The organism is Brevibacterium sp. (genome assembly GCF_022712115.1).
Lineage (GTDB): Bacteria > Actinomycetota > Actinomycetes > Actinomycetales > Brevibacteriaceae > Brevibacterium > Brevibacterium salitolerans.
Genome location: NZ_JALAHB010000045.1, coordinates 1 through 53,938 on the forward strand (window position 1 = coordinate 1; position 53,938 = coordinate 53,938).

Below are 53,938 nucleotides of genomic sequence, written 5' to 3' on the forward strand. Positions count from 1 at the left end.
CCGGCCGCTCGCGCTCCGCCCCTCCAGGAGGCGATAGGGGTTGGGCCCGGGAGACGCCCCGAGCACGAGCTGGAGCGGGTCCTTGTTCCCCGTGAGGATGTCGCCTCCCGTGAAGTTGGGATTGCGCCTCTCGATCTGCGCGGTGCCCAGAGCGGTCTGTCCCACGATCCTCTCGCGCAGACCGGGTGCGAACCTCTCCAGCTGTCCCAGTATCGCCTCCGTCGCATCTCCGTCATAGCCCTGTGGCACGTGCGCGTAGCAGTCGATGGGGACGAGCGAGCCCCGGGCGCGTCCCGGGTCCGCGAGGTACTGCTGTGCGAGGAGGATGAAGGGGCGCTCCGGCATCCGGCCGCGGGCGGCGTCCCTCTCCGCCCGTGCGGTCTCCGCATACGTGCCGGAGACGTGCACGGTGCCCGCGCGCGAGGCCGGCTCGAAGTCCCACGGGATCCCGCCGTCCACCGCGAGCGCCAGTTTGAACGCCGCCGGTCCGTGCCGCCAGCGCCGCAGGTGCTCCGCGGTTCCGCGCGGCAGCACGTGCGAGGCGATCCGCGCGGTCTCCGCCGGGCCGGTGTCGAGCATGATCACGTCCGCGTCGTCCAGCTCCCGCACGTCGTCGATGCGCCGGCCGGTCTCCACCCGCCCGCCGCCGGCCTCGAGTGCGGCGATCATGGCCCGGGCGATGGACTGCGAACCGCCCTTGGCGACGGGCCATCCCCAGTAGTGGGCGGCGGACCCCAGGGATGTGCCGATCGCGGACGACAGCGGCCGGTCGAACGGGCCGAAGGTGTGGGCGGCGATCCCCGCCCACAGAGCCCTCGCCTCCTCCGTGCGGAAGAGCCGGGCCGCCGCCGAGGCCGGGAGCACCGCCCGCATCCCCAGCTGTGCCAGCGCCCAGGGGTGGCGGGGCACGTGGAGCATGGACCGGAGGAACTCCTCCGCGACGAAGGGCATGCGCGAGGCGACCGGACCGAAGAACGCCCGGTAGGCCGGGCCGTCCGCGCCCAGCGTTGCGGCGGTGTCCGCCACCGAGCGCAGCACCGCAGCCCCGCGCCCTCTGTCGGTGCTGCCGGCTCTGCCAGCACCTCCGGCCCCTGCGCCGCCACTGGGCGCACTCCTGCCGCCGGCGCCGCCCGCATCGAGCGGGTGTGCGTACTCGATCTCCGTGAAGCCCCACTCCAGCCCGTAGCGGCCGAGGTCGAACCGGCGTGCGAACTCGTTGTCCAGACCCAGCGGGTGATGGCTCGAGCACTCGTCGTGGAGGAGCCCCGGCAGCGTGAGCTCTGCGCTGCGCGTGCCGCCGCCGGGCACGTCCGCGGCCTCGTAGACCGTGACCGCGTGGCCCGCGGCGGCGAGGGTGAGCGCCGCCGCGAGGCCGTTGGGGCCGCTGCCGACCACCGCCGCTGTGGTCATCGCACAGCCCGGTCCGGCGCCTCGGCAGCCTGCGCCTCGGGCTCCGCCTGCGCGCCGGCGGCCCGCGCAGCCAGCTGCGCGGGAGGCGTGTACCCGGGCCTGCGCCAGGTGACATTCAGCGGGACCGGGCCGTTCGGCAGCCACGGCTGCTCCTTCACGCAGTCGGCGACGTTCCAGGTGCCGCGCTCCACGATGCCCACGGCCGCGTCGATGACCATGTACTTCTGCGTCCCCTTGTGGATGGGCTGCGATTCCACCCAGGCGACGACGAACTCACCGGGTGCGAACGCGCAGCGGCGCTGCAGCTCTGCGATGAGGTGGTGGTTGTGCAGGTGGCCGTCGCCGAAGTTGAAGCCCACCAGCGAGTTGCAGGCGAACTCCGCCTCGCGGACGGTGGCCCGGTCCACGTCCTCCACATGGTGGTGGAGGAGGGAGAAGAGGCCGCGGCCCTGGCTGTGCAGGGAGCGCCAGCCGATCGTCTGCTGCATGGTGATCTCCGCGTTGATGCGGGGGAAGCCCATCTCCTGCAGCTGCACCACCTGGTTCCTGGTGGGGCGGACCACCTGGTGGAGCTTGTCCTCGGCGCCGGGCTGGAACGCCCAGAGCGCCGAGGCCCAGTTGCCGGCGTACTGGCGCATGGCGGGCGTGAAGGCGACGAGGTCCGGCCGGATGTTGCCGAGGAACGGGAAGAGGAACAGGCCGACGAGGGCGGCGACGACCACCCACGTGGTCGCGTCCCAGACGGCGTAGCCCTCGTGGTTGGGGAAGCCCAGGAACAGCACGGCGGTGGTGAACATGAACAGGAGGTTCCACTCCATCGGCACGGCCAGGGGGAAGGTGCTGGTGATGAAGCCGTGGAAGAGGATCATGAGCAGCGCCGCCGCCAGCGTGAGTGTCCAGTTCCCGGAGAGGAGGAGCACGAGGGGTGTGCCGATCTCCACCAGCGTGCCCAGGACGTGGGCGATGCCGGAGGCCAGGGGAGCGGGCCGGAGGTCGGAGGGCACATTGCGGTAGTGCAGCCGGCGGATCGCCTTGCCCGGGATGAACGGGGCGTTGGAGATCATGGGCGGGATGACGAGGGTGAAGTGGCGGCTGATCTTCGAGATGCCGGCACCCACCCACACGGAGAAGATGAGCAGCTTGAGCAGGACGATCATGTCGATGAAGCCGCCGGGCAGCAGCGGCACGAGGGCGAAGAAGAGCACGGCGGGGCCGTACTGCTCAGCGCGTGCGGCGATGAAGATGACCTTGTCCCGGAGTCCCAGGAGCACGAGCAGGACGAGCGGCGCCACCATGAGCACCGGGTCGATCAGCGGTCCCCTGTCCGCGGGGAAGTGGGCCGCCACCTCGGCGCCTGGCCTGCCCGGGAGCACGATCGGCACGAGGAAGGACACGAGCAGCAGTGCGTAGAGGAGCACATCGCCCGAGGTGCGGGTGAAGCCGTCCGTGCCGGGCACCTTGCCCGGCCAGGGCGGCATCCGGATGGTTCCCGGCTTGAGCCAGAACAGAGCGCCTCCCGTCATGGGCTTGAACTTGCCGGCCAGCGGCCCCCAGGAGCCGGCGACGCCCACGGTCTCCAGCAGGAAGGTCCACAGCACGAACTTCTGGTAGACGATCGGTTCGTTCCACCAGTCGGCCACCTGCCAGGGCATGCCCACCCCCGAGGTGAGGGTGGCCAGCGTGAAGCCCACGCCGATGTAGAGGAACGCGAGCTTGAGGATGTAGATGATGTGGAACAGCTTGGGCGAACCGAATCCGTAGTCGGCCCAGTGCACGCCCATCAGCCGCACCCGCTCCATGAGCGGCAGGGATTCGAAGGTCTCGGGGTCGACCGGTGGTGCGTCGGGAGTCTTGAGTCCCATGGCATTCCCTCCGTGTTCAAGGCGTCCGACCTCACTGTCGGACTCTCAGCCTGAGCCCAGAGTAGGGAGCGGAGTGCCGTGCCTCACACGGCCCTGGGAGACCAGGCTGATCCGCGCATTCGTACCGGCGGTACAAGAACGCGCGGCCTCGCCGCGCCGTCCCCCGCTCAGTCCTCGCCGTGCGGACCGCCCGCGTCCTGTGCGGCTGCGCCGTGGTGTGCCTGCTGCCGCGGATCGAAGAGGAGCCGGTGGGCGTGGAGGGCGGCCTCGACGTCGAGGCGCCGCCCTGCGAGGGTCGTGCCCAGGGCGGCCTCCGCCGTCTCGACGCGGTAGCGGATCGAGTTCTTGTGCATGGTCATGGCCGCGGCGGTGGCCGTGTAGCTGAGGTCGTGGCGGAAGAACTCGCGCAGCGTCTCCCGCTGGCGGCTGCGCGCCTCGGTGCCCTCGGCCAGGCCGCCCAGCACGCTCCGCACCCAGGAGCGAGCGGCCTCGAGATCGTGGGAGAGGAGCGCGGTCACCGCCATCCCCGGATCGTCGTGTGAGGCCAGAGGGTTCGTCGAGGCGCCGATGGTGCAGACGCGCTGCACCCGCAGCGCCTCCTGGTGGGTGAGGCGGAACCCGGCCACTCCCGCGTGCGGGCTGCCGATCGCGAGGCGCACGGAGGGATGCGCGCGGATCCGCTCCTCCAGCCCCGTCGTGTGCTCCCAGGATTCGGGCACCCGGATCCAGCCCCAGGCCGTGGCCTGGTCGCGGCCGCTCACGAGCGTGGCGAGTCCCCGGCCCATGCCGGACGCCAGCCCCCGGATGGCGCCGGTGAAGCGGCTGAGCTGGTCGCTCGGCGAGGGATCCGTGCCGGTGAGCCAGGCGATGACGCCCACGTGGGTGCCGGTGAGGGGGTAGCCGAGGATGCGCTCGGCCTCCGCGTGGTCCGGGGTCTCGCCGTCGAGGATGCGGCGCACCTGCGATTCGCGGGCGTTCGTGCGGTTGGCGAGCCACGATTCCCGCTCCTGCTCGTAGACCTCCGCCACACGCTCGGAGATCCAGTCGATGTATTCGGAGACCTCCTGGACGAGCTGCTGGTAGACGGCGGAGACGAGGTGGGCGGGCAGGTGGGGATCGTGGGTGACGAGGGCGTACGCGCTGTGGAGGAGCTGCTGCTGGCCGAGCCGGTACGCCCGGATGAGAGCGGTCACGGACGTGCCGCGCTGCGCCAGCCTGCGTGCGTACTCGAAGGCGGCGGTGGGAGGTTCGAGGTTGTCCAGGCTGATGCGGTGCCGGAGGGCGTGGATGATGGTCTCGACGTTGCCCTCGACGCTGGCGTGGAGCAGATCGATGAGGGACGCCTCACCGCCGATCTCGTCGATCCTCCCGGCGAGGAAGTCGTGGACCTCCTGGGCGAGTCTGGGGGCGTGGCTCCCCATCTCCGCGGCGAGGCGGGCGATCTCCCGGCGCACCTCGGCCTCTTCACCGAGGTGCGCCGCAGGCGGTGTGCGGCTCATGAGAGGCAGGCTACCGGGGTGCGGGTCTGAATGGGAGGGCGTCATTTGTACGGATGAACGAATCGGGGCGCGGTCTTCGGACGTTCCGTCCGTCGAAGGTCCGTGCCGCGCCCTCCGTCGTCCCGCCCGCGCGTCCCTCCCGGCCGGCCTGTCGCTTCCGCCCGCCCGCACCGCCTGTCCGAGATATCGGACGCTTTCGGAGGGTGCGGACGGGCCGTGTCCGTGACGCTGGCCATACTGGAGGGGAACCCGCGCGGCGTCCAGCGGCCGCTGCGCAGACCATCCCTGTTCGTCACCGCCGGTGCGCCGGCGGACGACCTCAGCGCGAGGAGGCCACCGCCCTATGAAGACCCTCGTCACCGGCATCGCCGAGCTGGTCACCAACGACCCCGCGCAGGCGCACCACCGGGATCCCGGCGACCGCCTCGGGCTCATCGCCGAGGCCGCCCTCCTCGTGGAGGACGGCCGCGTCTCCTGGGCCGGACCCTCCGCCGAGGCACCCGCCCCGGACGCGGGGACCACGGTCGTGGACGCCGGCGGCAGGGCGGTCATCCCGGGCTTCGTGGACAGTCACAACCACCTGGTGTTCGCCGGTGACCGCACGCAGGAGTTCGCTGCGCGCATGTCCGGGCAGGCCTACTCCGCCGGCGGCATCCGCACGACCGTGAACGCCACGCGTGCGGCCACGGAGGCGGAGCTCGAGGCCAACCTCGTCTCCCTCGTGGACCAGGCGCGCAGGCAGGGCACCACGACCCTGGAGATCAAGACCGGCTACGGGCTCACCAAGGACGACGAGCTCCGCGCGCTGGACATCATCGCCCGGCACACGGACGAGGTCACCCTGCTGGCCGCGCACGTCGTCCCGCCCGAGTACGCGGAGGACCCGGACGGCTACGTGGACCTCGTGGTCGAGGAGATCATCCCCGCTGCCGCCAAGGCGAAGTGGATCGACGTCTTCTGCGACCGCGGGGCCTTCACGCCGGAGCAGACGGAGCGGATCCTCGCCGCCGGCAGGGAGGCCGGCCTCCTGCCGCGCCTGCACGCCAACCAGCTCCAGCACGGCGAGGGGCTGGCGCTCGCCGCCCGCACCGGCTGCTTCTCCGCGGACCACGCCACCCACGCCACGGACGAGGACCTCGCAGCGATCGCGGCCTCGGGCACGGTGGCGACGCTGCTGCCCGGCGCGGAGTTCTCCACCCGGGCCGTCTACCCGGACGCGCGCCGCTTCGTGGCCGCCGGGGTGGAGCTCGCGCTCGCCACGGACTGCAATCCCGGCTCCAGCTTCACGAACTCCATGCCGTTCTGCCTGGCCGTGGCCGTGCGCGACATGCACTTCACTCCCGCACAGGCGCTGCACGCGGCGACGGCAGGCGGCGCGAAGGCGCTGGGGCGCACGGACGTGGGCCACCTCGCCGCCGGAGCCCGTGCGGACTTCGCACTCCTGGACGCGCCCTCGTACGTCCAGCTCATGTACCGCCCCGGCGTGCCGCTCGTGGAGCGCGTCTTCCGCGGCGGCGAGGAGGTGCGGTGACGACGGACGGGGCAGCGGCCTCGGGCGCGGGCGGGCCGGAGGGCGCAGAGGCCGTCGCCGCCGGTGCCGCCGCTTCCGGCCCCGGCACGGGGAGCGCGCGCTCCCACCGCAGCGGCGCCCGGGATGCGCTCACCCTCGTCGTCTGCTCCCTCATCGGCGTCTTCATGTTCTTCGTCCCCGTGACGATGGACGGGAAGAGCTCGATCCCGCTGGACCACCTCGTCACGCTCGTGCGGACGGGGCTGGGGCCCGCGGTGCCCTACGTCCTGCTCGCGATCATCCTGTTCGGCACGGTCCGTCCGTTCGTCGTGGGCACGTGGAACGCCTCGCCCACCCGGACGGTCTTCTCCTTCCTCAACATCGCCGGACTCGCGGCGGCGGCCGCGCTCACGTTCATGCCCGCACCGCCGGGATGGCTGGCGGCGGAGGACATCGGCCCGTTCCTGTGGGACTCGCTCGTCACCCCGGTGGGCCTGCTCATCCCGATCGGCGGGATCTTCCTCGCGTTCCTCGTGAGCTTCGGCCTCATGGAGTTCGTGGGCGTGTTCGTCCGCCCCATCATGAGACCGGTGTGGAAGACCCCCGGCCGCTCCGCGGTGGATGCGGTGGCGAGCTTCGTGGGCTCCTACTCCCTCGGCCTGCTCATCACCAACCGCGTCTACCGCAGCGGCGGGTACACCGCCAAGGAGTCCGCGATCATCGCCGTGGGCTTCTCCACCGTGTCCGTCACCTTCATGATCGTGGTCGCCACCGCGACCGACCTCATGGACCGCTGGCTCACGTACTTCTTCGTCTCCCTCGTCGTCACCTTCCTCGTCACGGCGATCACCGTCCGCATCCCGCCGCTCTCGCGCATCCCGGACGAGTACTTCCCGGGGGCCGTCCCGCAGCCGGAGCCCACGATCACGCAGCGTCGCTTCGCCGCGGCGTGGGAGCAGGCCCGTGAGGCACTCGCGGAACTGCCGGGGATCCCCGTCGTCATCTGGCAGGGGCTCCGCGACGGCTTCCTCATGGTCTCCTCGATCCTGCCCTCGATCATGTCCGTGGGCCTCGGCGGTCTGCTGCTGGCCAAGCACACCCCGATCTTCGACTGGGCGGGATGGATCCTCTTCCCCTTCACCTGGATCACCGGGCTGGAGGATCCGCTGGGCACCGGCAAGGCCCTGTCGCTGGGGCTCGTCGAGATGTTCCTGCCGGCGGCGGAGATCGGCGCGGACGGGGACCTCGCCACCCGCTTCACCGTGGCGGTGGTCTGCGTCTCCGCGATCATCTTCTTCTCCGCCATGGTGCCCTCCGTCCTCGCCACGGACATCCCCGTCAAGCTGTGGCACATGATCGTCATCTGGTTCGAGAGGGTGGTGCTGAGCGTCCTCCTCACCGCCCCGCTCGCCCACCTCATCCTCTAGCCCGTCTCGTCCCGCATTCCTGCCGGGCCCGCCGAGGCCGCCGGTGCCTGCACGGCCCCGGCCACGCGGAGCCCCGCACCCACATCCGTCCACGCACCCGAAGGAGTCCCACATGACCGCAGCACAGCAGACCGTCGCCCTCGACCCGGAGGCGCTGAGCTTCGCCGACGTCGTCGCCGTCGCCCGCCACGATGCGCAAGTGACCGTCCCCGCCCACGTCGCCGCCTCCGTCGCCGCCTCCCGCGAGGCCGTCGACGCGCTGGCCAACGCGGAGAAGCCCGTCTACGGCGTCTCCACCGGGTTCGGTGCGCTCGCGCAGCGCCACATCCCGCACGATCTGCGCGCCCAGCTGCAGAAGTCGCTCATCCGCTCGCACGCCGCCGGCGTGGGCGAGCCGGTGGAGCGCGAGGTGGTGCGTGCGCTCATGCTCCTGCGCGCCCGCACCCTGGCCACCGGTCGCACGGGCGTGCGGCCTGAGACCTTCGAGACCTATGTGGCCCTGCTCAACGCCGGCATCACCCCGGTGGTCCGCGAGTACGGCTCGCTGGGCTGCTCCGGCGACCTCGCCCCGCTGAGCGCCTGCGCGCTCGTGCTCATGGGCGAGGGCGAGGTGCACGGCCCGGTGGGTGCCGACGGCACGCCGTCCGCGCCCGTCCCCGCCGCCCAGGCCCTCGCCGAGGCCGGCATCACCCCCGTCCAGCTGCGCGAGAAGGAGGGGCTGGCGCTGGTCAACGGCACGGACGGCATGCTGGGCATGCTCATCATGGCGCTGGCGGACATCGACGTCATCCTCACCACGGCGGATCTGTCCGCGGCGATGAGCGTCGAGGGCCAGCTGGGCACGGACCGCGTCTTCCAGCCGGACCTGCACCACCCGCTGCGTCCGCACCCGGGCCAGGCGGAGTCCGCCGCGAACATGCTCTCAGCCCTCGCGGACTCCGCGATCGTCGCCGGCCACCGCGATTCCACGCACCTCGTCCAGGACGCCTACTCGCTGCGCTGCGCCCCGCAGGTCCACGGCGCCGCGCGCGATGCCGTGGCCTTCGCCGCGCAGACCGCCGCCCGTGAGCTGCGCGCCGCGATCGACAACCCCGTCGTCCTCCCGGACGGCAGCGTCTCCTCGAACGGCAACTTCCACGGCGCGCCCCTGGCGCACGCGCTGGACTTCCTCGCCATCGTGCTGGCGGACGTGGCCTCGATGGCGGAGCGCCGCACGGACCGCTTCCTCGACCGCTCGCGCAACCAGGACCTCCCGCCGTTCCTCGCGGACGACGCGGGCGTGGACTCCGGTCTCATGATCGCCCACTACACGCAGGCCGGACTGGTCTCGGAGATGAAGCGCCTGGCTGCACCGGCGAGCGTGGACTCGATCCCGTCCTCGGCCATGCAGGAGGACCATGTCTCGATGGGCTGGGGTGCGGCCCGCAAGCTGCGCACTGCGGTGGCGAACTTCGCCCGCGTCATCGGCATCGAGCTCTACACCGCCGCTCGGGGCATCGATCTCCGCCAGGACGCCCCGGCGCCCCTCACCGGTGCGGTCATCGCACAGCTGCGGCAGACGGTCCCCGGCCCCGGACCGGACCGCTTCCTCACGCCGGAGCTCGAGGAGACGATCGGCCTGGTCGCCTCCGGGCAGGTGCTCGCCGCCGCCGAGGCCGCCGGCCCGCTGGTGCACGTGCTCCCCGAGTTCGCCTCGGGCGCGGACGCCCCACGGGGAGCCGCCCCCGGCGCGGCCTCCGCACAGGGCTGATCCACTGAGCAGAGCCGGCCCACCGGCCCACCCATGAGACCGGGCCGGCGGTTCCGCACCGCCGGCCCGGCACAGCAGCACCCGCACGCACCCCACCCGCCCACGGAAAGGACGCTCCCATGAGCGACGTCGTCTCCCTCCTCGGCCAGATCGAGGACATCGGCCGTGACCCCCGCGGCCCCGGCTACCTCCGTCCCGGCTTCTCGCCGGAGGAGCGGACGCTGCGCGAGTGGTTCCTCGCGGAGGCGGACGCCTGCGGACTGGACACGGAGGTGGACGGCAACGGCATCACCTGGGCGTGGGTGACGGACCCCGGCGAGAACGCCGTGGTCACCGGTTCCCACCTGGACTCCGTGCCCGGCGGCGGGGCCTTCGACGGCCCGCTGGGCGTCGCCTCGGCCCTGGCCGCCGTGGACGCGCTGCGGGCGGACGGCCGCCTGGCGCAGGCCCGGCGCCCCCTGGCCCTGGCGGTGTTCCCGGAGGAGGAGGGTTCGCGGTTCGGCCTCGCCTGCCTGGGCTCCCGGCTGCTCACGGGTGTGGTGAGCGCGGAGAAGGCGCTCGCGCTCCAGGACGCGGAGGGGACCACTCTCGCGGATGCGCTCTCCGCCTACGGCCTCGATCCTGCGCGGGCCGGCCGGGACGAGGCGCGGCTGGGGCGGATCGGCTCCTTCCTCGAGCTCCACGTGGAGCAGGGTGTGGGACTCGCGGGCACGGAGCACGCGGTGGCGATCGGCTCCTCGATCATCGGCCACGGCCGCTGGCACTTCCGGTTCACCGGGCAGGGCAACCACGCGGGCACCACCCCGCTCACCCATCGCGCGGACCCGGTGGTGGCCGCCTCCCGGCTGATCGGCGACATCCCGGAGATCGCCGCACGGCACGCAGGCGCCGTGGCGACGGTGGGGCGCACGCTCCTCCACCCCGGCGGCACCAACGTCATCGCCTCCTCGATGGACTTCTGGCTGGACATCCGCCACCCGGACGACGACGTGGTGGCCGCCGTGCTCGCGGACATCACCCGCCGCGCCCACGAGCGCGCCGCCGAGGCCGGATACGCCGGGCGCGCCGTCACCGCCACCGTCGATCAGGAGTCCTACTCCGCCACGACGGAGTTCCACTCCGAGTTCAACGCCCGTCTGGGCGGGCTGCTGCCGGGCGCGCCGCTGCTGCCGTCCGGTGCCGGTCACGATGCGGGCATCCTCGCGGGCCACGTCCCCTCCGCCATGCTCTACGTCCGCAACCCCACGGGCGTCTCGCACGCGCCGGAGGAGGCCTGCGAGGACGAGGACGCGCGCGCAGGCGTCACGGCGCTCGCCGACGCCCTGGCGATGGAGCTCGCACGATGAGCGCGCGGGTCCCCGGTGTGACAGGAGAAGCGGGCGGAGCCGCGGAGGTGGGTGCTTCCACCTCGGCCACGGAGGCCGCCGGGCCCGCAGCCGTCACAACGAGAGCGATGGGTGCTGCGGACTCCTCCGGCGTGCATGCCGGAGGTGGTGGGGCCTCTGCAGCGTCCGCCTTCTGGTGCGAGCGCGCCTGGGTGGACGGCGCGATGCGCGCCGGCGTGCTGCTGGAGGCGGATGCCGCGGGCGTGCTCACCCGGGTGCGCGCGGACGTCCCCGCCGCCGAGGCTCCGGCCGAGGCCCAGCACCTGCCCGGCATCGTGCTCCCCGGCGGGGTGAACGCGCACTCACACGCCTTCCACCGCCTGCTGCGCGGGCGCACGCACGGCGACGGCGGCACGTTCTGGACGTGGCGCGAGGTGATGTACCGGATCGCCGGCAGGCTCACCCCGGAGACCTACCGGATCGCCGCCCGCGCGGTGTTCGCGGAGATGCTCCTGGGCGGCTGGACCTCCGTGGGCGAGTTCCACTACGTCCACCACGCTCCCGGCGGTGAGCCCTACGGTGCGGTGCATGCCGAGCGGCAGGTGGGGGCGGCACCAGCCGGTGCGGGAGTGGACGGACCGGCCGGCGAACCGGGTGAGCAGCCGCATGCCATGGAGCTCGCGCTCGCGGCGGCGGCCGAGGACGCGGGCATCCGCATGCGCCTGCTCGACACCTGCTACCTCACCGGCAGCATCGGCACGCCGCTGAGCGAGGAGCAGGCGCGGTTCGGCGACGGCGACATCGACGGGTACCTGCGCCGTCATGCGGACCTCGCACGCGTGCTGTCCAGCGGGCCTGCGGGGGGTGCTGCCTCGTCCGGTGAGGGTATCAGCGCTGGTGAAGCCTCTGCCGGCTCACCTGCGGGCGGTGCTCCCGGTGGCGGTGCCTCCGGCCTCGTCACTCTGGGTGCGGCGATCCACTCCGTGCGCGCCGTGCCTGCCGCAGACATCCCCCGCTTCGCGGAGCTCGACGGTCCCGTGCACGTGCACCTCTCCGAGCAGCCCGCGGAGAACGCCGCGAGCCTGGCCGCCTACGGCCGCACTCCCACGGGAGTGCTCGCGGACGCGGGAGTGGTGGATGCGCGCCTCTCGCCCGTCCACGCCACGCACCTCACGCCGGAGGACATCGCCCTGCTCGGGGAGGCGGGGACCACCGTGGTCATGTGCCCGTGCACGGAGGCGGACCTCGCGGACGGGATCGGGCCCGCGCTTGAACTCGCGGAGGCGGGTGCGACACTCGCCCTCGGCTCCGATCAGCACGTGGTGCTCGACGCCCTGCGCGAGCTCCAGGCGCTGGAGGCCGGTGAGCGGCTGCGCTCCGGGCAGCGCGGGCGCTTCTCCCCGGAGCAGCTGCTCGCGGCGATGACGACGGGCGGTGCCCGCAGCCTCGGGCTCCCGGCGGGTACGCTCGCAGTGGGCAGCGTGTGCGACCTCATCGCGGTGGACCCGCACAGTCCCCGGACGTACGGCTCGGTGGACGAGCAGATGGTGCTCACCGGCACCTCGGCGGATGTCCGCACCGTCGTCACCGCGGGGCAGGTGCGCGTGCGCGACGGTGTGCATGCGCAGCTGGGGGACATCGGCGAACTGTACCGCGAGGCATATGCGGCGCTGGATCTCTGAGCCGCAGCTCGCTGCGGCCGCATGCGGCTCAGAGCGGACGGCCCCGGCGGGGGCGGCAGACGGTGTGACGACGAGGGGAAGGGGCAGCGCGGATGGCTGAGGTGCCCGCACTGCGGCGCGGCGTGGCGATCCTCCGCCACCTGTCCGGGTCGAACCGTCCTGTGAGCGCAGGCGCACTCGTCCGCACCCTGGGCCTGCCGCGCTCCACCGTCTACGACCTGCTGGGCGTGCTCGAGGAGCTGGGCATGGTCTACCACGCCGATTCCGGCTACGTGCTGGGCGCGGGTGTGCAGGAGCTCAGCGCGTCCTACCTGCGGACCAACCCCCTGCAGCGGCTCGCGGCACCGCTCGTGCGCGCGCTCGCGGAGCAGACCGGTGCGACCGCCCAGCTCGCAGTGCTGCGCGGCTGGGAGACGGTGTACCTGCTCAAGGAGCAGGCGGTGGAGTCCGTCGCCGTCATCACCGCCTCGGGCATCACCATGCCGGGGTACCTCACCGCGACGGGGCGGGCCATCATGGCGCACCTGCCCAAACGCGATCTGCTGGCGATCCTGCAGGCGGAGACCACCTTCGTGAACCGGACCGGGCGCGGGCCGCGCACGTACTCGCAGCTGAGCGCTGAGCTCTCCCTCACACGCCGCCGCGGCTGGGCGGAGGAGACCGGGGAGGTCACACCGGGCGTGCGGACGGTCGCCGCGCCGGTCTTCGACGTGATGGAGCGGCCCATCGCCGCGCTGGGCGTGAGCGTGGCGATGGCGGAGGAGGAGGCTCCCGCGGACGGTTCCGGGGCGAGGGCTTCCAACGCGGGTGGTGCGGGGGCTGCAGAGGCGACCGCTCCCACTGGGACCGCGCAGATCGCCGCAGCCGTCCGCCGGGCGGCGGAGTCGCTCAGCGCGCAGCTGGCGTAGCAGCGGTCCTGCCTCCTGCGCCGGTCCTGCCTCCTGCAGCGGCTCCGCTTCTCGTGCCGGTCCTGCTTCCTGCTCCGGTCCCTCCGTGCTAGCGTCGAACGAACGATTGCTCAGACGCGCGCACGGCGGCAGGCGCCGGACGCGTGTGCGCTCACACCTGATTCTCGAAGGGGAGAACGATGGCCTGGGACTTCAGCACGGAACCGGAATTCGAAGCGAAGCTGCAGTGGATGCGCGACTTCGTGCGCGAGGAGATCCTCCCGCTCGAGGTGGCGGACCTGGACCCGGAGGCGTTCGCCACGGTGACCGCAGGGCTCAAGGCGCAGGTGAAGGAGCAGGGTCTGTGGGCCGCACACCTCCCGCCCGAGCTCGGCGGCGGAGGGTTCGGCCAGCTCAAGCTGGGTCTCATGCACGAGATCCTGGGCCGCTCCCGCCTCGCCCCGCCCATCTTCGGCAACAACGCACCGGACTCCGGGAACGCGGAGCTGCTGGCGATCGGCGGAGACGAGTTCCAGAAGGAGCGCTGGATGAAGCCGCTGCTGGCAGGCGAGCTCCGCAGCTGCTTCTCGATGACGGAGCCCGGTGCCGGTGCGGACCCCACCCGGCTCACCACCCGCGCCGTGCGCGACGGCGACGAATACGTCATCAACGGCCACAAGTGGTTCTCCTCGAACGGCTCCCACGCGGACTTCTTCATCGTCATGGTCGTGACGGACCCGGAGCCGCACAAGCGGGCCTCCATGATCCTCGTGGACAGGGACACCCCGGGCGTCAACGTCCTGCGCGACATCCCCGTGATGGGAGGTGCACACTCGGCCGGGGACAAGGGCCACGCGGAGATCCTGTACGAGGACGTGCGGGTGCCGGCCAGCCACCTCATCGGCCGGGAGGGCGACGGGTTCGTGCTCGCCCAGAAGCGCCTCGGGCCCGGCCGCATCCATCACGCCATGCGCTGGCTGGGGCAGGCGCAGCGTGCGTTCGACATCATGTGCGAGCGCGTCGTCTCCCGTCACGTGAAGGACGGCGTGCTCGCGGACAAGCAGATGATGCAGGACTTCATCGCCACCTCCAAGGCGGAGATGGAGGCCGCACGCCTCCTCACTCTGCAGGCGGCGTGGAAGATGGACCAGGGCGGGACGAAGGCGGCGCTGACGGACATCGCACTCATCAAGTTCTGGGGCGCGCAGGTGCTCTACAACGTCATCGATCGGGCCATCCAGGTGCACGGCTCCCTGGGCATCACCGGAGACCTGCCGCTGGAGGAGATGTACCGGGACGCCCGCGCCGCACGCATCTACGACGGGCCGGACGAGGTCCACAAGGTCACGGTCGCGCGCCGCACACTGCGGGACTTCACGCCGGTCGAGGTGCCCACGGAGCACATTCCCACGCGCCGTGAGGCCGCCGCACGGAAGTTCGCCGCACTGCTGGAGGCCTCGGAGGGATGAGCGTCGAAGGAGCGCACACCGATGCCTGGGCCGCTGCCGCACATGCCCGTGCCGCGGGGCTGGACACCGCTGCTCTCCAGGAGTGGCTGAGCGGTCGTCTGGGGCCGGGCGCCATCCGTGAGGAGCGGTTCCTCACGGGCGGGACGCAGAACGTGCTGCTCGGCTTCACCTGGGAGCCCGCGTCCGGGGAGTCCGCGCGGCGCCTCATCTACCGAGGCCCGCCCGTGAACAAGCGGAAGAACTCGGACGCGGTGATGCTGCGGGAGGCGAGGGTGCTCGCCGCGCTCACCGGCTCCGGGGTGCCGCACCCCGGCTTCGTCGCGGCGTGTGAGGACCTGGACGTGCTGGGCAATGCGTTCTTCGTCATGGAGGCCGTCGACGGGTTCAATGGCGTCTCCGAGGTGCCCGAGGCCGTCGCCGCGGACGAGGCATGGCAGCACGCCATGGGACTCTCCCATGCGCGGGCGGTGGCCCGGCTGGGCGACGTCGATCCGTTCGCGGTGGGCCTCGAGGGCTTCGGGAAGCCTGAGGGCTGGCTCGCCCGCCAGCCCGGGCGGTGGACGGGACAGCTGGAGAGCTACCGCTCCTTCGAGACCTGGCCCGGTCTGGACCATCCCGGCGTGGAGGAGATCCCGCGATGGCTCGCAGAGCGCCTGCCGTCCGCCGAGCGCGCGGGCATCGTCCACGGTGACTGCCATGCCGGCAATGTGCTCTTCTCGCACGAGGTGCCGGAGGTCGCGGCGCTCGTGGACTGGGAGCTGAGCACCCTGGGCGATCCGCTGCTGGATCTTGGGCACCTGCTCGCCTCGCGGGACGGCCTCACACCGTCCGGCGCACCCACGAACGCGGAGATGGTCGAGGCGTATGCGGAGGTCAGCCGTCACGATGTGGAGGCGGTGGACTACTTCCACGTGCTCGCGTGCTTCCGGTTCGGCGCGATCCTCGAGGGTTCGCAGGCGCGTGCGAGCGCCGGTCTCGTGCCGGAGTCCGTGGGCGAGCGGCTGCATGCACGCACGGTGTCCCTCTTCGACCAGGCGCTGCGCGTCATGGACGGCGAAGGTGTGGGCAGCTGAGCCTGCGGCGCAGAACCCGGAAGACGGCTTTGCCGCCCACCTGTACGTGGGCGGCAAAGCCGTTTTCCGGTGTGCGGGGGCGCCTCAGCGGCGCCGCATGCGCACGCCGATCACGATCTCCGCGATGCCGTCGACGATCGCGTAGATGCCGATCAGCCAGATGAGTCCGAGGACGGCCGCACCCGTGTTGAACAGCATGATGAAGCCCAGCACGACGGCGAGGATGCCGGAGAGGAGGACGCCCCACCAGAAGCGGGCGCCCAGTTTCCGGAGCTCGAAGGAGTTCACGGCGTAGAGGATGCCCAGCAGGATCGCCCAGAACGCCATGATGTACACGACGGCGATGGCGGCGGCCTGCGGCATCACCATGACGGCGATGCCGGCGAGCACGGAGACGATCCCGGAGAACAGCGCCCAGCCGCTGCGGTGCTCCTTGTCGCGGGTGAACCAGCTGACGATCGTGGCGGCGCCGGTGACGAGCGTCCATGCTCCGAAGACGATGCCGAACGCCCAGACGGAGGCGAACGGCATGAACAGGAAGGCCAGGCCCATGAGGAGGCTGAGCACCCCCTGGACGATGAGGGCCGTACGGGCGCCGCTGCGCAGCCTGTCCCAGTCGAAGCCCGGGGTCTGTGCCTGCTGATCCGATGGTGCCGACATCATGGTGCCCTCTCCGTGGGAAGTTCCTGTGGCCTCCACGCTACTCCGATCCGGGGCGTGCGACAGGGGGTGATGCGTGTCTGGTGGAACACGTTGCTCGGCCGTGCAGAGCCCTCCACGTGCGGGCCCCGGTGACCACGTGCGGGGCCCGAATGTCCGCTTGGCCGCCCACATGCATTCGGCGCCCGAGCGCTTTCGCGAACCCGCTGTGCAGCGGTGCCCAGTAAATGTCCTTCCCACCCACATGTACGTGGGTGGCAAAGCCGCCGGGCGGTGTGTGGGGAGGCGCTCAGACCTCCTCGCCGGGGATGACGTCGTCGTCATCCCCGCGGCGTCCGTGCGTGCCTCCACTGCTTCCCGGTTCGCCGGCTGCGCTCGGTCCGCCCGGAGTCCCTGGCGCACGTGGTCCGCCCGGCCACCCGCCGCCGGGACCGCCAGCTGCGCTCGGGCCGGGGAAGCCGCCCGCGCCGAAGCCGGGGTAGCCGCCGAACCCTGCTGACCGCACCTCCATGCGGCCGATCTTCCACCCCAGCACCAGCATGGCCCCGCCGATCACCACGAGCACGATGCCCAGCACCCACAGCAGCCCCGTGAGCCCGGCGGTCGGATTGAGCAGCAGCAGGAAGCCGTAGACCACAGCGGCGGCTCCGGCCAGCACGCCTGCCCACCATGCGGACACGCCTGCGCGCCGGAGGCCGAAGGACGCGGCGATCGCCGTGCTCCCCACCAGCAGGGAGACGAAGGCGACGACGAAGACCACGACCGCGCCCGCGGCCTCGGGCACCAGGAACAGCGCAAGGCCCAGGAGCGCCGGGAGGAGCGCGCCGGCCACGCCCCTGCGCCTCCGGACGAGGGCGAGCACCGCAGAGGCCGCAGCGCTGAGCAGCAGCCACGCGGCGAACACGCGGACGAGGACCACCGCGCTGTCGATGGGCCAGAAGAGGAACAGCAGTCCCGCGAGGACGGCGAGGCCGCCTTGGATCATGAGTCCCGTCCGCACGCGCGAACGCAGCACCTCGAAGGGGTTGGGCACGACGCGGGCGTCCTCGCCGCCGATGCGGTGCTCGCCGTTGTCGTCAGGGCCGGGGGAGCGGTGCGCGGGCGTGGAGTTCATGCCCCCATTGTCTCGCACCTGCCTCGCAGGCGCTTGCCGGAGACGCAGGCCTCGCTTCGTCCTCCCGGTGAGCGGTGACGAACCGGCACGGCGGTCCGCGCGTGGAGCCGGGCTCGTTCCCGCCGGGCGAACGCGGAATCACTCGTCGGTCGCATGCGCGGAGGCGTCCGCCCCTGTTGAGGCGCCGGCCCCTGCCGAGGCGTCCTGCACCTCGTGCGCGAGAAGCCTCCTGCCGGCCGCGTACATGCCGAGCACCCGGGGGAGCGGAGCGCGCCGTCCGGACAGATACGTGGCGAGGACGCGGCCGCCGGCCGTTCCGCTCGAGCGGGTCGCGCCGCTCCTCCCGCCGGAGCCGGTCTCCGAGGTGCTCCCGGCCGCTGCGGCCGCCGTGGTCGCCCTGGCCATCCCGGCCGCCGCCTCGGCCGTGTTCGTCGCGGCATCCGCGTGTGCCGCATCCACTGTGGCGGCGTCCCTCTCCTCCGCACGCTGCCGGCGGTGGGCGGCCACTCTGCGCAGCGTCTGCGCGGCGACTGCCTGCGGTGAGTCGAGCAGTTCCACCTCGTGTCCCACGGACTCGCACAGGGCCTGTGCGATGCGCTCGCCCACGAGGCCGTAGTGCGTGCATCCCAGCACCACCGAGGTGACGTCCTCCGGGGTCTGCGCCGCAGCCTCGGCGACGGCCTCCCGGATCCGTTCTTCCTCACCGGACTCGATGGCCTCCGCCAGGCCTGCCGCGGCCACCCGGGTCACGGGCAGCCCGCCGGCGAAGGCGTCGATGAGCCTGCGCTGGTACTCGCTGCCCGTCGTCGCGGTCGTGGCCCAGACTGCGAAGGGCGCGCGCCGTGCCGCGGCCGTCTTCACCGCCGGCACCGTTCCGATGACGGGGATGCGGGGCTCGAAGACACTGCGGAGGTGTTCGAGGGCGTGGACGCTGGCGGTATTGCAGGCCACTACGATCGCATCCGGCTCCCACGCCGCGAGCCGGTGCGCGGAGTTCTCCGCGACCTCGCGCAGACGCTCCGGGGTGAGGCTCCCGTAGGGCATGTTGTCGGGATCCATCGCGAGGATCAGCTCGGCGTCCGGAGCCTGTGTGAGGATCGCGTCGGCGAACCCCACGAGGCCGAGGCCGGAGTCGAGCAGGCCCACCCGCGGCGGGCGGGCCGCGTCCGCCCGTGCTGCGCTCTCCTGCACCGAACTCTCCTGCGCCGAGGTCTTCACTGTCGTGCTCTTCTCTGTCTTCATGCGGGTGAGCAGTCTCCTCCTGCCTTCGAGTGTGCGGCTCCTGCTGCGCCGGCGGGGTGAGAGGAAGCGGCGGAGGGTGCGCAGGTGGCTCTCCGTGAGGCCGCGGGCGAACTCCGGGACGATCATGAGGAGCCGGTCCGGATAGCGCTGCGCGAAGTAGGCGTGCGTGCGGGGAGAGGCGAGGTCGTCGTCCACCCAGACGGCGCGCCTGCGCGGGTCCTCGTCCAGCCAAGCGGCGACGTGACGGGCCTTCCACCACGCGTGCGGATCTCCCGCGTAGCGGTTGTAGGAGTCGTCCGGCATGGGGACGACGGGATGGGTGTCGCGGAAGCCCAGGGCCGGTTCGAGCTCCTCCGTGCACCGGTGCGACCAGGTGGAGAGCCAGACGAGGGTGGCCTCGCGCGTGCGCATCACACGCTCCAGCGCACGGACGATGGCGGGCCGGTAGTGTAGGGCGAAGCGCCAGGCGTGCGCCGTGCGGCGGCCCTCCCGGTAGTACCGCAGACCGCGGACGGGGTACGAGTTGAGAACGCCGTCCACGTCGAGGAAGACCGTCGCGTGGCGGTCGAGCGCTCCGTCCTCTGCTTCGTCCACGTCTACCAGGGTAGCGACCTCACCGGCGGTGGGGCGGCGGGCTCGGTGGGACGGCGGGCTCAACAAGCGCGGGCGAACATGACACACTGGCGGCATGAGTGACCTGACTCACCTCTCCGCCCTGGACGCCCTCTCCGCCTACCGCTCCTGCGAGCTCTCGCCGGTGGAGCACCTCGACGCCCTCCTCGCCCGGGTCGAGACGGTGGACGCCGTCGCGGTGGGAGAGGGGCCGATCAACGCCGTGGTCGATCTCTTCGCGGAGGAGGCCCGCGCGGTGGCCCGCGAGGCCGAGCGCGCCTATGACCGGGCGGACGGGGACCCCGAGGCCCTGGCCGAGCTGCCGCCCGCGCTCGGCCTGCCCATGCTCGTCAAGGAGCAGCACGATGTGAGGGGACGCTCCGCCACCCGAGGTTCGGCCGCACTGGCGGGCAGCTCCGCGGGGGCCGACCATCCCATCGTGGCGCGGCTGCGCGCCGCCGGTGCGGCGCTGTTCGGCCGGACCACCACACCGGAGCTCTCCTGCGCCACCTTCACCCAGACCGCGGAATGGGGCATCACCCGGAACCCCTACAGCCGCGCGCACACGCCGGGAGGCTCCTCGGGCGGATCCGCAGCTGCGCTCGCCGCCGGCTACGCACCGCTGGCGACGGCCTCGGACATCGCCGGGTCCACGCGCATCCCCGCCGCCTTCTGCGGCCTCGTGGGCTTCAAGACCCCCTACGGGCGCACGCCGGCGGTGCCGCCGCTCAACCTCGACACCTTCCGCGGCGACCACATGCTCGCCCGGACGGTGGCGGACTCCGCGTTCGCGACCACGCTCATCGCAGGCATCCACCCGGCGGACCACTCCACCGTGCCGCTCACCACCGGTGAGTCGCCCGTGCCCACGTCCCTGCCGGGCGCGGCGGCGGTCCACGGTCTGACGGTGGGCATCAGCCGCGACCTCGGCTGCTACGAGGTGGACCAGGACGTGCTCGAGGGGTTCGAGGCCGTGGTGTCCGCGCTCGCCTCCGCGGGGGCGGAGATCGTCGAGGTGGATCCGGGGCTCAGCCTCGACGACATCGACAACGCCGCGATGGTGCACTTCGGCCACCTGCTCACCGGCAACATGCGCCGGCTGGCCGGCGGAGACCTCGACAGCCTCGAACCGTATTCGCGGGTGTTCGTGGAGCGGGCCACGGAGTGGGCGCGGCGCTACACGGCCGTGGACGGCCTCATGTACGAGAACGCGGTGCAGCGCGCCATCGCCCACGCCATGTCCGGCCTCGACGTCATGCTCACACCCACCTCCGCCGTGGCTGCGCTGGAGGCCGGCAACATGTACCTCGACGGGATCGCCCGGCCCAGCGGGCATGAGGACTTCTACTGGCGGGCGCACATGACGCTGCCGTTCAACATCGCCAACCGGCTGCCCGTGCTCGCCGTGCCCTCCGGGCTGGGGCGCACGGGGGTGCCGGTGGGCGTGCAGATCGTCGGTCACCCGTACGAGGACGCGAGCGTCTTCCGGGTGGGTGCGGCGATCGAGGAGCTGCTCCCGTTCCCCGCCATGCCCCAGGTGGGGTGAGGCATCACTCGATGCCGGCGGCGGGGTTCTCCGGATCGAAGGTGCCGAACTGGCGGAGGAACGCGCGGTCGGCCTCGGAGATGGGTGCCGGCTTCCCCGTCTCGCGGTCGAGCACGACGAGCACATTGAGACCCTCGAACACGAGCGTGCCGTTCTGGATGCCGCGGTTGGTGATGGAGAACGAGGACGTCCCCACGCGGCCGATCCCCAGCTCGATCCGCAGCTCCGGGCCGTGGTGCACCGGCGCCCGGTAGTTGAGCTCCACGCGCGCCACGAGCTTGGGGCGGTTGATCGCGTCCCGGTCCCGCATGGTGTTGAGCCAGTCGATGCGGGCCTGCTCCACGAGCGTGACGATCATGGCGTTGTTCACATGCCCCAGGATGTCCTGGTCGGACCAGCGGATCTGCGGGCGGGCGACGAATGCGGGGAAGATGCTCATGGGGCCTCCGGCGTTGGTGGACGGTGCGGGGTCTGCGGACATAGGCTCAAACTTAGCAATCGTTCGGCAAGCGTGTGAGCGCCGCGCTGAACCCTCCATCAGACGAAGGAGCCTGAGGTGTCCGCAGCCGCCGTCCCACCCCGCCCTCTGGACGGGATCCGCATACTCGACCTGGGCGGCATCGGCCCCGGCCCGTTCGCCGCGATGGTCCTCGCGGACCTGGGCGCAGAGGTCATCCGGGTGCACCGTCCGCAGGAGGCCGAGGCGGCCGCACGGGCACAGGCGGCGGGCCAGACGGCGGCCGCGATCGGCACCGTGAGCCCCGTCCTGGACCGCGGCAAGCGCTCACTCGTCCTCGACCTCAAGAGCGAGGCGGGCAGAGAGGTCGTCCTGCGGCTTCTGCCCTCGCTGGACGCCGTCATCGAGGGCTTCCGGCCGGGCGTGGCCGAGCGCATGGGGCTGGGACCGGCCGATCTGCTCGCGGAGCGGCCGGAGCTGGTCTACGGCCGCATCACGGGCTGGGGACAGACGGGGCCGGATGCCTCCAAGGCCGGTCACGACATGAACTACATCGCCGGCTCCGGCCTGCTCGCCCAGCTGGGCAGGGCGGGCGAGGCGCCGCAGTTCCCGGCCAATCTCGCCGGCGACTTCGGCGGAGGCGGGATGCAGCTGGCGCTCGGCATCGTCTCCGCGCTGCTGCGCGCGCGGATGAGCGGCAGCGGCTCCGTCGTGGATGCGGCGATGGCCGACGGCGCGAACCTCCTGTGGGCCATGCAGTTCGGCTTCGAGGCACAGGGCGTCTGGAAGGAGGGCCGCGGGCAGAACATGCTGGATTCCGGCGCACCGTTCTACGACGTCTACACCACTGCGGACGGCGGATATGTGAGTGTGGGCTGCATCGAGCCGCAGTTCTTCGCGGAGTTCGTGGAGAAGCTGGGCATCGCGGACCGGCTGCCGGCGATGGCCCGCAACGAGCACCGGCACCCCAAGCACTGGGCCGCGCAGCGCGCGGTCTTCATGGAGGCGCTGGGCTCCCGGACGCGGGCGGAGCTCGCGGAGCTGTTCGCGGGCTCCGACGCCTGCACCGTGGAGATCCGCTCCTGGGCGGAGGCGGAGGCGGACCCGCACAATCGGGCCCGCGGCCTGTTCTACCGCGACGAGGACGGTGTGCGGCACCCGGCCCCGGCTCCGCGCTTCGCGGACCTGGGCGGCGCGGCCTGGGCGGGCGGTTCCGCTCCGGGCCCGGTGGGGCGGACGCCGGGTGCACAGACGCCAGGCGAGCCTGCGCGCGGTGAGAGCGGGCCGGAGGTGGCCTCGGGCACGGGCACCGCTCCCGAGGTGCTGGGCGGCGGAGAGCCCTACGTCCGCCCCCGGCGTGCTCCCCGGGTGGGCGAGCACACGGACGAGGTGCTGGCCTCGGCGGGATTCGGCGCCGACGAGATCGCCGCCCTGAAGGAGACCGGCGCTCTGGGGTGAGCGGCGGCTTCCGGCAGGGCCCGGATACGCGCTGTGCCGCCCACCTATGAGTGGGCGGCACAGCGCGTCTGCGGGTGGCGCGGTGCCGGCGGACCCGGGCGCCGGCACCTCGGCGCCGGAAGCTCAGGCCAGCGTTCCGCCCGCGGCCGCGATCTCCTCCAGCGCCGCCTGTGACGGACCGGGAGCCACGCCTGCGACGAGGTCGGTGAGCACGCGGACCTCCGTGAGAGGGGCGAGGCGGTCCCGGTGCTCGAGCGCGTCGAGGGCGGAGGCACGCACGCAGTGGTCCGTGGCGATGCCCACGATGTCCAGCCGATCGATGCCGTGGGCGTCGAGGATCTGCGCGAGCGTGCGGCCGTCCTCGGCGACGCCCTCGAACGCGGAGTAGCCGTGAGTGCCCTGACCCTTGCGGATGTGGTGCGTGACCGCGGAGGTGCTGAGCGCGGGATCGTACTCCGCGCCGGGCGTGCCGGCCACGCAGTGCACGGGCCAGGTCGTCACGTAGTCGGGTTCGCCGGAGGCGAAGTGGCCGCCGTTGTCGCTGTCCGGGTCGTGCCAGTCCCGGGAGGCGAGGACGAGCGCGTAGTCCTGCGCATGCGCGGCCAGGTGGCGGGTGATCGCAGCGGCGGCAGCGCTGCCGCCGTCCACGCCCAGAGCGCCGCCCTCGGTGAAGTCGTTCTGCACATCGACGATGAGGAGTGCTGCAGTCATGTGCCGAGTCTAGTTCTGCGGGATCGCCTCAGGAATGCCCGCAGCGCTCTCACTCCGGGAGCGTGAGCTCCTCGAGCACCTCGGTCCCGCCGCGGAGCACATTGAGGTCGATGTACCTCTCCCGGCCGTCGTAGCCGTCCAGCCGGTCGCGGTGCGAGTACTGCCAGATCGTCCACTCCCTGCCGTTGGAGACGCGCGGCGGGAGGGTGACGGAGCGGAACCAGATGGGATTGTCCGGGTAGAGGTCCGCGACGTAGAGGTCATAGGCCTCACGGGTGAGGTAGAGCATGGGTGGGGCGCCGTAGTGCTCCTCGAGCCCTTCGAGCAGGGGGTCGAGGATGCCGTGGACCAGTTCTGCGGAGGGCGGGTCGTCGAAGTAGTCGCCGTAGAACTCAAGGTCCACGGTGGGGACCAGCGTGCCGGGATCCGCGGGCACCGTGTCGATGACGTTCTGGGCCTGGGACTCCCCGGGGCTCTCGAAGCTCATGAAGTGATACGCGCCCACGGGAAGGCCCTGCTCCTGTGCGCCTGCCCAGTTGGCCGCGAACTGCTCATCCACGTGCGAGGAGCCCTCCGTGGCCTTGAGCACGGCGAAGGAGATCGCGTCGCCGCGGCCCTGCACGGTGGAGCCGGTGAGCTCCTCCCAGTCGATGGTCCCCTGGTGCGCGGAGACGTCCACGCCCACCGCGGAGTCGCGGGGGACGAACCAGCGGTTGGGCCAGACGACCCCGGTGAAGACGAGTGTGCCCAGGACGCACAGGACCACCAGAGCCGAGGCTGCCGTCACTGTCACCCGCATCGCTCTGCTGCGCATCGTGGTCCTCCCCAGGTCTGCGGCTCCGCACCGCGACGTTCGCACATCGCGCTGTTCCGGTCTCGTGGGATCATTCCAGGCGGAGCTGTGACCGGCAGTCAGGAAGACGGCGCGCGCACCGAGACGGCGCAGGCCGTTCCCCGATGATCTGGCATGCTGACGGCAGAGGACCCCGCAGGGCGGGATCAGCAGGCTCAGCTACGACCCCACGGCGGTGTCGGGAAGGCGGATCATGACAGAGAAGGCCGGTACGGCAGAGACGGCCCCGGAGCAGGGCGTTCCCTTCCTCGCGCCCTCCTTCACGGAGCAGTTCGCGCACCTCGCGCAGCGTTGCGGCGACCGGGCCGCGGTGATCACGGCGGAGGCGGAGATGACGTTCGCACAGCTCGATGCGCGCACCAACCAGTCCGTCCGTCTGTTCGAGGCCCGCGGCGTGGCGGAGGGGGACTTCGTCCTCATCTCCACCCCGGACTGCGCCCTCATGCTGGAGGCGAGCGTGGCCGCGCTCAAGCTCGGCGCGATCCCCATGCCCGTCTCGGACCGCCTCACGCAGGCGGAGCTCGACGGGCTCGTCGCACTGGCCTCGCCGGCGCTGGCGGTGGACACGACCGCGCGTGAGGTGGGCGCACCTCGGCTGCGGGATCTCTCCGAGGCCCGGGAGCTGTCCGCGGACCCGGTCCCGGCCGTGGTGGGCCCCTCGCTCAAGGCGCCCACGTCCGGCGGCTCCACCGGCACGCCCAAGATCATCGTCTCCACGTCCCCCGGGGCGCCGGAGGGCTATCACCTGCTGGGTGCGGCGATGCGCGTGCCGGCGGACGGCGTCTGCCTCGTCACGGCGGCGCTCTACCACAACGCCTCGTTCAGCAATGCGCTGGCCGCGCTGGTCCACGGCAGCACGGCAGTGCTCATGGACCGCTTCGACGCTCAGGAGGCGCTGCGCCTCATCGACCGTCACCGGGCCACCTGGATCTACATGGTGCCCACGATGATGCTGAGGATCTGGAAGCTCGAGGACGAGGTGAAGGCCGGGTACGACCTCTCCAGCCTGCGCACCGCGCTCCACCTCGCCGCACCCTGCCCCGCCTGGCTCAAGCGCGCATGGATCGGCTGGCTGGGCGCCGACGTCGTCTACGAGGTCTTCGGCACCACGGAGGGGCAGGCCGCCACTGCCATCAGCGGTGCGGACTGGCTGGAGCGGCCGGGCTCCGTGGGCCGGGTGATCTCCGGCGAGATGGTCATCCGCGACAGCACGGGGGCCGAGGCCGCTCCCGGAACCGTGGGTGAGGTCTGGGTCCGCCGCGGCGCGGAGGAGCCCAAGCCCTACCGTTACCTGGGAGCCGAGGCCGAGGACGACGGAACCGGCTGGGAGACGGTGGGCGACATGGGATGGAAGGACGAGGACGGCTTCGTCTACCTCTCCGACCGCCGCTCGGACATGATCCTGGTGGGTGGGGTGAACGTCTACCCCGCGGAGATCGAGGCCGCCGCCGAATCCCATCCCGCGGTCCTCTCCTCCGGCTGCGTGGGCCTGGCCGACGACGAGCTGGGTCAGCGGCCGGCGCTCATCGTGCAGACGGCCTCGGGCGCGGTTCCGGCCGATCTCGAGGCGCATCTGGACGGTCTGCTGTCCCGGATCAAGCGGCCCACGCGGGTGCTGGCGGACACGGAGCCGCTGCGCGATCCGGCGGGCAAGGTGCGCCGCCGGGAGCTCGCCGCACGGTTCGCATGAGTGCGCGGGTGCGTGGTGCTGCCTGAGCGGTGAGGTGCGCACCCTGCCTCCGGTTTCCCACTCTGCAGAGTGGGAAACCGGAGGCAGGGTGCCGGTTGCCGGAGCCGAGGTGGCCCCGCGGAGCTGCGCGCTCAGGGCTCCGCTCCCGGGGCTCTCCCGTCCCTCAGAACTCCACAGGGCGGTTGTCGATGAGCCGGGTGCCTCCGACCGTCGCAGAGAGGAGCAGCAGTGCCGGGCCCCGGAAGTCTGCCGGGCAGGGGCGGAAGGTCGCGGCCTCGACGAGGCTGAGGTAGTCGAGCTCGAAGGAGCCCGTCTCCGCAGCCGCCGCGACGACCTCGCGGGCGGCGGCTTCCACGGCCGCCGGGCCGGCCTCCGCGCGGGCCGCTCCGGCCGCGAGCGCACGGGGGATGACGAGGGCGGCCGTCCTGTCCGCCGCACTCAGGTACTGGTTCCGGCTGGACATGGCGAGGCCGTCGGCATCTCTGACGACGGGCAGGCCGATCAGCTCGATGCCCATGTCGAGATCCGCGATCATGCGCTTGACCAGTGAGAACTGCTGGATGTCCTTGAGGCCGAAGACCGCGGAGTCCGGCCGGACGAGGTGGAAGAGCTTCGCCACGACCGTGAGCACTCCGTCGAAGTGCCCCGGCCGGGCCGCCCCCTCGAAGACCTGCCCCATCCGCCCGGACGAGACCGTCACCTGGGGCGCGGAGGGGTACATCTCCTCCTGTGCGGGTGCGAAGACGAAGTCGACCCCGGCGCTCTCGCACAGCCGCAGGTCGTCCTCGAAGGGGCGGGGGTAGCGGTCGAAGTCCTCGCCGGGCCCGAACTGGAGCGGATTCACGAAGATGCTCGTCACCACCGCGTCCGCCGATTCCCGTGCACGGTCCATGAGGGCCCGGTGGCCGGAGTGCAGCGCGCCCATCGTGGGCACGAGGGCGACGGCGCCCGTCTGGGCGGCACGCCACTCGCGCAGCGCCTCGATGCCGCCTGTCCTCCTCACTCGAAGCTCCGCTCGGCTTCGGGGAAGGTGCCCTCGCGCACCTCGTCGACGTACTCGCGCACCGCCGCGGAGAGCACTCCGTGCAGGTCCGCGTACTGCTTGACGAAGCGCGGTGCCCTGCCCGGCCGCAGCCCCGCCATGTCCTGCCACACGAGGACCTGCGCATCGCAGTCCGCCCCGGCGCCGATCCCCACCGTCGGGATCGGCAGCTCCGCGGTCACCCGGGCGGCCAGTTCCGCCGGGACCATCTCCATGACCACGGCGAATGCGCCGGCCTCGGCGACGGCGCGCGCATCCGCGAGCAGGGCCTCGGCCGCCTCGCCCCGGCCCTGGACCCGGTAGCCGCCGAGGCTGTGCTCGGCCTGCGGGGTGAAGCCGATGTGCGCCATGACGGGGATGCCCGCAGTGGTGAGAGCGCGGATGCGGGAGGCCATCGTGGTGCCGCCCTCGAGTTTGACGGCGTGCACCTCGGCCTCCTTCATGAACCGCACGCCCGAGGCGACGGCCTGCTCGTCGGAGATCTCGTAGCTGCCGAAGGGGAGGTCCGCGACGACGAGCGCCCGTGCGGTCGCCCGCGCGACGGCGCGGGCCAGCGGGATGAGTTCGTCGACGGTCACGGGCAGCGTCGTGGCATGGCCGTAGACGTTGTTGGCCGCGGAATCCCCCACGAGCAGGGCCTCGACGCCGGACTGCTCGAAGAGAGCGGCGGTGTACTGGTCGTAGCTCGTGAGCATCGCCCATCTGCGTCCCTCGGCCTTCGCCTGGAGCAGGTCGAGCGTCCGCACCCGCCGCGGGGGCCGCCGGTCCGTAGGGGCGGGCTGAGACGGCGCGTCCGGTCCTGCGCTCGTGCCTGCGGCGGCTCCTTCGGCAGCAGGCGGGCCGGAGCCGTAGGGCGGGGTCTCTTCAGCGGTGTGCGGGTGCGGGGCAGCGGACATGGACTTCCTCTTCGTCGACAGGACTCTGGGGCTGGACCGGTTCCCATTGTCCCTGTGGCGGAGGGCACATTCACCCTGGTCTCGGTGGTGGAGACGGAAAGTGGTGAGGGCGGAAAAGGGCCGCGCCACTGCAGGACCCGCGGGCCCTGCATTTCGGGTTCTTCCCAGCTGGGTGGCCCGCCGGTAGTATTCCGTCATGACTCGACTACGACGCGAACCTGCTGGTGAGCGATCCTGGTGGGGGTGGGGGAAGGTGAGCGAGGCGCTTTCGTCACAGGAGACGGAAGAGCTTGAGCGAAGCCTCGCAGCCAGCGACCCGGGGCATGATGCGAGAGTCCACGCACCACCTGATCCCCGTCACCTGAACCTCCCCGCGCCGCGTGTGCAGCCGCCTGCGGCGTTGAGCGCGCTGTTCGGCGCTGATCCGGTCGACCGAGCCGGGCACACCCACGGAAAGGCGTTCCGTGACGTGGTGCGAAATCTTAGAGGAGACCTGTCCGCAGCACCGGACTGGGTAGTGCGCCCTACGTCTGAAACAGATCTTGCCGACATCCTCGACTGGTGCTCCCAGGAGCAGGTAGCCGCGATCCCCTATGGCGGCGGGAGCTCTGTCGTTGGTGGTACCGAAGCACGTTTCAGCGGCCCTGCGATCTCGATCGATATGGAGCTGTTCGACCAGGTACTCGAGATCGACCGCACCAGCCGTGCGGCCAGAATCCAGGCGGGGGTCTATGGCCCCGCCCTGGAGGACCAGCTGCGGCCTCACGGGCTGACGCTGCGTCATTATCCGCAGTCGTTCGCCTATTCCACCCTGGGGGGCTGGCTGGCGACCAGGGCCGGCGGTCACTTTGCCACGCTGTACACCCACATCGACGATCTCACCGAGTCGATGCGGGTTGTCACCCCGCAGGGGGTCAGCGAATCCCGGCGGCTGCCCGGTTCTGGTGCAGGTCCGTCACCGGATCGCCTCTTCCTCGGCTCAGAAGGTTCCCTGGGGATCATCACCGAGGCGTGGATGCGGTTGCAGGACCGGCCTGTATACCAGACCACGGCGTCCGTGCTGTTCGACTCCTACACTGAGGCAGTCGCAGCCACTCGGGCGATCGCTCAGGCGGGTCTGTATCCGACGAACTGTCGTCTGCTCGACCCCAATGAAGCTCGAGGCAGCGCTGGTATGGAGTCAGGCGGCGGCATTCTGGTTCTTGCCTTCGAATCCGCAGATCATCCGGTTGACGCATGGATCGAGCGCGCGACGGAGATCGTGAGTGATCACGGGGGCCGGGTGCAGGATCGGACACGCCGCGATGCGGCGGGAGCATCCTCCGGTGGCGCGGCGGGAGCCTGGCGGTCAGCATTCCTGCGCATGCCCTATTGGCGTGATGCTCTCGCGCAGCGGTCCATCATAGCCGAGACCTTCGAGACCGCCTGTACATGGGATGCTTTCGAGGAGTTCCACGCAGCAGTGACCACCGCAGTGCAGGGTGCGCTGAACGATATCTGCGGCGGGGGCACCGTGTCCTGTCGGTTCACGCATGTGTATCCCGACGGCCCCGCGCCCTACTACGGTGTGCGCGCGCCTGGCCGGTGGGACGGTCTGCTGGCACAGTGGGACGAGATCAAAGCTGCCGTCTCCGAGGCCATCATCAGCGCCGGAGGCACGATCACGCATCACCATGCCGTGGGGCGAGACCACGCACCGTGGTACGCGCAGCAGCGGCCGGACCTCTACGCGGCCGGTCTGCAAGCGGTCAAAGGGAGGCTCGACCCCGCTGGGATCATGAACCCCGGCGTCCTGGGCATAGGGATGCCGGGGAAATAGTTCGCCATGCGGGAGGCCGGTGCAGCGATGGCAGCGCCGGCCTCCCGCAGCGGTGAAAGCCCCGGCGTGCACCTGCCGTGGCACTGGGTCCTCCCGGCCTCGGCGTCTACTCGCCCCGGTGCTTGCGCACCGCGGCGATGGGCGCCTCCGCTGTACCGGTGCCGGGGCGGATGCAGCGCGGTAGCCGGAGCATGAACCAGGCGCCGATGAGGAAGGCGCTCCATGAGGTGATGATACCGACCAGCCCACCGGCGATGACGATTCTTCCCAGATCTCGTGGCCGAGCATGAGGCTGAGAGTGTCCGCGATGACCAGCGGTTCCCTATGCTGCGGTTCGCCGCCCACCACCAGGCCGAGGACGAGGAACACGCCAACGAGGGGCAGGAAGCTCACGACGAAGGTCTGCACGAGCGAGACCATCCGGATGCCGGGGGCGTTGAATGAGGCACATGATGACGGAGATACAGCCCGCGTGATCGCCCAGGAGCCGCAAACCGCTGTTCAGGGCCCATGCTGCGCAGGAGGCAGTTGTGCTCACCGCTGGAGAAAGGCATCGCTGAGACCGGCTCGGAGTACACCAAACCCACGAGGATCATGATGATCCCGCCTGCGGCGAAAGCGAGTATGGCGCCTACGGTGCCGGCGTCCTGGACTCACCTGATGGTGAGCCGGATCCAGCCGAAGCCGATTATCGCGCCGAAACTCATGAACAGGATGTCGAGCGAGCCTAGAACCTTGGCCGAGCCGGAGGAGCCGTGCGTATGCGTGTTGTTCACAGCGAAGCCTGCCGTTCCGCGCGGAGAGGCTTCATGCCCGTTCCGTGACGCTGCAAGGGGTTGCGGTCGATCATAGAGGACAGGAGAAGGTGCGCACGCCGAAATACTGAGAGGTGCGCTGGCGTCCCCGGGCGCGGACGGAATTGTCGAGGCAGGTCGGACCTCACTCGCCCCCCGGCACCCAGGTGCCCCTCCGCTCCTCGAACACGATGTGGGTCTCGGTGCTGCGGACCGCCGGGTGCCGGGTGATGCGGTCGAGCACGAGATCCTGCAGCTGCCTGCTGTCCCGCACCGCGACCGTGACGAAGAAGTCGGAGCGGCCCGTGAGGTTGAGGATCCGCAGCACGTGCGGGGTGTGCTCCAGCGCTTCCATGAAGCGGTTCACATCGGCCCGCGAGTGGCTGGTCATCGTCACGACGATGACGGCCTGCAGGGCGTATCCCAGCTGTGTGTGGTCGAGGTCGAGGCGCGCCCGCCCCACCACCCCGGCGCGCCGGAGGCGGCGCAGCCGGTAGGCGCACGTGGACTCCGCGATGCCCAGGCGGGCGGCCAACGCCTTGTTCGTCAGCTCCGGCTGTCCGGAGAGCTCGCGGATGAGCGCGTGGTCCGCCTTGTCGAGGGAGAGGTTCTGCTCGGCGGCTGACATCCGTCCTCCTTGAACGTCCATTTTTGCTGAAGGTGCGTTTCCAGCTCCTGTTGCTGCAGCTTTCGACAATGCCTATGGAATGATTCTGTGCCTTCGTCAACCATACGAGTATGGATCACTCGACGAAGAGCACCCCGCAGGCCTCCCGCACCGCCGTGGACACGTCCGCGGTGCACGCCGGACGCGACGATCTCGCCGCTTTGGGCGTGCACGCGCTGCCCCTCGACCTCTCGACCACCAACCCCCTGCCGGACATCGAGGCGGGCGGGGACTCCTATGAGGCGCTCGCCGGCGGGAGCGTCCTGCCCGCCGGAGGCAGCGCCGTCTACGCCCGCCTGTGGAACCCCACGGTCGCACGCTTCGAGGCGGGGCTGGCGGAGCTCGAGCACGCGGAGGCGGCCGTCGCCTTCTCCTCGGGCATGGCCGCGTTCGCAGCCGCGCTGCTGGCCTTCTGCACCTCGGCGGGCCGGCCGCACGTCGTGGCCGTCCGGCCGCTGTACGGCGGCTCGGACCATGTCCTCGCCTCCGGGCTGCTGGGCACCGAGGCGACCTTCTGCGGGCCGGATGAGATCGCCTCGGCGATCCGAGAGGACACCGGACTCGTGGTGCTGGAGACTCCCGCCAATCCCACCTTGGAGCTCACGGACATCGCCTCCGCCGTGGAGCAGGCTGGCGAGGTGCCGGTGCTCGTGGACAACACCTTCGCCACGCCGGTGCTGCAGAATCCGCTGAATCACGGAGCCGCCTTCGCGCTCCACAGCGCCACCAAGTACCTGGGCGGGCACGGGGACGCGCTGGGCGGGATCCTCGCGTGCGCGGAGGAGCGGGCCGTGCGGCTGCGCTCCGTGCGGGCGGTCACCGGCGGGATCCTCCACCCGCTCGCCGCCTACCTCTTCCATCGCGGGCTCGCCACCCTGCCGGTGCGGATGCGCGCCCAGCAGGACACGGCCTGTGAGATCGCGACGCGGCTCACCGAGCATCCCGCCGTCGCCGAGGTGTTCTATCCCGGTCTCGCGCCGGACCCGGCCGGTGTGCTGGGCAGGCAGATGAGGGGCCCGGGTGCGATGGTTTCGATCCGCCTGCGGGGCGGCTTCGCGGCCGCCGAGGCGCTCACCGGGCGGCTGCGCCTGTTCACCCATGCGGTCTCCCTGGGCGGGGTGGATTCGCTCATCCAGCACCCGGCCGCCCTCACCCACCGTCCGGTGGCGCCCGAGGCCCGCCCGGGCTCCGACGTGGTGCGCATGTCTATCGGGCTGGAGGCGGCCGAGGACCTCATCGCGGACCTGGACGCGGCGCTGGAGGTGCCGGCGGACTAGGATGACGCACTATGGCCATCGGCTCGACGATCCACGTATTCACGGTCCAGCTGGCCGACATCGACCGCGGCGTCTATGAGGACTTCACCCTCAGAGTCGCGCGGCACCCTTCGGAGACGGACGCGTACATGATGACGCGCGTCCTCGCCTACTGCCTGGAGTACGAGGAGGGGATCGAGTTCGGCACCGGCGTCTCGACGACGGACGAGCCGGCGGTCCTGGTCAGGGACCTCACGGGCAGCATCACGGCGTGGATCGAGGTGGGTGCGCCCGATGCCGCGCGGCTGCACGCCGGCAGCAAGCTGGCCGGCCGTGCAGCGGTGTACACGCACCGTGATCCGGAGTTCGTCATGGCGGCGTGGAGGGGAAAGACGATCCACCGTGCCGACGCGCTGGTGCTGCGCAGCTTCGACGCCGGGTTCATCGAGGCGGCGGTCGCCCTGCTCGCGAGGCGCAATGCGCTCTCCCTGTCGCTCACGGAGGGCGAGCTCTACCTCGAACTGGGCGGCACGACGCTCAGCTCACAGGTGCACGAGCACCGACTCGCCTGAGAGCAGCGGGTTCGCCGCTCGCCCAGACGTGCGGCCTGCCTCAGCGCTTCCTGTATGCCCGGCCTCTGGGGCTCACCGAGACGACTTCGATCACCACTTCGCTGTCGATGATGCGATAGAGGATCCGATATTCGCCTCGACGGGCGGAGTACAAGGGCGCAAGAGGTTCGCGAAGCGGCTTGCCGACGCGATGGGGGTTCTCGCTCAGAGGGCCGAGGATGAATGCGAAAGCCGCCGCTGCGATGCGTTCCGGGAGGTCCTTCTCCAGGGCTCGCTTCGCGCCTCCGGTGAAGACGACTGTGTAGCGTTCGGTCACGCGGGCAGCCTGCCGGCAGCCTCCATCGCGGCGCGGACCTCCTCGGCGGAATGCGTGGCACCCGCTCTCAGATCGGCGAGTCCTGCGCTGATCGCCGCCATCTCCTCGGAGTCGGCCAGGACGTCGAGTGTCTCCACGAGAGTGTCGTAGTCGTCCGCACTCAGAAGAACGGCAGTGCGGACGCCGTTGCGCGTCACCTCGAAGCGTTCGTGGGTCCTCGCCGAGGAATCCACGAGCTGGGAGAACCGCGCCCGTGCCTGCGCTACTGACAAAGTGCTCATGTACACAATTCTAGTGTCCCTGATCGGGTGAGAGGAAGGCCGGCGGGCGAGCGTGCCGTCTGGCGGTGCACGGAGCGGTCGCCGTTCTGGGGCCCGGTCTGTTCGGCTGCGCGCTGGCACAGGAGTCCACACGCCTCCGGTCGACGTGATCGGCGTCGGCCGCGGCGAGCAGGTGGTCGACGGCGCGGACGGCACCCTGAGCGTCGTAGCGCGCGGATATGCCACGGAGCCCGAGGCCGCCTACCCGCCGGACGCGAGGTCCTCGGCGCGGAGGTACCGCACTGATCTGGAGCATTCCCAGCGCTCAGCCGCTCGGCGCACCCGCTCCGCGCAGAACTCGCTGATCGTCGTGAAGGCGGGGGCGGCCTCGGACGCGGACGGAACTGCCGCGGCGGAGGCGGTGCCCCGTCCCGTGTCCGTACCGCGACCGGCGCGCAGCCGGGAGGCGATGGGCTCCGCCCTCTGGACGAGTACGAAGCGGCGCGCCCCGCCGTCGCGGGCATTGGCCTCCATCACGGCCTGGGCCGTGGTGCCGGAGCCGGCGAAGAAGTCGAGGACCACTGCTGAGGGATCGTGCCAGGTGACGGCCTCGATGAGGGTGCGTACGAGCTCTACGGGCTTGGGGTAGCCGAAGATCCCGCCGAGCCCCAGCTCCTCGAGGTCGCTCCGGCCCTGCGAGCCCATCACGCGCAGGATCGAGTAGAGCTTGGAGGTCGCCTGCTCCGCCGGAGTGAGGCGGACGACGGCGTGCCGGCGCTCGCCGGTGTCCGGATCCGGTTCTCCCCAGGGCCGGAGGGCCAGCTCCCCGGAGGCCAGCCGCCTGTCGATCTCGGCCAGCTTCGCCGGGCCCCGCACGGCCTCGATGTCCTCGTACATGAGTCTGCGCTCCCGTCCGCGGACGTACGTCCCGAAGCTCACGCGCAGCACGTCGTCCTCGACGAGCATCCGCCGGCCGTCGATCACCTCGTACCTGGCGGGCGGCTTCTTCTCCGTCACCAGTGGTCCGGCCGCATCGAGGCTGCGGGCCCACGCATGGATGTAGTCGTGCCCGCGGATGACGAACTTCGCCTGCCCGCCGCCCTTGGCACGCTGATGGATGAGCGTTCCGAGGCTGTTCTCCTCGCCGAACACCTCATGTCCCAGGATCTGTGCGAAGGCCTGCTCCCGGTCGTCGATGTGGAGGAACAGCACCCCGTCCTCCCGCATGAGCGCGCGGGCGAGCTCGAGGCGGGGGCGCATGAAGTCCAGCCACGCGGCGTGGTCCCGGTACGGGGAACGGGCGCCGCCCGAGGCCGGATCGGCTGAGGGGGCGGACGCGTGTGTGGGCCCGCAGCAGGGGTCCGGGCCGCCCGCTGAGGCCGGCTCCGTGGGGCAGGCGTCCGAGGAGGAGGCCGAGGAGGAGGCCGAGGTGCGGAACGAGTCCCGGTACGTGTGTGCGTTCCCGGTGTTGTAGGGAGGGTCGATGTAGACGACTCGCACCGCGCCGCGGTGCGTGGGCAGCAGCGCGCGGAGCGCGTCGAGGTTGTCGCCCTCGATGACGAGGTCGTCACCGGTCGTGACCGGAGACGGTGCGGAGTGGCGTGCCTCTGCGACGGTCCGGGCGACCTGTCCCGCGGCGGTCCGTGACGTGCTGGAGGCTCCGGAGATGGGGGAGGCCGCCGGTGCCTCGACGGCTGAGGAGACGGCTGAGGAGACCTGGCCCGGCCGGGACAGGGGCACATCTCGCACCTGTGCCGTTCCCCGCTGGTCCGCTCCTGCCATGAGTACGACTGTAGCGGCGAACCTCGTCGCAGGTGTGCGCGGCAGAGGCTCGCCGTGCAGGGGTCAGCTGCGGGGATCAGCGGCGCTGGTGCCCGAGGTGCCCGAGGCTCGGAGGCGGGCGGTGCGGCTGTACGGGGTGGGGTTCAGCCCTCGTCGGCGAAGCCGTCGGCTTCCTGCCGCAGGCCGTCGACGGTGTCCACCGGCAGGACCCCATCGTCGGCCACGGCGTCGACGTCGAGGTCGTCGCCGTCGAGCTGGGCGGTCTCCGCGTCGTCGCCGCCGTCGGAGACCATCTCGTCGCCCACGCGATTGCCCTGTTCCGCCGCGGGCGTCTCCTCCGCGGAGAACGCGTTCACGGCGCCGAGGGGATCGCTGGTCTCGCTGCCGCACTCCTGCCGCGGAGGGCTGTCGTCGAGGAGCGCGTCGTCCGCACCTTCGACGCCCGTGCCTTCCGGGCCCGCGCCGCCGGGCTCCGCGGCCTCGGGCTCCAGGCTGCCGAGCGACACGTGCTCGGGGGCGACCTCGGGTGCCCCGTCGGCCTCGTCCGGCCCGGGCTCCATGCCGGGAGCGAGTCCGTCCCCGGCGCTGGACTCTCCGCCGCTGAACTCCCCGTCCCGGAACTCCGCATCGAGGGCCTGGGCCTCGGCTTCCTCCTCGGCGGCCTCGAGGATCTCGTCCGGCGTGGGTTCGGCCTCCGGCGAGAGGCGCGCGTCCTCCGCTTCGAATGCGCTGTCGTGGGTCTCGGTCATGATCGCTCCCGTCCTTCGAATCGCTCTGCTTCGCGGGTGCTGCCGGCCGTGTGCGGATGCCGTGGGTCCGAGTCTACGCATCGCCGAGCGGCTGTCGACCCCTTCGTCGGAGATCAGGTTCACTTGTGATCTGTGCGGAGGTGCGGAGGACGCGCCTGCCGGACTGCCGGCGGACAGCGCGGCGAACTGCCGGCGGGCGATGAGGCGGACTGCCAACGGGCGATGAGGGCGTGCCGGAAGCGGACGGTGAGGGCGTGCCGCAGGTGGGCGGTACGGTCGTGTCACCGGTGCGAGGAGTGCGGTCCCCGCCTCATGCGGCCGGGCCCGTCCTCTCCGACACCTCCCCAACGCCGCCCGCACCAGGCAGACTGGTGGCATGAGAGCACAGCCACAGCGCATCGCCGTCGTGGGAGGCGGCATCATCGGCACCGCGGTCGCGCGCGAACTCGCGCTCCGCTTCGAGGACGCGACCGTCACCCTCTTCGAGAAGGAGTCGCACCTGGCCGCGCATCAGACGGGGCACAACTCGGGCGTGGTGCATGCGGGTCTCTACTACGAGCCGGGCTCGCTCAAGGCCCGACTGTGCCGCAGCGGGGTGGAGAAGATCATCCGCTACACGGCGGAGAACGGGATCCCCTACGAGGAGTGCGGCAAGCTGGTCGTCGCGCAGGACACGGACGAGGTGGACCGCCTGGAGGCGATCTTCGCCCGTGCGCAGGCCAACGGCGTCCCGCATGTGAAGCTGCTCGACCGGAACGAGATGCGCGAGGTGGAACCGGGGGTGCGCGGCGTGCTCGCCCTCCACTCGCCGCACACCGCGATCATCGACTATGTGGCGCTCACGGAGTCCTTGGGCCGCGATCTCGAGGCCGCGGGCGGTCTCATCCGGTACGACTCGGAGGTGGCGCGTCTGGACACCCTCTCCAGTGAGGTGCGGGTGCGCCTGGCGCTGCCGGGTGCCAAGGGATCCTCCGTCACCGAGGACGCGGGTGTGTTCGACCTCGTCGTCACCTGCGCGGGTCTGCAGTCGGATCGCCTGGCCGTGGCGAGCGGGCTGGAGCAGGACCCGCGGATCGTGCCGTTCTACGGGGACTACTTCGTGGCCCGCGGAGAGGCCGCCGAGGCCGTGCGCGGTCTCATCTATCCGGTCCCGGACCCGGCGTACCCGTTCCTGGGAGTGCATCTCACCAGGAGCATCGACGGCTCCCTGCTGCTGGGCCCCAACGCCTTCCTCTCCCTGGGGCGGGAGAAGTACGAACGGAAGGTGGGGCCCATCGGCGGCCTCGACCTCTCCGACCTGGGCAGGACGCTGGGCTACAAGGGGTTCTGGAAGTTCGCCTCGCAGAACATGAAGGCGGCGGCCCGGGAGGCGCGCACCGCGCTGAGCCCGCAGGCGTTCATCGCGGAGGCGCAGAAGTTCGTCCCGGAGCTGGACGCCTCCGCCGTGGTGCCCGGTCCCCGCGGGGTGCGCGCGCAGGCGATGAACCCGGACGGCTCGCTCGTGGACGACTTCGTCATCACCTCCCGAGGCCGGCTCACTCAGGTGCGCAACGCACCCTCTCCGGGCGCCACCAGCTCGCTCGCGATCGCCGAGTACGTGGTGGACAGGGCGGTCGAGTCCCTGCGCTGAGCGCGGCGGAGCACCCGCATGCGGGCGTGCAGGGGAGTACCCGCGCGCGGGGCAGCGGGCGTGCCTCCGCCTACTCTCCGGCCCCCTGTCCCTGCGCAGCTGCCTCCTGCTCGGCCGCCCACTGCGCCACGCGGCGGGCGCTCTCCTCCTCGGAGAGGTCCTCGACGCGGCTCATGACCGACCAGCGGATGCCGAAGGGGTCGCGGATCGAGGCGAAGCGGTCCCCGGAGACGAACTCGCTCACCGGTTCCCTGATGGTGGCACCCGCTGCCACGGCGCGCTCGACGACCGCGTCGACGTCCGCGCAGTAGAGGCCCATCGAGCAGCAGTCCGCATCACCGGCCGGCGGCGGTACGAGGCCGAAGTCCGGATTGGGCTCGCCCAGCTGCAGCCGGCCGTTGCCCATGTCCAGATCGGCGTGGACGACCATGCCGCCCATCTCCGTGACGTCGACGACGCGGGCGTCGAACACCTCGCGGTAGAACTCGACGGCCTCCGCCGCGCGCGGAACTGCGAGGAACGGCGTGAGACTGGTGGTGCCGTGGGGGATTCCGTCAGTGGTGTGTGCGCCGGTGACGCCCCGGCGCGGGGCCTGTGACTCGCTCATGCTCCGACTGTAAGGATCGCGCCGGACGCGGTGCTTGAATATTTGCGACAGCGCAGGAGGACGGTGCGGGAGGACGGGGACGATGGGTGAGCAGCCGCTGGACGGGCGAGGGATCCTGTATCCCGCACGCCTGCCCACCTTCCACCGCGTGCCGGCGCCTGCGCACCTGCAGAACCGCATCCGCTGGTTCTGGATCCCGCAGTGGCGGGTGGCTCCGGGGCGCACCTCGCGGCAGAGCGTCCTGCCCTTCCCCGCCTCCAACCTCGTGGTCTATCCGGATGCGGTCACCCTCGCCGGGCCCACCACCCGCGTCTCCCACCGTGACCTCACGGGGTGCGGCTGGGTGGTGGGTGCTCTGCTGCGGCCGGCCGCCGTCCGTGGGCTGGGATTCGCCCCTGCGGTACTGAGGGACGCCGAGGTGCCCCTCTGGCGGGCAGGCGAGCCGGCCTCGGTCGCGGCTGACGTTCCGGTTGCCGTGCGGGAGGAGGGCGGGCCTGCGCTTGAGGAGCTGTGCAGCCGCGTGCGCGCCGCCATGGGAGAAGCGGAGGCGGACGCAGCGGCGCGGGCCGCGGCGACGGTGGCCTTCGCCGAGTGGATCGAGACGCGCGTTCCGGAGCCGGACGCGCACGGCGACCTCGCCAACAGGATGGAGGACCTCATCGCCGGCGACGGTGCGATCACGCGCATCGAACAGGTGGCTGAGCGGCTGGGCGTCTCCGTGCGCAGTGTGCAGCGGGTGGCACGGGCGTGCGTGGGCCTGCCGCCCCTGGCGATCATCCGCCGGTACCGGTTGCAGGAGGCCGCGCAGCGCCTGCGCGAGGACCGCGCCGTCACGGTCTCCCGGATCGCGGCGGAGCTGGGCTACGCCGACCACGCCCATCTGACGGCGGACTTCCGCCGCGTCCTGGGCCTCACACCCAGCGGCTACAGGGAGGAGCGATGAGGAGGCGGAGAGGCCTCAGCCTGCCTCGTTGACGCGCAGGAGGTTGCCGGCAGGATCGCGGAAGGCGCAGTCGCGCACGCCGTACTCCTGGTCGATGGGCTCCTGGACGACCTCCGCCCCCGCGGCCTCGACCTTCTCGAAGAAGGCGTCCAGGTCGTCGACGGCCAGTGTGAGAGAGGCGTAGCTGCCCTTGGCGATGAGCTCGAGGATCGTCCGCCTCTCCTCCTCGGAGATGGTGGGATCGCAGGCCGGCGGCTCCAGGACGAGTGAGGTGACGGAGGCTCCTTCCGCGGTGCTGGGCGGGTCCAGGGTGATCCAGCGCATGTCCTCGTAGCCCACGTCGTTGGAGACGGTGAAGCCCAGCACATCGCGGTAGAAGGCGAGTGAGGCCTCCGGATCGGTGTGCGGGAGGAACGCGTAGCGGACTGACAGACTCATGGTTCTCTCTTTTCGTGTGGGTCGGGTTGTGGGGTGTCGTCGGTCTGGTGAGGGCCCTGGGCCGGCTGCGGAGGGCGCCGGACGCGAACGGGCCGGGTGGCGCGCTGGACCTTGCATGCGGGTGCGCCCGCGGTCGCTCCGGCCGCCTGCTTCCGGTAGACGCTGGGCGGTGTGCCCACCAGCTCCGTGAAGCGCGTGCTGAACGTGCCGAGGGAGGAGAAGCCCACGGCGAAGCAGGCCTCCGTGACGCTCACGTCGCCGCGCCGCAGCAGCGCCATCGCCCTCTCGATCCGCCGCGTCATGAGGTAGGAGTACGGCGATTCGCCGTAGGCCTCCCGGAAGCGGCGGCTGAGGTGGCCCGCGGACATGTGGACGCCTCGGGCGAGGGCCTCCACATCCAGCGGCGAGGCGTGCTCCCGGTCGATCCGGTCGCGCACCCGCCGCAGGAGCACGAGCTCCGCGAGTCTCTCCGCGTCCGTGCGCATTCAGGCCGCCCGGGAGCGGCCGGACGGACGCGTGCGGTGAGGCGGAGCGCTGTGCATGCGTCCACAGTAGGCGCGCGGGCCGGCGGCGGGCTTCTCGATTCCTGATCGATGAGGTGCCGGGGTGCGGCGGAGCGGTACAGGCTCTGCGACTCGGAGGCCGGCCTCCCACACCGGTGTCCGTGCCGTCTGATTGACTGGGCCCATGCAGGACAGGCACGGATCGGACAGGCAGGGACAGAGCCACAAGCCGCCCCAGAACGGCAGGCGAGCCCAGGACCTCGCGCGGACGCTCATCGGCATGGACGGGCGCAGCTACCCGTCCTACAAGCAGCTCCACGGCACGCACGAGCTGGGCGACCTCGCGGTGGCGATCGACCATGTGCAGTCCGATCCCTACGCCCCGCCCTCGCGCGTGTGCGTGCTCGTGGACGCAGAGGACGCCGCGCTGCCGCAGGATCTCCTCGAGACGGCTGACGACAGGATCGCGGTGGGCGATTTCCTCACGCGCCGGTTCGCCGCGCAGCTGTGTGCGGCGGGAGCGGACAGGGACATCCGCATCGACGAACCGGGCCAGCAGGTGCTCGCACGCAGCAGCGTCCTCCTCGCACCCGACCGCGTGGAGGTCCGCTTCGAGGTGGCGCTGCCCGCCGCCGGCCGCCGCATCAAGGGCCGCGCGGCCGCGCGGATCCTCACGGAGCTGCTGCCCGAGGTCGCACGCGCCGCGCTCTTCCACGGGGAGTTCGACGCGCCCACCCGTGACGCCCTGCGCGCCCACGTCGTCCTCCTCCGCGACCAGGAGCACCTGCGCGCCTCCCTGCGGGAGCGCGGGCTCATCGCCTTCGTGGGCGAGGGCGCGATCCTGCCGCGGCGCTCCGGCGACTCGGACCTGCCGCTGGAGACCCGCCTCGGCGCCGTGCCCTTCGCCGTCCCGGAGTCGCTGCGTGCGGAGTTCGCGCTGCCCAGCGGGCGGACCGTCACGGGCATGGGGATCCCCGAGGGCGTCACCGTGATCGTGGGCGGCGGGTACCACGGCAAGTCCACTCTGCTGCGCGCCGTGGAGCGCGGGGTGTATCCGCACATCGCCGGCGACGGCCGCGAGTGGGTCCTCACGCGGCCGGATGCGGTCTCCATCCGGGCGGAGGACGGCCGCGCGGTGACGGGCGTGGACATCTCGCCCTTCATCACCAATCTGCCCACCGGCACGGACACACGAGCCTTCTCGACCACGAACGCCAGCGGCTCCACCTCGCAGGCGGCCAATCTCGTCGAGGCGGTGGAAGCCGGCGCGAGTGCCCTGCTCATCGACGAGGACACCTCGGCGACCAACTTCATGATCCGCGACGAGCGCATGCGCCGCCTCATCCCCGCGAACCGTGAGCCCATCACGCCGTTCGTGGACCGCATCCGGCCGCTGTACGAGGAGCGCGGTGTGTCCACCGTGCTGGTGGCCGGCGGCTCCGGCGCCTTCTTCGACGTCGCCGACCACGTCATCGCCCTCGACGAGTACGTTCCGCGTGACGTCACCGCACAGGCGCGGGCGCTGGCGGCGGACGATGCCGGGGCCGCTGCGGCCGGTGGTCCTGTGTTCGCCGCGGCCGTCTCGCGCGTGCCCGCCCGCGGAGGCCTCGGTAGAGGTGAGGAGCAGGGGCCGGACGCGGCCGGCCGGGGTGCGCAGCACCGCGGCGGCAGAGGCCCGGCAGGCCGGGGCGCAGGCGGCAGCGGCCGGGGGAAGAGCCCCAAGCCTGCCCGTGCCCGGGGACTGGGGCAGATCCAGTACGGTACGGAGACGATCGAGCTGGGGGCCGTGGTGCAGCTGGTCGATCCCTCGCAGACCGAGGCGATCGCCCGCGCCCTCGACGTGCTCAGCCGCGAGCTCGACGGGGAGACGAGCCTCGCCGAGGCCCTCGACGCCCTCGAACGGCGCTTCGACGCCGAGGGCCTGGACTGGCTCTCGCCCCACCGCGGGCATCCCGGTCGCCTGGCGCGCCCGCGGCGGCACGAGCTTCTCGCCGCAGTGGGGCGCTATCGCCGGCTGAAGCTCGCGGACTGAGCCGTGCGGGCCCCGTGGCCGGTCTGACTCGCACGGGCTGTGAGGCCGGACCGGCCACGAGGCCGGACTCGGAGACGTTCGGCCTGTGCGGAGACAGACTCCGCAGGCGCCGAGCCCGTGCAGGGTGCGGCGCACGCGGAGCTGCGCCGTCGCTCAGAAGTCGACGCCGGCGAACTCGAGTTCGTACTCGACCTGCTGGCCGCTGACGGAGACCACCTTCGCGACCCCGTAGTGCTCCTCGCCTCCGGCCGTCACGGTGCAGGAGGAGGAGCCCGTCTCGTTCCAGACGTGCATGTCGTTCGAGCACTCGACGGCCTCGATCGTGGTCCCCTGATTCGCGTACGCCTCACGGATGTCCTCCTCGAGGATGTCCGCCGGGATGACGCCGGTGCCGTCCTCGTCGAGCGAGAACCCTGCGCCGCCGGATCCTCCCGCGTCATCGGTGCCCGCGCCCGTGCCTGAGCCGTCTCCCTCCTCGGATTCTGTCGTCGGCTGATCCGCCGCGGGAGCGCTCCGGTCAGTGGTGCCGTCGGCGGCGCCGTCCTCGCTGGGAGCCGCCGTCTCCTCCGGGGCCGGCTCGTCGAAGGAGACGGTCATCCCGCAGGCGGAGAGCGAGAGCGCGGCGGCGAGGCCGCCCAGGACGGACAGGGTTTTGGCGGTGCGGAGGGTGCGCATGGGGTTCTCCCGGCAGGTGGGCTGAGCTGACAGGTCCCAGCCTCACACCGTCCTCAGCGTCGCGCCGCACGTGCGTGTGCGCAGATCGGAGCGCGTGTGGCAGACCGGGAACACAGCCCGGACCGTCGCTGCACCGGCGTGTGGGCCGCGCGGCGCTCCTACGAGGCGTCCGGAGCTCCCACCGCATATGCGGCCTGGCCCAGATGCTGCGCGGCGTCGTCGATCATGCTCACGAGGCGCACACCGCGGGTCGTCGGCGGATCCCAGCTGTCGTCGACGACCACGTCCAGGTCCTCCTCGGCGAGTGAGCGGACATAGGAGCGCAGAGCGTCGGTGACCTCCGCGAGGTATTCGAGCAGGGGCCCCGCGTCCTCCACCTCGATCGCACGCGCCTGTTCCGGGGTGTGCCCCAGGCCGAGGTCGTCTCCTGCGACACCGAGGCCGGAGCGACGGGCGAACCCGCCGTGCGTCCATACCTGCTCGCCGCCGGAGAGGTCCGCGAGCTGGAGGTCGATCTCCCTCCCTGCGTGCCACAGCAGCCATGCCGGTGAGTTGGGGTGGCCGGCCGGATGGCGGTTGAGGGCCTCCGCGGGGAGTCCGTGCAGGGTCTGTGCGGCGGCCAGGGGCCGGCCGGCGAATTCGATGAGCACCTCGCGTGCGTCCATGTGCGTGCCTCCTTGAGCCAGGTGCGTGCGGGGCGGGACCGCGGACCGCGGTTGCGTGGGCCGGCGGCCGCGGTGTCCGCGAGGGGCGATCTGCGCGGCCGTCCGCTCCCTCTGCGATCCTCCCACCCGTCGCGGGTGCGCGCCAGGGGGCTCCGGGCCCCGCCCCGCTGCTCGACCGGTGCGTCCCGCGGGCAAAATCGCCTGCTCAGGGCCCTGTCGATGTGTATAGGCTGGTGTCCTGCACCCGGCAGCGCTGCGGCGCACACCGGGGCCCGAGCCGAACGGAGGGAGCCCTGCGGCATGGGCATAGAGTTCCGGAACGTCGGCAAGACCTATCCGGACGGCACCACGGCCGTCCGCGACTTCTCCCTCGACGTCCCCTCCCGCAGCACGGCCGTCCTCCTGGGGTCGTCCGGCTGTGGGAAGACGACCCTCCTGCGCATGGTCAACCGGATGGTGGACCCCACCGAGGGCGCAGTGCTGGTGGACGGAGAGGACGTCGCGCAGGCCGCGCCCGTCGGCCTGCGCCGGCGGATCGGCTACGTCATGCAGAGCGCGGGGCTCCTGCCGCACCGACGGGTCATCGACAATGTCGCCACTGTCCCCCGTCTCAACGGCGCGGACCGGCGGGAGGCCCGGTCCCGGGCGCAGGAGATGCTCGAGATCGTGGGCCTCGACGCCTCCCTGGGCCGGCGCTATCCGGATCAGCTCTCAGGCGGCCAGCAGCAGCGCGTGGGCGTGGCCCGGGCGCTCGCCGGCGATCCCCACATCCTCCTCATGGACGAGCCCTTCGGCGCGGTCGATCCGCTCGTCCGGCGCGAGCTCCAGACGGAGATCATGCGGATCCGCACAGAGTTGGAGAAGACGGTCGTCTTCGTCACCCACGATGTGGAGGAGGCGCTCACCCTGGGTGATCAGGTCGTGGTGCTGCGCGAAGGCGGTGAGGTGGCTCAGACGGGCACGCCGCGTGAGCTCGTCGAGGAGCCCGCCGATGCTTTCGTCGCACGGTTCCTCGGCATCGGCACGGGGGAGCGCAGCCTCAGCGCCCACCGCCGTGCCACAGGCGGCTGGGCCATCGAGGATCCGAACGGCCGTCCCCTGGGCGTCGTGGAGGCGGGTGCGCTGTCCTCGGGCGCGACCTCGGCCCCGGGCACGGTGCCGCCCGCACACGAGGCGGCACCGCCCGGCAGCAATCAGCTGGGCCACGGCCGGTCACCCGGCCAGCGCCGGCCGTCCGGCGACGAACCGGGGGCGTGAGCGTGGACTGGATCCTGGAGAACCGTGCGCACCTCCTCACCCTCACCGTCTCGCACCTGGGACTGAGCCTCCCGGCGATCGCCGCGGTGCTCGTGCTGTCCGTGCCCGTCGCGGTCCTCGCCAATCGTCTGCGCCCGCTGCGCGGAGTGATCGTCTCCGGCACCGGTCTTCTCTACGCGGTGCCCTCCCTTCCCCTCTTCATCGTGCTTCCCGTCCTCCTGGGCACCGGCGTGCGGGACGCCGTCAACGTGGTCGTCGCCCTCGTCCTCTTCGGCATGGCGCTCATGGTGCGTTCGGTCGCAGACGCCCTGGACTCCGTGCCTGCCGAGGTCCGGCTCGCGGCAACGGCCCAGGGCCACTCCGCCTGGGGGCGCTTCTGGACCGTCGACCTCCCGCTTGCGGGTCCGGCGCTCCTGGCGGGCCTGCGCGTCGTGAGCGTGAGCACGATCAGTCTGGTGACCGTGAGCGCCGTCCTGGGCGTGCAGTCGCTGGGATCGCTGTTCACGGACGGGTTCCAGCGCGGGATCATCCCCTCGATCGTCAGCGGTGTGGTGATCACGGCCGCCCTTGCACTCGCGGCCGATCTGTTCCTCATGGCGCTCGGACGGGCGCTCATGCCCTGGCAGCGCACCGGAAGGGGGAGCGCCTCGTGAACCAGCCGGCCGCCGCACTGCACCTCCTGCTCGATCCGGCCACCTGGTCCGGCCCGGCCGGCCTGGGCGCGCGCGTCCTCGAACACCTTCAGTACTCGCTCCTCGCGGTCCTTCTCGCCGCGTGCGTCGCGCTGCCCATCGGCTTCGCCGTGGGTCACTTCCGCCGAGGCCGGAACCTTGTCGTGGCGGCCTCGGGAACCGTGCGGGCGCTGCCCACGCTGGGTCTGCTCACGCTCGTGGCGCTGTTCACCGGCCTCGGTCTGCTGGCTCCCATGGTCGCCCTCGTGGTTCTGGCGGTGCCTTCCGTGCTGGCAGGTGCCTACTCGGGGGTGGAATCCGTCGACGAGAACGTCGTCGATGCCGCCCGTGCGCAGGGGATGAGCCGGTGGCAGGTGCTCGTGACCGTGCAGATCCCGCTCGGGCTGCCCCTCATCCTCGGCGGGATCCGCCTCGCCTCGCTGCAGGTCGTGGGCACGGCGATCCTCGCCGCCTACGTGGGTGCAGGCGGGCTGGGAGCCCCCCTCTTCCTCGGCCTGCGCACGTACGACTATCCGCTGCTGCTCGCGGCCTCCGCCGTGGTCATCGTCCTCGCGCTCGTGCTCGATCTGGCGTTCGGCACGGCGCAGCGGCTCCTCCGCCGGCTGCCGGGCCTGCGAGGAGGCACCTGAGGTGCCTGCGGAACCTGAGACGTCAGCACACCGGACCCGTCCCACTCCGAGAGGACTCCCATCGTGAGAACCAGAGCCCTGCCCCTCTTCGCAGCCGCGGCCGCGGCCGTCCTGACCGTCTCCGGCTGCGGCGCCGGCTCCGATCCCTTCGAGAGCGGCGGCGAAGACGGTGGCACGCTGGTCATCGGTTCGCAGCAGTACTACTCGAACACGATCATCGCGGAGATCTACGCCCAGGTGCTCGAGGACGCGGGGCTGGACGTCCGGCGCGAGTTCGAGATCGGCCAGCGCGAGGTCTACGCGGCGGAGCTGGAGAACGGCGGCATCGACGTGTTCCCGGAGTACACCGGCAGCCTTCTCCAGTACTTCGATCCGGAGACCGAGGCCCGCACCGCCGAGGAGATCCGCACCGGGCTCGACGGGGCTCTGCCCGAGGGGCTCACCGCGTTGCAGGAGTCTCCCGCCACGGATCAGAACGCGATGGTGGTGACAGCTGAGTTCGCAGAGGAGCACGGGCTGGAGTCGATCGGCGACCTCGCCGGCATCGACGACCTGGTCGTGGGCGCGACTCCCGAGTTCGAGACGCGTCCCTACGGCCCGAAGGGGCTCGCGGACGTCTACGGGGTCGAGGTGGAGCTGCAGACGATCGACGACTCCGGCGGTCCGCTCACGGTGGGTGCGCTCGAGGACGGGGACATCGACGCGGCGGCCAACATCTTCAGCGCCAGCCCCGCCATCGCCGCGAACGACCTCGTGGTGCTCGCGGACCCTGAGGCGCTGGTGCCCCCGGAGAACGTGGTGCCGGTGGTCTCCGAGGCTGTGGGCGCGGACGCTCGCGGTCTGCTGGAGGAGGTCTCCGGTGCGCTCACGCAGGAGGATCTGCTCGCCCTCAACACCCGCAGCGTCGAGGAGCAGGCCACCGCAGAGGTCGTGGCAGGGGAGTGGGTGAAGGAGAAGGCCCTCGTGGGCTGATCCCCGGACGTGTGGCGGAAACCGGTGACGGCCAGGTGGTTCCACCGCCGCGCGCCGTTGCCGGCCCGCACCCTGTCGAGTTCCCGCCCGTGACGTTCTGTGACGCTTTGTGGCGTCCGGCGACGCAATCGCCGCACCTGCAGCGCGTCCGCCTGGATCCTCGTGCTATGAACCCCGTTCCCGAGGCCTCCGCGCCTGCACAGACGTCCGCGCCTGCACAGGCCTCCGCCGCCGGTCAGGTCTCCGTCGCCGCACAGGGAGGGGCCGCGCCTGCCGCGCCCAGCGCAGCCGTCCGCCGCCGCTCCATGCTGGCGAGCGTGACCGGCCAGCTGCTCGAGTGGTACGAGTGGAGCGCCTACGCCGTCTTCGCCCCCTTCATCGCCGGTGCGCTCTTCAACCCGGAGAACCAGGTCTCCGCGCTGCTGTCGACGTTCGGCGTCTTCGCGATCGGCTTCCTGTTCCGTCCGCTGGGCGGGATCGTCTTCGGACGGATCGCGGACCGGCGCGGCAGACGCTTCGTCCTCGTGACGACGATGCTCATGATGGCCGGCGCCTCCGTGCTCATCGGGCTCCTGCCCACGTTCGAGACGTTCGGCATCTTCGCCTCGGTGCTGCTCCTGCTGGCCCGGGTGGTGCAGGGATTCGCACACGGCGGCGAGTCCGCCACGGCGAACTCCTACATCGCGGAGATCGCTCCGGCCCGCCGCCGCGGCCTGTGGGGCTCCACCGTCTTCATGACGATCTTCGGCGGTGCCTTCCTCGCGTTCGTGCTGGGCGGAGCCATCACGGAGACCCTCTCCGAGGCGGACGTCCAGGCGTGGGGCTGGCGCATCCCGTTCCTGCTGGGCGCGGTGCTCGCCCTGGTGGCGCTGTGGCTGCGCGTGGGCATGGTCGAGTCGCAGGTCTTCCAGGAGGACGGGAATGCGGCGGGGGCGCGTGCGGGTGCTGGGGAAGGCGGCGCAGGCGCGGCTTCCGGCCCGGCCGGTGCCGCCGTGCCCGAGGCCGGCGCGGGTGAGCCTGCGGGCCCCGGCAGTGCCGCACACGCGGGGCTGGGGGCTGCGTCCTTCAGCGCTCGCACCCTCGCACCGCTGAGCACCCCGCTCTCCATCGTGCTGATCTTCTTCCTGGTCTCCGGAGTGGCGGCGAGCAACTACACGTGGACCTCCTACGTCTCGACGTACGCCGTCACCCAGGAGGGGATGGACGCCTCGGGCGCCTATTGGGCGCTGGTGGCGGCCCTCGTCATCGGCCTTGCCGCGCTGCCGTTCTGGGGCGCGGTGTCCGACAGGGTGGGGCGCCGGCCGGTGCTCTTCGTCTTCGCCGGCGGGGTGATCCTCACGCAGTTCCCGCTCATGGCCTTCATCGACGACCGGCCGTGGACGCTCTTCGCCGCGACCTCGGTGGCTCTCATCGTGCTGTCCGCCGGCGCGGGCCTGCTCGCCTCCGTCATGGCGGAGACGTTCCCCACCGCCGCCCGCACCGCCAACATCGGCCTGGCGTACTCACTGGCGACGGCGGTCTTCGGGGGGACCACGCCGTACGTCAACCAGCTGGCGGTCTACCTGGAGACGCCGTGGGCCTCGAACCTGTTCATCGTCTTCGCCGCCGCGCTGGCGCTGTGGGCCGCCTACAGGCTGCCGGAGCGCAGGGGCATCGACCTCACGATCGTCCGCTGAGGAGCGCACGGCCCGCCTGCACAGAACCGCAGGAGCCGCACAGAACGGCAGGAGCCGCACGCAGTTGCGCGCGGCTCCTGCGGTTTCCGGCACATCGGGAGAGGAGAGCTCAGCTCCTGAATGCCAAGCGGGCCTCCACCAGCTGGTGATCGGACGGGAAGCGGTTCTGCCGCTGATGCGGGATGTGCGCGCAGAGCCCGCCCACGTCCTCGAAGCCGTCCTCCACGAGACCCTCCGCCGTGCAGCCGCGCATCACGGCGTCCACCACGTCGAGGCCCCGGGCGAAGACGAAGTCGATGCGGTCGCGCGGCTCCGCTCCGTCGGTCCTGCCCGGTTCCGGCTTCTCCGCGTGGCCGGCACGGCCGAGCGGTTCGATGGGCGACCAGGAGTCCGCCGGCACCGCTGCGGGATCCGGGTGGACGGCGCGGAAGGCGTCGACGAAGCCGGCCTCCAGCAGCGCGTCCGGTGACCGCCAGCGCAGCGGGGGCCGGTCCGGGCGTGCGGCCCAGTCGCCCGTGGCGGGGGTGTTGAAGTCGCCGCACACCACGACGGGCATGTCCGGTTCGCCCTCCTCGGCACAGATGCGCGAGGTCTCTGCGAGCACCTCCTCGATCTGCTCGAGCCGAGGCGCCTCCTCCGCATCCGCGACCTCCTGCCCGTCGCCGGCCAGGGCGCGGTACACGGCGTAGGGGTACGGAGCCAGGTGCACCGACCAGACGAGGACGGTGGGCCCGCCCTCACACGGGGTGACGAGTGCGGCCTGTGCATAGGGCAGGGTCGAGGTCTCCACGGGCCGGAGCGGGCCCGTGCTGAGCACAGCGGTGTCCCAGCCGCGCTGCGCGAGTGAGGCGCCCAGCTTGGGCGCCAGATTCTCCGCAGCGGTGCCCCAGCATTCCTGGAGTGCGAGGACCTCGGCGGGGAACTGCGCGCAGATCGCGTACTGCTTCTCCTGGCCGTAGTCCACTTCGCGGCCGCCGTACCAGACGTTCCACGTCTGCAGGGTGAAGGAGCGTGCCGCCTGCGGCGGATGCTGTCGTGTCACTGTCTCTCCGTTCGTCAGAGTGCGGGATGCCGTCTCATGTCCGCAGTGTGCGGGTGTGCGGGTCGAATCGGATTTCGCGCAGACTCCGCAGGCGGAGGTCCGCTGTGAGAGGCACCGAGAGGTCCTCATTCACCCCCACCACCGTGAGCCCTGCGGTGTGCGCGGCCTGCGAACCCAGCACCGAGTCCTCGAAGGCCACCGCCGCGCGCGGATCCACGCCCAGACGGGCCGCCGCCAGCAGGTAGGGGTCCGGCGCCGGTTTGCCGCGGTCCACGTCGTCGATCGTCACGACGACGTCGAACAGGTGCAGCATGTCCGCGCGCTCGAGCAGGCCGCGGACGTCCTCCTCCCGGCCGTTGCTCGCCACCGCGACCGGCACGCTGCCGGACAGCGCCCGGACGAGCTCCGGCGCGCCGGGCATGGGCGCGGACAGGTCCGTCAGCGCGGCGCTGTAGGCGAGGTCGATGTCCCGTGCGTGCGGGGGGCGCACATCGGCGCTGCCCCCGCCGGTCGTCACGGCCTCGGCGTGGAGGGAGCCGAGCGCGGCGACGGCCTCGGCGGCGGTCATGCCCCGCAGCGTCTCCGGGCTCGTGTCCGCCAGTCCCAGCCGCCGCAGCTGTGCGGCCATGATGTCCAGCCACGGCTGCTCCGAGTCCACGAGCACGCCGTCGCAGTCGAAGACGACGCCGGCGACCTCCTGGACCGCCTCTGCGGCACCCGTCCCCGGCGTCGCGGCGATCCGGGCGCTCACGTCCACGCCCCTCCCGCCTGCGCGCGGGGCAGGCGCATGGCCGGTTCGGCGGTGACGGTGGCGCGCACGCGGGTGCCCGGCGGCACCGCACCGGCCTCGGCCGAGGCCAGGGAGGCGGACCAGCGCGCCTCCTCCCGGCCCGGCGCCCCCAGCCGCACCATGGTGCGCTCACCGGTGTAGACCTGGCTCTTCACCTCCAGCAGGCCCTCGGGCTCCGGCGACACGGCCAGATCCTCCGGGCGGACGAAGACGATCTCCGCCCCGGTGCTGTCCGAGGGCAGAGGGGACCCCGGGTGCCATCCGGAAGGAACGGCGAACTCGTTGATCGATCCCACGAACCGGGCCACGAACGGCGTCTGCGGGCGGGAGTAGACCTCGTGCGGGGCGGAATGCTGCTCGATCCGGCCGCCGTTCATGACGGCCACGCGATCCGCGATCGCCAGGGCCTCGCCCTGGTCGTGGGTGATGAACACGGTGGTGGTGCCCAGCGCCTGCTGCACTCGTCGGATCTCGTCGCGCAGTGAGGAACGGACCGCGGCGTCCAGGGCGGAGAGGGGCTCGTCGAGCAGGAGCACCGTGGGCTGCGTGGCAAGCGCGCGGGCCAGCGCCACACGCTGCTGCTGACCGCCGGAGAGCTGATGCGGGTAGCGCGGGCCCATCCCGGCCAGCCCGCACACCTCCAGCAGCTCCTCCGTGCGACGGCGGCGGGCACCGGCGTCCACCTTGCGGATCCGGAGGCCGTACTCGATGTTGTCCGCGACGCTGAGGTTGGGGAAGAGGCTGTAGCTCTGGAACACCATGCCCATGTCCCGGCGGTGCGGCGGCAGGGAGAGGACGGACCGGCCGCCCACCAGGACGTCCCCGCCGTTCACCTCCTCGAACCCCGCGAGGATCCGCAGCGTCGTCGTCTTGCCGCAGCCGGAGGGGCCCAGGAAGCTCACCATGGAGCCGGCCTCGATGTCGATGCTGAAGTCCCTCAGCACCTCCGTGCTGCCGTAGGACTTGCGCACGTCCTGGAACCGGACGGACATGGGCTCGCGGTCCGAGGCGGGTGCCCGGTCGCCGCGCGGTGCGTGCGCACTCGTCTGTGCGGTGGTGCTCATGGTGTCTGGGCTTCCTTCCGGGGAGAGTCTGGGGCTGCGATCGGCGCCGAGGCGGGAGACGCCTCCCGAGCGGCCGCCGCGGCTGCGGGGGCGAGGCCTGCGGGCGGGCCGGCCGAGGGGGCGGAGCCCGCGCCGGGTTCGGCCGCGGGTGCCGCCTCCGCCCTCTGCCCGAACCGGGAGGCGCTCAGCGTCGCGGCCGCCAGCAGCAGCCAGGTGGTGAGGTTGAGCAGCACGGACAGGGTGATGGAGCCGCGGAAGTTCGTGCTGGAGAGGGTGTTGAGGTACACCGGCAGGGTGTTGATCGACAGGGTCGCGGCCACGGTGTACTCCGCGATGGACAGTGCGAACGTGAAGAACGCGGAGAACATCACGGAGCCGCGGATGTTGGGCACGACCACGCGCCACAGCGTGGTGCGCATCCCCGCACCCAGCACGGAGGAGGACTCGTAGAGCGTGCGCAGCGGCAGCGTGGACAGGGCGGCGTCGATGGAGCGGTAGGTGAACGGCAGGCACAAGACCACATAGGTGCCCACGAGCACCAGCGGGAGGTCCTGCGACTGCAGGAGCGTGTTCACCTGCATGCCGAGGCTGCCCCTGCCCTGCGAGGCGAGGCCCCGCAGCACCGTGGTCAGCCCTGCGACGATCGCGATGGCAGGCACCACCAGCGGCAGTGTGCAGAGGATGCTCAGCAGCGGACGCAGGCGCGGCGCCCACAGGTGGACGGCCACCACGGCGGGCACGAGTGTCGCGATGAGGACGACCACCGTGAGGGAGGCGATCACGAGGCTGCGGAGGAGCGGGGCGACGATGGCCCCGGAGTCGGCCAGCCCCGTGAGGCCCTCGGTCGTGAAGCTGCCGTCGCCGCGGAAGAAGGAGTAGGTGAGCGAGCTCAGCTGAGGTGTGAGGATGAAGATCGCCAGTGCGATCAGGGGCAGCCAGGCGAGCGTCTTCGTGGTGCGGCCGGAACGCGGCGGGCCGGGACGTCCGGAGCGTGCGGGGCCGGTGCGGGCCTCGGGCGCGATCTGCCCCGGAGGAGACGACGGCACCGCGGGAGTCACGTGTTCAGCCACTTGGCGCTCCTTCTCATGAGTGCGTTGAAGGCGAGGAGGACCAGCACGGCGATGACGCCCGTGGTCACGCCGAGCGCCATGGCGACGCCCTCGCCGCCCGTGGCGGCGGAGCCGGCCAGCTGCCCGGCGATCTCCAGCGGGATGAGCGGGAACCCTCCCGTGCCGATCAGCACCGCGGCCGAGGCGTGGGTGCCGAACGCGGAGCCGAACATCAGCAGCCAGGCGCCCAGGAGAGCCGGTGTGATGACGGGTATCCCGACGCGGCGCCAGAAGGTGAGGCTCGTGCCTCCCAGGGAGGTGTTGGCCTCCCGCCACTGCTGTCGCAGCGCGGTGAAGCTGGGCAGCGTCAGCAGGATCATCGTGGGGATGAGGAAGTACTGGTACATGAGGACGAGGCCCTGCACGCTGTAGAGCGTGAAGGAGGGGTCCACTGCGGTGAGCAGGGCGACGAAGTAGCCGGTGTTGCCCACTGCGACGATGAAGGAGAAGGCCAGCGGCACGCCGCCGTCGTTGGCCAGGACGCTGGAGACGACGGCCGTGAGCGAGTCGACGACCCGGGACTTCACCGTGGAGATGGCCCACGCGCAGATCCCGCCGAGCACGGCGGCGATCGTCGCCGCCGCCGCGGAGAGGACGAGGCTGTTCCGCAGGGCCATGGACCGGGAGCCGGAGCCCAGCGCAGCGAAGTTGTCCAGGCTCAGGGTGCCGGCCTCGCCCCGCCCGCCGGGGAGTACGAGGGAGGTGACCACCATGCCCACGAGCGGCACGGCGAAGAAGAGGAGCAGGACGATCGCCAGGGGCGCGAGCGCGGCCCAGGCGGGAGTGGGCCGCAGCCCGCGCCCCGCCCGTGCCGGGGCGGGGCG

Annotated in this window: 49 protein-coding genes; 22 read left to right on the forward strand and 27 right to left on the reverse strand. The window is 71.7% G+C overall.

Annotated elements, in window-relative coordinates:
* From Q0A33_RS02600 to Q0A33_RS02610, 3 genes are all read right to left on the reverse strand, one after another.
* Window positions 1-1,410 (reverse strand): NAD(P)/FAD-dependent oxidoreductase (locus Q0A33_RS02600; protein ID WP_291792653.1); only part of this gene is annotated, 1,410 nt, incomplete at its 3' end.
* Complete coding sequence (locus tag Q0A33_RS02605) at window positions 1,407-3,272, reverse strand: DUF3556 domain-containing protein (protein WP_291792656.1); 1,866 nt, start codon at window positions 3,270-3,272, stop codon at window positions 1,407-1,409. The genes Q0A33_RS02600 and Q0A33_RS02605, both read right to left, overlap by 4 nt.
* Before the next feature lie 167 nt (window positions 3,273-3,439).
* A complete protein-coding gene (locus Q0A33_RS02610; RefSeq protein ID WP_291792658.1) occupies window positions 3,440-4,771 on the reverse strand; it encodes a helix-turn-helix domain-containing protein in 1,332 nt (443 codons plus the stop codon).
* A 343-nt stretch (window positions 4,772-5,114) separates the two neighbouring features.
* Between Q0A33_RS02610 and hutI the strand changes: the two genes are divergently transcribed.
* The 8 genes from hutI (at window position 5,115) to Q0A33_RS02650 (ending at window position 15,894) form a co-directional block, all read left to right on the forward strand.
* Window positions 5,115-6,302: an imidazolonepropionase gene (gene hutI / locus Q0A33_RS02615; protein ID WP_291792661.1), complete on the forward strand. Its 1,188-nt coding sequence runs from the start codon at window positions 5,115-5,117 to the stop codon at window positions 6,300-6,302.
* On the forward strand, window positions 6,299-7,708 hold the full coding sequence (locus tag Q0A33_RS02620; RefSeq protein ID WP_291792663.1) for a YjiH family protein: 1,410 nt from the start codon (window positions 6,299-6,301) through the stop codon (window positions 7,706-7,708). The genes hutI and Q0A33_RS02620 overlap by 4 nt, the downstream gene beginning before the upstream one ends.
* Window positions 7,709-7,820: 112 nt before the next feature.
* Window positions 7,821-9,458, forward strand: coding sequence for a histidine ammonia-lyase (gene hutH, locus Q0A33_RS02625; RefSeq protein WP_291792666.1), 1,638 nt, complete (start codon window positions 7,821-7,823; stop codon window positions 9,456-9,458).
* A gap of 119 nt (window positions 9,459-9,577) precedes the next feature.
* Window positions 9,578-10,804: an allantoate amidohydrolase gene (locus tag Q0A33_RS02630; RefSeq protein ID WP_291792669.1), complete on the forward strand. Its 1,227-nt coding sequence runs from the start codon at window positions 9,578-9,580 to the stop codon at window positions 10,802-10,804.
* Window positions 10,801-12,465, forward strand: a complete 1,665-nt coding sequence (locus tag Q0A33_RS02635; protein WP_291792672.1) for an amidohydrolase family protein — start codon at window positions 10,801-10,803, stop codon at window positions 12,463-12,465. Before Q0A33_RS02630 ends, Q0A33_RS02635 begins: the two co-directional genes overlap by 4 nt.
* Window positions 12,466-12,557: 92 nt before the next feature.
* Window positions 12,558-13,373 (forward strand): IclR family transcriptional regulator, encoded by an 816-nt coding sequence (locus tag Q0A33_RS02640; protein WP_291792675.1) that lies wholly within the window; start codon window positions 12,558-12,560, stop codon window positions 13,371-13,373.
* 179 nt (window positions 13,374-13,552) lie between these two features.
* Window positions 13,553-14,821: an acyl-CoA dehydrogenase family protein gene (locus Q0A33_RS02645; RefSeq protein WP_291792678.1), complete on the forward strand. Its 1,269-nt coding sequence runs from the start codon at window positions 13,553-13,555 to the stop codon at window positions 14,819-14,821.
* A complete protein-coding gene (locus Q0A33_RS02650; RefSeq protein WP_291792681.1) occupies window positions 14,818-15,894 on the forward strand; it encodes a phosphotransferase family protein in 1,077 nt (358 codons plus the stop codon). The genes Q0A33_RS02645 and Q0A33_RS02650 overlap by 4 nt, the downstream gene beginning before the upstream one ends.
* Before the next feature lie 84 nt (window positions 15,895-15,978).
* Here Q0A33_RS02650 and Q0A33_RS02655 read toward each other — a convergent pair whose 3' ends face one another.
* The 3 genes from Q0A33_RS02655 to Q0A33_RS02665 all read right to left on the reverse strand — a co-directional run bounded on the left by Q0A33_RS02655 (window position 15,979) and on the right by Q0A33_RS02665 (window position 19,504).
* Entirely contained in the window at window positions 15,979-16,557 is a 579-nt protein-coding gene (locus Q0A33_RS02655; RefSeq protein ID WP_291792684.1) for an HdeD family acid-resistance protein, read from the reverse strand.
* A gap of 286 nt (window positions 16,558-16,843) precedes the next feature.
* On the reverse strand, window positions 16,844-17,668 hold the full coding sequence (locus Q0A33_RS02660; RefSeq protein WP_291792687.1) for a DUF308 domain-containing protein: 825 nt from the start codon (window positions 17,666-17,668) through the stop codon (window positions 16,844-16,846).
* A gap of 138 nt (window positions 17,669-17,806) precedes the next feature.
* Complete coding sequence (locus Q0A33_RS02665; protein WP_291792690.1) at window positions 17,807-19,504, reverse strand: HAD domain-containing protein; 1,698 nt, start codon at window positions 19,502-19,504, stop codon at window positions 17,807-17,809.
* 94 nt (window positions 19,505-19,598) lie between these two features.
* On the opposite strand from Q0A33_RS02665, the gene Q0A33_RS02670 reads away from it, so the two are divergent.
* Window positions 19,599-21,068: an amidase gene (locus Q0A33_RS02670; protein WP_291792693.1), complete on the forward strand. Its 1,470-nt coding sequence runs from the start codon at window positions 19,599-19,601 to the stop codon at window positions 21,066-21,068.
* Between the two features lie 4 nt (window positions 21,069-21,072).
* Here Q0A33_RS02670 and Q0A33_RS02675 read toward each other — a convergent pair whose 3' ends face one another.
* Entirely contained in the window at window positions 21,073-21,549 is a 477-nt protein-coding gene (locus Q0A33_RS02675) for a thioesterase family protein (protein WP_291792696.1), read from the reverse strand.
* Between the two features lie 75 nt (window positions 21,550-21,624).
* Between Q0A33_RS02675 and Q0A33_RS02680 the strand changes: the two genes are divergently transcribed.
* On the forward strand, window positions 21,625-22,983 hold the full coding sequence (locus Q0A33_RS02680; RefSeq protein ID WP_291792699.1) for a CaiB/BaiF CoA-transferase family protein: 1,359 nt from the start codon (window positions 21,625-21,627) through the stop codon (window positions 22,981-22,983).
* A gap of 123 nt (window positions 22,984-23,106) precedes the next feature.
* On the opposite strand, the gene Q0A33_RS02685 is transcribed toward Q0A33_RS02680, so the two are convergent.
* Window positions 23,107-23,694, reverse strand: a complete 588-nt coding sequence (locus Q0A33_RS02685) for an isochorismatase family protein (RefSeq protein ID WP_291792703.1) — start codon at window positions 23,692-23,694, stop codon at window positions 23,107-23,109.
* 49 nt (window positions 23,695-23,743) lie between these two features.
* Window positions 23,744-24,508, reverse strand: coding sequence for a GH25 family lysozyme (locus Q0A33_RS02690; RefSeq protein ID WP_291792706.1), 765 nt, complete (start codon window positions 24,506-24,508; stop codon window positions 23,744-23,746).
* 232 nt (window positions 24,509-24,740) lie between these two features.
* Here Q0A33_RS02690 and Q0A33_RS02695 point away from each other — a divergent pair, with 232 nt between their 5' ends.
* The gene (locus tag Q0A33_RS02695) at window positions 24,741-26,237 is read left to right on the forward strand and encodes an AMP-binding protein (RefSeq protein WP_291792709.1); all 1,497 of its coding nucleotides are present in this window, start codon (window positions 24,741-24,743) and stop codon (window positions 26,235-26,237) included.
* A 163-nt stretch (window positions 26,238-26,400) separates the two neighbouring features.
* On the opposite strand, the gene panC is transcribed toward Q0A33_RS02695, so the two are convergent.
* A complete protein-coding gene (gene panC / locus Q0A33_RS02700; protein WP_291792712.1) occupies window positions 26,401-27,240 on the reverse strand; it encodes a pantoate--beta-alanine ligase in 840 nt (279 codons plus the stop codon).
* The gene (panB, locus tag Q0A33_RS02705) at window positions 27,237-28,175 is read right to left on the reverse strand and encodes a 3-methyl-2-oxobutanoate hydroxymethyltransferase (protein ID WP_291792715.1); all 939 of its coding nucleotides are present in this window, start codon (window positions 28,173-28,175) and stop codon (window positions 27,237-27,239) included. The genes panC and panB overlap by 4 nt, the downstream gene beginning before the upstream one ends.
* A gap of 400 nt (window positions 28,176-28,575) precedes the next feature.
* Here panB and Q0A33_RS02710 point away from each other — a divergent pair, with 400 nt between their 5' ends.
* Complete coding sequence (locus tag Q0A33_RS02710; RefSeq protein WP_291792718.1) at window positions 28,576-29,994, forward strand: FAD-binding oxidoreductase; 1,419 nt, start codon at window positions 28,576-28,578, stop codon at window positions 29,992-29,994.
* 653 nt (window positions 29,995-30,647) lie between these two features.
* Here Q0A33_RS02710 and Q0A33_RS02715 read toward each other — a convergent pair.
* Together Q0A33_RS02715 and Q0A33_RS02720 are read right to left on the reverse strand one after the other, a co-directional pair.
* The gene (locus Q0A33_RS02715; RefSeq protein ID WP_291792721.1) at window positions 30,648-30,770 is read right to left on the reverse strand and encodes a hypothetical protein; all 123 of its coding nucleotides are present in this window, start codon (window positions 30,768-30,770) and stop codon (window positions 30,648-30,650) included.
* Between the two features lie 163 nt (window positions 30,771-30,933).
* Window positions 30,934-31,416: an Lrp/AsnC family transcriptional regulator gene (locus Q0A33_RS02720; RefSeq protein ID WP_291792724.1), complete on the reverse strand. Its 483-nt coding sequence runs from the start codon at window positions 31,414-31,416 to the stop codon at window positions 30,934-30,936.
* Between the two features lie 110 nt (window positions 31,417-31,526).
* Here Q0A33_RS02720 and Q0A33_RS02725 point away from each other — a divergent pair, with 110 nt between their 5' ends.
* Both Q0A33_RS02725 and Q0A33_RS02730 read left to right on the forward strand, forming a co-directional pair.
* A complete protein-coding gene (locus Q0A33_RS02725) occupies window positions 31,527-32,732 on the forward strand; it encodes a PLP-dependent aspartate aminotransferase family protein (protein ID WP_291792727.1) in 1,206 nt (401 codons plus the stop codon).
* A gap of 11 nt (window positions 32,733-32,743) precedes the next feature.
* Window positions 32,744-33,283, forward strand: coding sequence for a YaeQ family protein (locus tag Q0A33_RS02730; protein ID WP_291792729.1), 540 nt, complete (start codon window positions 32,744-32,746; stop codon window positions 33,281-33,283).
* 40 nt (window positions 33,284-33,323) lie between these two features.
* Here the strand turns inward: Q0A33_RS02730 and Q0A33_RS02735 are convergent, their stop codons facing one another.
* The 4 genes from Q0A33_RS02735 to Q0A33_RS02750 form a co-directional block, all read right to left on the reverse strand.
* Window positions 33,324-33,599: a type II toxin-antitoxin system RelE/ParE family toxin gene (locus tag Q0A33_RS02735; RefSeq protein WP_291792734.1), complete on the reverse strand. Its 276-nt coding sequence runs from the start codon at window positions 33,597-33,599 to the stop codon at window positions 33,324-33,326.
* Window positions 33,596-33,880 carry a type II toxin-antitoxin system Phd/YefM family antitoxin gene (locus Q0A33_RS02740; protein ID WP_291792737.1) on the reverse strand — a complete coding sequence of 95 codons (285 nt, stop codon included), beginning with the start codon at window positions 33,878-33,880 and terminating at the stop codon, window positions 33,596-33,598. Before Q0A33_RS02740 ends, Q0A33_RS02735 begins: the two co-directional genes overlap by 4 nt.
* 240 nt (window positions 33,881-34,120) lie before the next feature.
* Window positions 34,121-35,641: a site-specific DNA-methyltransferase gene (locus Q0A33_RS02745; RefSeq protein ID WP_291792740.1), complete on the reverse strand. Its 1,521-nt coding sequence runs from the start codon at window positions 35,639-35,641 to the stop codon at window positions 34,121-34,123.
* A 143-nt stretch (window positions 35,642-35,784) separates the two neighbouring features.
* Window positions 35,785-36,390, reverse strand: coding sequence for a hypothetical protein (locus Q0A33_RS02750; protein ID WP_291792743.1), 606 nt, complete (start codon window positions 36,388-36,390; stop codon window positions 35,785-35,787).
* Window positions 36,391-36,766: 376 nt separating this feature from the next.
* On the opposite strand from Q0A33_RS02750, the gene lhgO reads away from it, so the two are divergent.
* Window positions 36,767-38,020, forward strand: coding sequence for an L-2-hydroxyglutarate oxidase (gene lhgO / locus Q0A33_RS02755; protein WP_291792747.1), 1,254 nt, complete (start codon window positions 36,767-36,769; stop codon window positions 38,018-38,020).
* 70 nt (window positions 38,021-38,090) lie between these two features.
* Here the strand turns inward: lhgO and Q0A33_RS02760 are convergent, their stop codons facing one another.
* The gene (locus tag Q0A33_RS02760; protein WP_291792750.1) at window positions 38,091-38,627 is read right to left on the reverse strand and encodes a VOC family protein; all 537 of its coding nucleotides are present in this window, start codon (window positions 38,625-38,627) and stop codon (window positions 38,091-38,093) included.
* Window positions 38,628-38,709: 82 nt separating this feature from the next.
* Here Q0A33_RS02760 and Q0A33_RS02765 point away from each other — a divergent pair, with 82 nt between their 5' ends.
* Entirely contained in the window at window positions 38,710-39,570 is an 861-nt protein-coding gene (locus tag Q0A33_RS02765; RefSeq protein ID WP_291792753.1) for a helix-turn-helix domain-containing protein, read from the forward strand.
* Between the two features lie 15 nt (window positions 39,571-39,585).
* Here Q0A33_RS02765 and Q0A33_RS02770 read toward each other — a convergent pair whose 3' ends face one another.
* Both Q0A33_RS02770 and Q0A33_RS02775 read right to left on the reverse strand, forming a co-directional pair.
* Window positions 39,586-40,008 (reverse strand): VOC family protein, encoded by a 423-nt coding sequence (locus Q0A33_RS02770; RefSeq protein WP_291792756.1) that lies wholly within the window; start codon window positions 40,006-40,008, stop codon window positions 39,586-39,588.
* Window positions 40,005-40,493 carry a helix-turn-helix transcriptional regulator gene (locus tag Q0A33_RS02775; RefSeq protein WP_291792759.1) on the reverse strand — a complete coding sequence of 163 codons (489 nt, stop codon included), beginning with the start codon at window positions 40,491-40,493 and terminating at the stop codon, window positions 40,005-40,007. The genes Q0A33_RS02770 and Q0A33_RS02775 overlap by 4 nt, the downstream gene beginning before the upstream one ends.
* Window positions 40,494-40,695: 202 nt before the next feature.
* Between Q0A33_RS02775 and Q0A33_RS02780 the strand changes: the two genes are divergently transcribed.
* Window positions 40,696-42,543 carry an ABC-ATPase domain-containing protein gene (locus Q0A33_RS02780; protein WP_291792763.1) on the forward strand — a complete coding sequence of 616 codons (1,848 nt, stop codon included), beginning with the start codon at window positions 40,696-40,698 and terminating at the stop codon, window positions 42,541-42,543.
* 153 nt (window positions 42,544-42,696) lie between these two features.
* Here Q0A33_RS02780 and Q0A33_RS02785 read toward each other — a convergent pair whose 3' ends face one another.
* Window positions 42,697-43,218: a hypothetical protein gene (locus Q0A33_RS02785; protein ID WP_291792766.1), complete on the reverse strand. Its 522-nt coding sequence runs from the start codon at window positions 43,216-43,218 to the stop codon at window positions 42,697-42,699.
* A 158-nt stretch (window positions 43,219-43,376) separates the two neighbouring features.
* A complete protein-coding gene (locus tag Q0A33_RS02790) occupies window positions 43,377-43,883 on the reverse strand; it encodes a DinB family protein (protein ID WP_291792769.1) in 507 nt (168 codons plus the stop codon).
* 300 nt (window positions 43,884-44,183) lie between these two features.
* On the opposite strand from Q0A33_RS02790, the gene Q0A33_RS02795 reads away from it, so the two are divergent.
* From Q0A33_RS02795 to Q0A33_RS02815, 5 genes are all read left to right on the forward strand, one after another.
* The gene (locus Q0A33_RS02795) at window positions 44,184-45,140 is read left to right on the forward strand and encodes an ATP-binding cassette domain-containing protein (RefSeq protein WP_291792772.1); all 957 of its coding nucleotides are present in this window, start codon (window positions 44,184-44,186) and stop codon (window positions 45,138-45,140) included.
* Window positions 45,137-45,793, forward strand: coding sequence for an ABC transporter permease subunit (locus tag Q0A33_RS02800; RefSeq protein WP_291792776.1), 657 nt, complete (start codon window positions 45,137-45,139; stop codon window positions 45,791-45,793). Before Q0A33_RS02795 ends, Q0A33_RS02800 begins: the two co-directional genes overlap by 4 nt.
* A complete protein-coding gene (locus tag Q0A33_RS02805) occupies window positions 45,790-46,461 on the forward strand; it encodes an ABC transporter permease (RefSeq protein WP_291792778.1) in 672 nt (223 codons plus the stop codon). The genes Q0A33_RS02800 and Q0A33_RS02805 overlap by 4 nt, the downstream gene beginning before the upstream one ends.
* Before the next feature lie 63 nt (window positions 46,462-46,524).
* Window positions 46,525-47,433, forward strand: a complete 909-nt coding sequence (locus Q0A33_RS02810; protein WP_291792781.1) for an ABC transporter substrate-binding protein — start codon at window positions 46,525-46,527, stop codon at window positions 47,431-47,433.
* Between the two features lie 167 nt (window positions 47,434-47,600).
* The gene (locus tag Q0A33_RS02815) at window positions 47,601-49,109 is read left to right on the forward strand and encodes an MFS transporter (RefSeq protein ID WP_291792785.1); all 1,509 of its coding nucleotides are present in this window, start codon (window positions 47,601-47,603) and stop codon (window positions 49,107-49,109) included.
* Window positions 49,110-49,218: 109 nt separating this feature from the next.
* Here Q0A33_RS02815 and Q0A33_RS02820 read toward each other — a convergent pair whose 3' ends face one another.
* The 5 genes from Q0A33_RS02820 to Q0A33_RS02840 form a co-directional block, all read right to left on the reverse strand.
* A complete protein-coding gene (locus Q0A33_RS02820) occupies window positions 49,219-50,151 on the reverse strand; it encodes an endonuclease/exonuclease/phosphatase family protein (protein ID WP_291792789.1) in 933 nt (310 codons plus the stop codon).
* 34 nt (window positions 50,152-50,185) lie between these two features.
* On the reverse strand, window positions 50,186-50,908 hold the full coding sequence (locus Q0A33_RS02825) for an HAD family phosphatase (RefSeq protein ID WP_291792793.1): 723 nt from the start codon (window positions 50,906-50,908) through the stop codon (window positions 50,186-50,188).
* Window positions 50,899-52,005 carry an ABC transporter ATP-binding protein gene (locus Q0A33_RS02830; protein WP_291792796.1) on the reverse strand — a complete coding sequence of 369 codons (1,107 nt, stop codon included), beginning with the start codon at window positions 52,003-52,005 and terminating at the stop codon, window positions 50,899-50,901. The genes Q0A33_RS02825 and Q0A33_RS02830 overlap by 10 nt, the downstream gene beginning before the upstream one ends.
* Window positions 52,002-53,075, reverse strand: a complete 1,074-nt coding sequence (locus Q0A33_RS02835; RefSeq protein ID WP_291792799.1) for an ABC transporter permease subunit — start codon at window positions 53,073-53,075, stop codon at window positions 52,002-52,004. Before Q0A33_RS02835 ends, Q0A33_RS02830 begins: the two co-directional genes overlap by 4 nt.
* On the reverse strand, window positions 53,060-53,938 hold an 879-nt coding region (locus Q0A33_RS02840; RefSeq protein WP_291792803.1), incomplete at its 5' end, for a spermidine/putrescine ABC transporter permease. The genes Q0A33_RS02835 and Q0A33_RS02840, both read right to left, overlap by 16 nt.

What these genes read in the sequence shown, in the direction of transcription:
- Q0A33_RS02605 (WP_291792656.1), bottom strand. Translation starts at nt 3,272, where the DNA reads ATGGGACTCAAGACTCCCGACGCACCACCGGTCGACCCCGAGACCTTC.
- Q0A33_RS02610 (WP_291792658.1), bottom strand. Translation starts at nt 4,771, where the DNA reads ATGAGCCGCACACCGCCTGCGGCGCACCTCGGTGAAGAGGCCGAGGTG.
- hutI (WP_291792661.1), top strand. Translation starts at nt 5,115, where the DNA reads ATGAAGACCCTCGTCACCGGCATCGCCGAGCTGGTCACCAACGACCCC.
- hutH (WP_291792666.1), top strand. Translation starts at nt 7,821, where the DNA reads ATGACCGCAGCACAGCAGACCGTCGCCCTCGACCCGGAGGCGCTGAGC.
- Q0A33_RS02630 (WP_291792669.1), top strand. Translation starts at nt 9,578, where the DNA reads ATGAGCGACGTCGTCTCCCTCCTCGGCCAGATCGAGGACATCGGCCGT.
- Q0A33_RS02635 (WP_291792672.1), top strand. Translation starts at nt 10,801, where the DNA reads ATGAGCGCGCGGGTCCCCGGTGTGACAGGAGAAGCGGGCGGAGCCGCG.
- Q0A33_RS02640 (WP_291792675.1), top strand. Translation starts at nt 12,558, where the DNA reads ATGGCTGAGGTGCCCGCACTGCGGCGCGGCGTGGCGATCCTCCGCCAC.
- Q0A33_RS02645 (WP_291792678.1), top strand. Translation starts at nt 13,553, where the DNA reads ATGGCCTGGGACTTCAGCACGGAACCGGAATTCGAAGCGAAGCTGCAG.
- Q0A33_RS02650 (WP_291792681.1), top strand. Translation starts at nt 14,818, where the DNA reads ATGAGCGTCGAAGGAGCGCACACCGATGCCTGGGCCGCTGCCGCACAT.
- Q0A33_RS02655 (WP_291792684.1), bottom strand. Translation starts at nt 16,557, where the DNA reads ATGATGTCGGCACCATCGGATCAGCAGGCACAGACCCCGGGCTTCGAC.
- Q0A33_RS02660 (WP_291792687.1), bottom strand. Translation starts at nt 17,668, where the DNA reads ATGAACTCCACGCCCGCGCACCGCTCCCCCGGCCCTGACGACAACGGC.
- Q0A33_RS02670 (WP_291792693.1), top strand. Translation starts at nt 19,599, where the DNA reads ATGAGTGACCTGACTCACCTCTCCGCCCTGGACGCCCTCTCCGCCTAC.
- Q0A33_RS02675 (WP_291792696.1), bottom strand. Translation starts at nt 21,549, where the DNA reads ATGTCCGCAGACCCCGCACCGTCCACCAACGCCGGAGGCCCCATGAGC.
- Q0A33_RS02685 (WP_291792703.1), bottom strand. Translation starts at nt 23,694, where the DNA reads ATGACTGCAGCACTCCTCATCGTCGATGTGCAGAACGACTTCACCGAG.
- Q0A33_RS02690 (WP_291792706.1), bottom strand. Translation starts at nt 24,508, where the DNA reads ATGCGCAGCAGAGCGATGCGGGTGACAGTGACGGCAGCCTCGGCTCTG.
- Q0A33_RS02695 (WP_291792709.1), top strand. Translation starts at nt 24,741, where the DNA reads ATGACAGAGAAGGCCGGTACGGCAGAGACGGCCCCGGAGCAGGGCGTT.
- panB (WP_291792715.1), bottom strand. Translation starts at nt 28,175, where the DNA reads ATGTCCGCTGCCCCGCACCCGCACACCGCTGAAGAGACCCCGCCCTAC.
- Q0A33_RS02720 (WP_291792724.1), bottom strand. Translation starts at nt 31,416, where the DNA reads ATGTCAGCCGCCGAGCAGAACCTCTCCCTCGACAAGGCGGACCACGCG.
- Q0A33_RS02725 (WP_291792727.1), top strand. Translation starts at nt 31,527, where the DNA reads ATGGATCACTCGACGAAGAGCACCCCGCAGGCCTCCCGCACCGCCGTG.
- Q0A33_RS02730 (WP_291792729.1), top strand. Translation starts at nt 32,744, where the DNA reads ATGGCCATCGGCTCGACGATCCACGTATTCACGGTCCAGCTGGCCGAC.
- Q0A33_RS02740 (WP_291792737.1), bottom strand. Translation starts at nt 33,880, where the DNA reads ATGAGCACTTTGTCAGTAGCGCAGGCACGGGCGCGGTTCTCCCAGCTC.
- Q0A33_RS02745 (WP_291792740.1), bottom strand. Translation starts at nt 35,641, where the DNA reads ATGGCAGGAGCGGACCAGCGGGGAACGGCACAGGTGCGAGATGTGCCC.
- Q0A33_RS02750 (WP_291792743.1), bottom strand. Translation starts at nt 36,390, where the DNA reads ATGACCGAGACCCACGACAGCGCATTCGAAGCGGAGGACGCGCGCCTC.
- lhgO (WP_291792747.1), top strand. Translation starts at nt 36,767, where the DNA reads ATGAGAGCACAGCCACAGCGCATCGCCGTCGTGGGAGGCGGCATCATC.
- Q0A33_RS02760 (WP_291792750.1), bottom strand. Translation starts at nt 38,627, where the DNA reads ATGAGCGAGTCACAGGCCCCGCGCCGGGGCGTCACCGGCGCACACACC.
- Q0A33_RS02765 (WP_291792753.1), top strand. Translation starts at nt 38,710, where the DNA reads ATGGGTGAGCAGCCGCTGGACGGGCGAGGGATCCTGTATCCCGCACGC.
- Q0A33_RS02770 (WP_291792756.1), bottom strand. Translation starts at nt 40,008, where the DNA reads ATGAGTCTGTCAGTCCGCTACGCGTTCCTCCCGCACACCGATCCGGAG.
- Q0A33_RS02775 (WP_291792759.1), bottom strand. Translation starts at nt 40,493, where the DNA reads ATGCGCACGGACGCGGAGAGACTCGCGGAGCTCGTGCTCCTGCGGCGG.
- Q0A33_RS02780 (WP_291792763.1), top strand. Translation starts at nt 40,696, where the DNA reads ATGCAGGACAGGCACGGATCGGACAGGCAGGGACAGAGCCACAAGCCG.
- Q0A33_RS02785 (WP_291792766.1), bottom strand. Translation starts at nt 43,218, where the DNA reads ATGCGCACCCTCCGCACCGCCAAAACCCTGTCCGTCCTGGGCGGCCTC.
- Q0A33_RS02790 (WP_291792769.1), bottom strand. Translation starts at nt 43,883, where the DNA reads ATGGACGCACGCGAGGTGCTCATCGAATTCGCCGGCCGGCCCCTGGCC.
- Q0A33_RS02795 (WP_291792772.1), top strand. Translation starts at nt 44,184, where the DNA reads ATGGGCATAGAGTTCCGGAACGTCGGCAAGACCTATCCGGACGGCACC.
- Q0A33_RS02815 (WP_291792785.1), top strand. Translation starts at nt 47,601, where the DNA reads ATGAACCCCGTTCCCGAGGCCTCCGCGCCTGCACAGACGTCCGCGCCT.
- Q0A33_RS02830 (WP_291792796.1), bottom strand. Translation starts at nt 52,005, where the DNA reads ATGAGCACCACCGCACAGACGAGTGCGCACGCACCGCGCGGCGACCGG.